The organism is Pseudomonas sp. MF06569 (genome assembly GCF_059862735.1).
Window position 1 is genome coordinate 1 of the sequence record NZ_JCBCUZ010000027.1, and the last position, 57,671, is coordinate 57,671.

Here is a 57,671-nt window from a genome sequence, read left to right on the forward strand (position 1 = left end):
GGTTTATGCTCCACGCTTCCTTCCCACACTTGGTCACCCTCATGCAGTTGCGCTTCGCTTCATTCGCTGTGGCCAGCTCAAGAGAGGACTTTCACCTCTAGGATGGCGCCCATGCTGGGCGCACAAGGGACTCGCCGTAAGGGCGAAACCATCACTTCAGTTAACCGCGAATGCCGGATATGTACCCCGTGTGCCAGTTGTTTTGCGATGCCCCACACCTATGCCGAGTACATATCCATTCGATGTGTCACGGCTCTCTACGGGTTCCGCCCTTACGGCGTGTCACTTTTTCCAAACGCCGAAAAAGTACCCACCAAAAAGGCTTGCCCTACCATACGGCCGCCTCGCCCAGGCTCGGTGGTTCCCTCACTCCGGCACTGTTATGGGGGCACGCCGCGACGGGCCATCCATGGCCCATCGCGGCTGGCGCGGCGTCCTGCCGCGCCACCCCCATAACAGCACCTGCGTTCGGCCTTCTGTGATGGGCATTCGCATCGTCTGGACATACGTGTGGCTCCAGCAAAAGCAAAAGCAAAAGCCATCGCAGACGCCACAGAACCTTGCGCAAAACGTTTAAGCGCCAACATACAAGCCGCTGACGAGTAGTGCGAGGCTGCGTTCGATCACGCAGCGGTCGCAAAACCGGAATACGCGGTTTACCTGATAAACCTGGAAGGCTGATTTTACGACGGCTACGCCGCCGATCGCAGCCTCGCACGGCTCGTCAGCGACTACAGATCGTGAATGCAACCCACCAACCAGGCCGGCCGGTCGGCCGCCTCGGCGGGCAGTGCTTTTGATCTGCCCGCCCCTTCGGGAGGCCGAGTGGAGGTTCTGCGCAGTGGGTCGATCGGCATGGATACCGGGAGAGCCGTGTTGGGCCAGGGATGGCCCGTCACGGCGGGCCCACGGAGCGAAACCATCATTTCAGTTAACCGCAAATGCCGGATATGTACCCCGTGTGCCAGTTGTTTTGCGATACACCCGCACCTATGCCGAGTCCATATCCATTCGATATGTCAGCTGACGAGTGAAACGAGGCTGCGCAGGACGCCTACAGCAACCCCGCCCGCAACTCATTCTTCGCCACTTTGTTCGACGCATTCACCGGCAGCGCCTCATAAAACCGCACCATCCTGGGAACCTTGTAGTTGGCCATATGCTCACGGGCCCACAGGATCAGCCCGGCTTCATCCAGCGCCTGACCATGACGCAACACCACGCAGGCACACCCCACCTCCCCCATGCGCTCGTCAGGTACTCCGATCACCGCCACCTGGGCAATCGCCGAATGCTCTATCAACCCGGCTTCGATTTCCGCCGGGTAGCAATTGAATCCGCCCACGATAAACATGTCTTTGAGCCGGTCGGTGATGCGCAAGTTGCCCGACGCGTCCTGCTCGCCAATGTCGCCTGTGTGCAACCAGCCTTCACTGTCGATGGTTTCAGCCGTGGCGTGCGGGTCTTCGAAATACCCCTTCATCACGTGAAAACCACGCAGGCAGATTTCCCCCGTACTGCCCGCCGGCAATGCCCGGTTTTGCGGGTCGCGAATGCTCACTTCGGTCCCCGGGATCGCCCGGCCACTGGTGCCGGCAATAACCGTCGCAGCGTCGCCCGGGTCACAGATGGTCGCCAGGCCGCCGCACTCAGTGAGGCCATAGGCGGTGGTGACGACCGAGAAGCCCAGTTCGCGACGCATGCGCTCGATCAGGATCGGTGGAATGGTCGCCGCGCCCGTGACGGCAATGCGCAGGCTCGACAGATCGGTTTCAGCCAGCTTGGGATGGGCCAGCATCGACAGGTACAAGGTCGGCGGCCCCGGCAGCACGCTGATGCGCTCAGCCGCAATACGCTGGAACACCGCTTCGGCATCGAACACCGGATGGGGCAGGATCGTCGCGCCCGCCAGCAGGCACGTCAGCCAGCCCGCCTTGTAGCCAAAGGCATGAAAAAACGGGTTGATCACCAGGTATCGGTCACCGGCCTGCAGACCGATCACTTTCACGTACTCGCTAAAGGCCCGGATATTCTGCCCGTGAGCGCTCATCACGCCCTTTGGCTTGCCGGTGGTGCCGGAAGTGAACAGCAAGTCGCTCAGATCATCAGCGCCCACCCCGGATGCCCGCAACAGCGCTGCCGATTCACTGATGGCCGTACCCAGGGCCAGAAAGCCGTTCCAGTTCAGGCCCTGGGAACTGCCAGCCGTGGTTTCGCCCAGCAGGACCAGACACTCAAGGCTCGCCGGACGACAGGGCGCCAGCATCGCCAGATAATCAGTCCCCAGAAACTGCGGCTGCACGAATAACACCCTTGCCCCGCTACGCTGCAGGATATCCGCAGCTTCACTGCCTTTCATGCGGGTGTTGATCGGCACCATCACCGCGCCCGCACAGTGGATGCCCAATGCAGCGATGATCCAGTCCCGCCCGTTAGGTGCCCAGATCGCCACCCGATCGCCCTTGCCGATGCCCTGGGCCATCAGGCTGCGGGTTACGGCCAGGGCCAGGCCCGGCAGTTCGCTGTAGTCGGTGCAGGTCCCATGCTCTTCAATGGCGGTACGCCCGGCATGGTGCTGCGCGGCACTGAGCAGTAATTGTGGAATCGAGCAGGGCAGGATCTGTTGCAGGCTGGAAGTCATCAGGCACTCGTCTGGCAGATTATTCGGGAAAGCACACACGCAGTTGTTCGCTGTTGGGCACTGATTGGCACGCCAGCACCCAGCCGTCGTTCAGTTCTTGTTGGTCAAGGGCATCGTTGCGCAGCATCTCTACACTGCCGCGCTCAACCGTACACATGCAGGTCGCGCAGGAACCCACCAGGCATGAACTGGGCGGTTTCAACCCCGCGCGCTGCATGGCGTTGAGCAGCGTTTCGCCTTCAGCACAGGGTACTTCGAACTCTTCACCGTCAAGGCGAACCGAAAGCTGGCTGCCAATCACATCGGTGTTGACCGGGCCCGGGGCCGCCACGCTGCCTTCTTCAGGCAACGACACAAACCGCTCGACGTGGATGCGCCCGTGGTCCATGCCGATGTCATGCAAGGCGCTGACAGCAGCGTCCATGAACGGGCCAGGCCCGCAGATATAGGCCTGGGCATGAACAAATGGCAGGGCCATCTGCGCAAGTTGCGCCACGCCAGGAATACCCTGTACCGAGTCCAGCCAGTGAATCACCTGCAAGCGCTGGGGGTAGGCACTGGCCAGGGCTTTGAGCTCAGCCGCAAAAATCACCGACGCTTCATCACGGTTGGCGTAAACCAGCAGAATCCGGCCTGTACCGGCAATCAAGGCCGAGCGCAGGATCGACAGCACCGGAGTCACCCCGCTGCCGCCACCAAACAGCACAAAGTCATCGTCAAAATGCCGAGGGACAAACACCCCGGCCGGGGCCAGCACCTCAAGTTGATCGCCTTCGCGCACGTGCTCGCACAACCAGTTGGAAGCACGCCCGTCCCGGACTTGCTTGATCGTTACGCGCAACGGTTCGTCTTGCAGCGGCGTGCTCGACAGCGAATAGCAACGCGGCAACCAGCCGCCTTCGAAGGGTACGCGCAAGGTCAAGAACTGCCCGGGCTTGTAGGCAAACTGTTCACGCAGGGCCAACGGAACGTCGAACACCAGGGATCTGGAGTCCGCCGTTTCAGTCACGACTTGCGCCACACGCAGGGAGAAATACGCAGGTTGGGTCATATCAGATACTCATCACAAACGGGCTACTTGCGCTCATGGGGTCACCTTGGTGGTTTCTGTGGGAGCGGGCTTGCTCGCGATGGCATCACTGCGCTCATCGATGGAAACCGCGCCGCCTGTATCGCGCACAAGCCCGCTCCCACACGAGGCAGCCAGCCCCGCACGGCGGCCCGAAAACACGCAGTCAGCCAGCGACAGTCCGCTGATGTAGAGGTGTGACGCCACGCCGATGGCTGTGCGCCCCGCACTGAACAGGCCCGCAATCGACTGGCCTTGTGCGTCCAGGACTGCGCCATTTGATTCATCCACCTTAAGGCCGCCCAACGTCAGCGCCCCCAAGGGGAATATCGGGTTGCCAACGCTGATATCGCAGGCATACAACGGCCCTTTGTCCAGCACCTGACGGCTGCCTTCAGACTTGCCAAAGGGATCCGGTGCGTCGCCTCGGGCACCGGCGTTGTAGGCGCGCAATGCACCACTCAACTCCCCGGCCTGCATGCCACAGGCCGTCGCCAACTGGTCAGGGTTGTCGCCCTTGCGGACCTTGAGCAGCATCAAGGCCAGCGCCGGCAAGGTCTGGAACCACCAATAGCCCCCAAACAGCGCCTGGCGGATCGCCTGTTTGCGCAAGCGCGCATCCATTACCAGCCAGGCCTGCCCCCCCTGCTCTTCGCATAAAGGCTGGCCTAGGGTGGCGCCGTAGACTTCTTCGTTGCAAAACCGTTGGCCGAGGGTGTTGACCACGATGCCCTTGGGCCAACAGTGCGGCGGGTTGATAAAGCGCCAGGCCGATACCCGGCTCAAACGCTCGCTTCTGGCACCCACCGACTGCCCCAGCAGCAGGCCGCTACCATCGCAACCGGTCGCGCCGACCTTGAAATTGCGGCGAAAGTTGGGCGCATAATCGCGGATCAGTCCGCGGTTGAAGATAAACCCCCCGGTACTGAGAATGACGGCGCGCCTGGCCCGGATCAGCACCGGCTGCCCATGATCGCGCTCCAGCTGGCTGACTTTTTGCCGCAGGCGATCGCAGTAGCCGGGGGCGAAATTTTGCAGGCGCTCGGCCCGTGCCGCCAGGCGTGCATGCAAGCGCGCTTCGCGACTGCCCTCGGGCAAGCTCCAGAACTCGGCGCCAACCACGCGCCCGCTGGCATCCACCACCAAACGCCGGGCAGCGGATTGCAGCAAGGGTTGCACTCCGTCACGCAGGCAGGCGGCTTTCAAGTGGGCGTACAACACCGCGCCGCACTGGCCCTTGCCTACGGTGCGATGACCCCGTGGCGCCGGGGGTTGATCACCGCCGTGGGAGGGCACCAGCTCATTGCCCGAGTAATACAGGAAGTAGCCATCGGACGGGTATGAGGTCTTGCCCCCCGGCGGCATGCTATGGCCGTAGCGGGCACCGTGACTCTCAAGCCAATCGAGGTTGCTGACGCTGTCGTCGCAAAATTTTTGCAGGGTGGCATCGCTGATCACACCCCGGGTTTCGTGCTTGAGGTAGTCGAACATCGCTTGCGTGCTGTCGTTGAACCCTGCGGCCTGCTGGTGCCGAGTCCCACCGCCTGCATACACCACGCCTCCACTCTTGGCACTGGCACCGCCACCGGTAAAGCGGTCGGCCACGATCACATGGGCGCCATTGCTTATGGCCTCCAGCGCGGCGCAGGCGCCTGCCGCGCCCCAGCCGATCACCAGCACGTCGCAGGTGTCTTGCCAGTCCCGCGCGGTCAGTCGTTCGGCCTGCAAGGGCGCGAGGATCTTGCTGTTGCTGGAGCTGCTCTGCGCCCGGCTCATGACAGTGCCCGTACCCGGGCGCTGGCGGTTGCCGACACGCTGCTGGCGATATGGTTGGCAGCGATGTAGCCGAAAGTCATTGCCGGGCCCAGGGTGCCACCGGCACCGGGGTAGCTGATGCCCATCACCGATGCCGAGCAGTTGCCGATGGCATACAGGCCAGGGATTGGCTGGCCGTCTTCTCGTACGACCTGAGCGTGCTGGTTGGTCAGCAATCCGCCCTTGGTGCCGATATCTCCGGCATCCAGGCGCATGGCGTAATACGGGCCTTTGCGTAACGGTGCCAGGCACGGGTTGGGCTTGATATTGCTATCGCCATAGTAGCGATCGAACACGTTGCCACCGCGATCGAAGTCAAGATCGACCCCGGTTTGGGCGTAGCTGTTGATTTTTTGCACGGTGCTGCTCAAGCCCTGGGCATCGACCCCGATTTGCATGGCCAGCGCGTCCAGGCTGTCGGCCTTCCAGTACACGGTATTGAGCCATTCCTTGCGCAGACGGCTGTCGGGGACCACCTGGGCCGGCATCAACGGGCCCATGGCGTAGTGAAAACGGAAGTGACCATCGAAGATCACCCACGACGGCACCGAGCGGCCGCCAGTCTTGCGGTTGTCTGTGTACATGGCGTCGACGAACTCCAGGTACGGCGCCGCTTCGTTGACAAAGCGATGCCCCAGGCTGTTGACCACAATGGCCCCCGGAAACGCCCGTTCGGCAAACACGCCACGGGGTTTTTCCTCGCCTGGCACGGCAATGGTGGGAGCCCACCAGGCCCAGTCCATCAGCGCCGTGGCCGCACCGATATTGAGTCCCGCCTCAAGTGCGGCCCCGGTGTTGTTGCCCGGTGGCGTAGCGCTCCAGCTGGCCCGGGTGGGTTGCGGCAGGTATTTCTCGCGCAGGGTTTGATTCTGCTCAAAGCCGCCGGAGCCAAAAATCACCCCACGGCGGGCCTTGAGTTCCAGGACTTTGCCACCCGTTGCAACCTTGATCCCGCTGACCCGATCACCGTCGAGCAACACGTCCTGAAAGTCAGTGTTGAGCCATAACGGCACGTTGCGATCCATCAGGGAACGGCGCAACGACGCCACCAGGGAGCTGCCCAGTGCGGCGCGGCGGTCGTATTTGCTTTTGCGGCGCCATTTGAAGTCGAGTTTGTAGCGGGCCATCAGCCTGAAAATCAGCCATTGCCAACCAAAACTGCGGGCCATGGCCTTGTGCGCGTCGCGGGCCGTCCAGGCAATGCGCCCCATCAGCAGGGTCGACGGCGAAGGCTTGCGCAGGTTGGGCAGCTCTTCAGCCAGCAGGCTGGTGTCGAATAGCTCCGGGTCCAGGGTGCGACCACCTGGCAAGGCGCCGGGCAGTTGCGGGTAGTAATCGGGGTATTTATCGGCCACGGCGTAACGCACGCGGCTGTTGTCGGTGAGCTTTTTGATCATCGGCGCGGCGTTGTCCAGATACGCCTGCAACCGCTGTGGATCACCGTGCTCGCCGGTGGCGGCCTTGAGGTATTGCAGGGACAGCTCAGGGCTGTCCTGCCCGCCAATGGCGGCAAAATAATGGTTGTTCGGGATCCAGATACCGCCGCCGGAAATCGCCGAGGTGCCGCCATATTTATCGCTTTTTTCGACAATCAGAACCGACAGGCCCTGATCAGCCGCAAACAGGGCCGAGGTCATGGCGCCGGCGCCGGAGCCGACAACAATTACGTCATAGCTGGACTGAGACTGATCGTGAGCCGTCATTATTGTTATGCCTTGCGCTGAGGTCAGAGGTTGATTACCGGGTCACAGAATTGACCCGATCAGACAAAAGGGTCCGCGTTGGGCATGCCCAGCTGTACAAGACCGTAACTGCGGCGGTAAGCCGCCTCGTTGTTGGCGATATGCCCGCGAGCCTGGTGCAGGTCACGGAAGTAACGCGCCACCGGATTGGTGTTGTACAAGCCCGAAGCGGCCATGCAGCGCAGCAGGTCACTGACCCGATCGGCGCAGACGTTGGTCACGTGGGAGGACTGATAGCGATACAACAGACGGGTCTCGACATCCGGGTATTCCCCGGCTGCGGCCAGTGCCAGCAGGTGCCCGTAGTTGCGCATCAGCACCAGCTTGAGCGAGTCGACGGTGATGATGGCTTCGGCCACGGCCGCCTGGGCCGCCGGGTCTTCGGCGGTTTTGGCGCCGTGCTTGCCAATGTGCTTTGCCGCGTTATCGCGAAACTCGTTGATGGCCCCTTGCAAGGCACCAAGGGCCGACGTCGATACGGCGCGGGCAAACACCTGGGCAAACGGGATCGAGTACATCGGGTTGGTATTGACCAGGCGCCCCGGCGTAGCTTCGATGCTGAAGTTATTGGTGCGCTGGACCCGGTGGGCCGGGACAAAAACGTCTTCGACAACGATGTCGTGGCTGCCGCTGCCACGCAGGCCCAGCACGTCCCAGTTCTGTTCGATGCGATAGTCGCTGGCCGGAATCAGGAAGGTGCCGTGTTCGGTAGGGCCCGTTTCGTCTTGCGGCACGATGCCCCCGAGCAGGCACCACTGTGCATGCTGGCTGCCACTGGAAAAACCCCAGCGTCCGCTGACCTGAAAACCACCCTTGACCGGCGTGACCTTGGCCACCGGCATGTAGGTGGAAGCCACCAGCACGGAGCTGTCCTCGCCCCAGACATCACGCTGGGCCTCCATCGGGTAACGCGCCAGTTGCCACGGATGCACACCCACCACGCCAAAGACCCAGGCCGTGGACATACAGCCTTCAGCCAAGGTCATCTGGATTTCAAAAAAGGTGCGCAGATCGACTTCATGACCGCCCCAGATCTTGGGCTGCAGGGCACGAAACAAACCGGCTTCTTGCATGTCACGAATGGTTTCGTCGGGCAGTTTGCAGTCTTTGTCCGCCTGGGCTGAACGGCTTTTGAGCGCAGGAATCAGATTGCGCGCACGTTGCAGCAGCTCAAGCTCAATCGGACTTTTCTCTCGTATCTGATCCATCCGTGTGTTCTCCGTCAGTCTCTCGCTGCGCGAATGCGCGGGCGGTGTATGATGAATAATCCGGCCTGTAACGCTGTGGTTCATCGTCAAAGCGGACTAGGCACACGGCATCACACTGAACTTGTGTGGGAGCGGGCTTGCATCGCGAGCAAGCCCGCTCCCACCGTTTCAGAGGATCGGCAGTGCCGCGAATGGCCGCGCCTGTTCAATCTGCGCACTCAGGCGCAGCAACACGTCTTCGCCGCCCAATGGCCCGGTGAACATCATGCCGATGGGCAGGCCCTTGTCGCTCATGCCCACCGGCAAGGAAATGGCCGGCTGGCCGCTGACGTTGGCCAATACGGTAAAGGACGCGCTGCCCATCGCGTTGTGGGCATAGCTCTCCCAGGGCTGATTGAGGCTCAAGAGCCCCAGGTCCGGCGTGACATTGGCCGTCACCGGCGACAGGATCACGTCAAACGTCTGGAACTGATCTTCCATGTAGCCGCCGATGGTTTCGAACGACTGGCGCGCACGGTACAGGCCTTCTCCAGTGACTTTTTGGGCATTGCCCAGCACCACCTGGGTGATGCGCTCGTAGTCATCGGCCGTTGCGCTTCGCCCCAGCACTTGCTCGCGATCGTGAACCATCGTCAGCAATGCATCGCCAATCACCGAACCATGGGCACCGAACAACTGCCTCGGATCGACATTCAGGCGCAGCTCTTCAACGTCATGCCCCTGGGCTGCGAGGCGTTTGGCGGTGTCGTCCAGCACCCTCGCCACCTCCGGGTCCAGCGGTGCGCCGGTCAGCGAGTCACGCACCACGCCGATGCGCAAGCGACCGGGGGCCGTGCGCAGTTCTTCGACATAAGGGCGTACCAGCGGCTTGGCCCAGTACGGGCTGCCGGCCTCGTGCCCCTGCCCGGCATCCATGAACAACGCCATATCGCGTACATTGCGCGACACCACGTTGCCTACGCTGGCCCCAAACCAGCCCTCATATTTTCCCGGGCCGCTGGGGGTTCGGTAACGCGTCGGCTTGAGCCCGACCAGGCCGCAGTAAGACGCCGGAATCCGGATCGAACCGCCGCCGTCCGTGGCGTGGGCCACGGGAACAATCCCCGCTGCAACGGCCGCAGCCGCCCCACCGGATGAGCCGCCCGCGCTTTTTGCCAGATTCCACGGGTTGCGGGTTTGCCCCCACAGCAGGGATTCGGTGGTGGTGGTCAATCCGAATTCCGGGCAGGTGGTCTTGCCAAACGGCACGGCACCGGCCGCCTGATAACGGGCAATCAGGGTGCTGGTATGGGGGGCCAGCGGCGCATCTTTGTAGAGGCGGCAACCATTGGTGGTGCGGGTGCCTTCCAGGTAGGTATTGAGGTCCTTGATCAGGATCGGCACCCCGGCCAGAGGGCCCGTGGTCGACGCACCGCTGGCAGCACGGGCCTTGAGCAGCGCATTGGCGTAGTCGTCATGGCGCATGTTGACCGCATTGACCCTGGGATTGATCGCATCACATCGGGCCATGGCCGCCGCGAGCAGGTTTTGCGGGCTGAGTTCGCCTTTGTGTATGGCACGGGCCATGTCAGTGGCGTCCATCGCCAGGTACTCGCCAGACGACAGCGCGCCCGTGCTGTCGGCATGGGCAAAACGTCCCAGCAGACCGGCACCCACGGCCAGGGCACCGGCCTTGAGTACGTGTCGACGCTGCCAGCCGGTGGATTCTTCAGGTGTTTGAGCAGGGTTGTGCAAGGTCAATCTCCAGAACATTTCGTGTTGTTTTAGGCGCCAGGGTCCTGTGGGAGCGGGCTTGCTCGCGATTGCATCAATGCGGCCCATGAAGGCGCCGGGTCGACAGCATCGCGAGCAACCCCGCTCCTGCACTGCGTGTTTCAGTCAGCCGTGACCATCGATTGCATGGTGGGCAAAAAGTGCTCGCCATACGGTGGCAGCAGGCCCCACTCACGCCGCGGGTCATGGGCCGGGGCCTTGTAAACGGTGCGCATATGGCTGAATTCCAGGAAGCCTTCACGGCCGTGATAATGCCCCATGCCCGAGGCGCCGATCCCGCCAAACGGTGCGTCGTGCAGAGCCGCATGCATCATCACATCATTGATGCTCACGCCACCGGAAATCGTGTGCTGCAGCACATGGCGCTGCTCTTCTTCACTCTGGCCAAAGTAATACAGCGCCAGCGGGCGCTCACGAGAATTGATGTCGCCCAGCGCCCGATCAATCTGTTCATAAGGCAGCAACACCAGCGCCGGGCCGAAGATTTCTTCATGCATGATCTGGCTGTCGCGAGGCGGGTTGATCACTACGTGCAGCGCACGCCGACGAGTTCGGGCGTCAGCCTCGGGTGCCTGCGGGAAGCTTTCGATCCGGGCGCCCCGCTCGCGGGCATCCTGCACGTAGCCGTCGATGCGTTGCACATGACGGGCATTGACCACTGCCACCACATCCGGATTGTCGTCCGTGGTGGGAAGCAATTCGCTGTAGGCAGCACCCAGCAGGCCGATAAAATCTTCCATCAGCTCGCGCGGCACATACACCACGTCCGGGTTGATGCAGATTTGCCCACCGTTATTGGCTTTGGCCACCGCAATGCTGAAGGCCGCCTTGGCCAGATCTGCGCTGCGGGAAATGATCACCGGGGACTTGCCTCCCAGTTCCAGGGTCAATGGCACCAGATTTTCAGCCGCATTGCGCATGACCGAACGCGCCACTGCGGTGCTGCCGGTAAACACCAGATGGTCGAAGGGTTGCGAGGTGAAGACCTGCGCCAGCCCGGCATCTCCGGTCACTACACCGACTTCAAGTGGATCAAACACGTCGGCAAAGGCCTGGGCCAGAACCCGGGCGGTGCGGGGCACTACTTCGGACGGTTTGAGAATGGCGCGGTTGCCCGCTGCCAGTACGCAGGCCAAAGGGCTGAGCAAGGTGAACAGCGGCGCATTCCAGGTGCCCAGAATGCCGATGGAGCCCTTGGGCTGGTGCATCACCCAGGCTTTGGCACCCAGTTGGTCATAGGGCGAAAACACCTGTCGCGGCTCGTCTTCGACCCAGTGGGCAAGGTGATCGCGAGCATATTTGAGTGATGCCAGCGAACCCAGAACGTCATTCATCAACGAAAAGCCCTGGGGCCGACCGCCAAAGTCTTCATCCATGGCCTCGATCAGTGGCTGCTGATAGCGCACTACGAGCTCTATCACGCGCTGAATGCGGGCCCGGCGAAGTTCTGCGCTGACGTGCCCGGCATCGACAAAGGCTTGTTTTTGCGCCGCCAACAGGCTGGACAGCTGTTCTGGAGCAGTGCTGCTGAACGTCATGGATGAGTCCTCTGATACATCGGTTCAATGAGCTGACCCTAGTGAATAGCACCCCGATTAGCCTCGTCCAATCGGACGATAATCGGCTGTATTCGTTAGTCCATTAAGACGATGTAGCGCACCGCTTCGGGGCGAATACTGCCAGCACGAAAATCCAATCCATGAGGTTCGTCATGGCAATGCAAAGCAGTTTCGACCCGCAGGCATTCCGTACCGCGCTGGGCACCTTTACCACCGGGGTGACGATCATCACCACCCAGGCTGAAGATGGCTCGCCCATCGGCATTACTGCCAATAGTTTCAACTCGGTGTCGCTTAACCCGCCGCTGGTGCTGTGGAGTCTGGCCAAGTCCGCTCGCAGCCTGCCGGTGTTCAGTTCCGGAAAGCACTGGAACGTGCATGTGCTGTCGACCGAACAGGAACCTCTGTCCGGACGTTTTGCGATGCAGGGCGAGAACAAGTTTGCCGAAATCGAACTCGACAACGGCATTAGCGAAGCACCGCTGTTACAGGACTGCACCGCCAGGTTTCAGTGCCGCACGGCCTTTCAATATGAAGGCGGCGACCATGTGATTTTTGTCGGTGAAGTGCTCGCCTTCGATCACAGCGACCGCGCACCGCTGGCCTTTCAAAGCGGCCAATATGCCCTGGCAACCCGTAAACCACGCAGCGAGCTGCGCCTGGCAACCACTCCGCCACCACCGGAGTGCAGCTACACCGAGGACTTGCTCGGGTACCTGCTGGGCCGCGCCCATTACCAGTTGCTCGACGCCCTGCACCGCCTGCTGAGCAATCAGCAGCTGGACGAGCATGCTTTCTTTATCCTTTCGGTCCTGTGTATTCGCGACAACCTGACCCTGGATGAAATCAATCACTTCGTCAGTTACACCGGGCATGTGGTGTCTGTGGCAAGCATGCGTTTTCTCGAAAAACAGAACCTGGTCGCCCTCGAAGGCAGCCAGCAGGCACCGCGCTATGTGCTGACCGCCACGGGCCGTGAGGCGTCGCTGCAACAGGTGGCACTGGCCAAGGCCGTGGAGGAAAACGTGTCGGCCAGGCTCGCTCCCGGCGATGCCCAGGCCCTTAAAGTGCTGCTCAAGCGCCTGATTACGGCCAGTGATCCCGGCTTGCCCGATCTGTGGGCGCCCCGCTAATCCCCTTGAAGGAACCGGACCCTTTATGAACATTATTCAGCGCTTCAACCTGACCGGCAGCGTGGCCGTCATCACCGGCGGCGGGCGCGGCATTGGCCGCGGTATCGCCCTGGCCTGCGCCGAGGCAGGCGCCGATGTGGTACTGGCAGCCCGTACCTTGAGCGACGTTGAAGCGGTGGCCGAAGAAGTTCGCCGCCTGGGACGCCGCGCCCTGGCCCTGAGCTGCGACGTGACTGACGCCGAGCAGCGCAGCGCGGTGGTCACCCAGGCCCGGGAGCACATGGGCCGTATCACCCATCTGGTGAACAACGCAGGCGGCGCAGGCCCCAACGATCCGCTGACCCTGAGTGTCGAGCGCTTCGAAGAAATCATGCGTTTCAACGTGTCCTCGGCCTATCACCTGAGCCAGCTGTGCGTGCCGCACATGCGCGACGCGGGCAGCGGCAACATCATCAATATCACCTCGGGCGCGGCGCGCTATGCCCAAACCCAATTCAGCGCCTATGGCACCGCCAAGGCTGCGCTCAGCCACATGACCCGTTTGCTGGCCCAGGATTTCGCCCCACTGGTGCGGGTCAACGGGATTGCCCCCGGCCCGGTACTGACCGACGCCTTGAACCGTGTCCTGCCGGTTGCCATGCGCGAAGGCATGATCAAAGCCACCCCGCTGCAAAGCCTGGGCGAGGTTGAAGACATCGCGGCAGCGGCGCTGTACCTGGCCTCCCCGGCTTCACGATGGGTCACCGGCAAGATCCTGGAAGTGGACGGCGGGGCCGAGTCGAGTGTCTGGCCGGGCTAGTTCACGGCACAACCAACGGTGGGAGCGTGCTCGCGATACAGGCGATGCGGTCTGTCTGGCAGCGCGCAGTGATTCCATCGCGAGCAAGCCCGCTCCCACAAGGGGTTTTTCAGTTTCAAGAGAGCGTATTTATGGACACACAGTTGATTGAAGCCCTGGGCGATGAGCTGTTTCATGCGTTGCGCGAGCGCCGCAGCCTGCAGCCACTGACCCAGCGTTACCCGGACTTGACGCTGGACATGGCGTACCGGATTTCCCTGCACTTTTTGCAACGCCGCCAGGCGTTGGGCGAGCTGGTGATTGGCAAGAAAATCGGCGTCACCAGCCGTGCCGTGCAGGAAATGCTGGATGTGCATCAGCCCGATTTCGGTTTCTTGACCGATTCCATGCAGGTCCCGGACAACAGCGATGTGAGCTTCGCCGCCCACCAGTTGGTGCAACCACGGGCCGAAGGCGAGATCGCTTTTATTCTCGGCGAAGACCTGCACGGCCCCGGCATTACCGCTGAAGACGTCATGGCTGCCAGCCTTTGGGTGGCGCCGTGTTTCGAGATTGTCGACTCGCGTATCGCCGACTGGAAAATCCGCATTCAGGACACGGTGGCCGACAACGCTTCGTGCGGCGTGTTCGCCTTGGGTGAGCAACGTATCAACCCCCGCGAACTGGACCTGGCCAAGGTCGAACTGCACATGCTGAAAAACGGACAGCCAGCCGGTAACGGTTTCGGCTCGGCAGTACAGGGCCACCCCTGCGCCGCCGTGGCCTGGCTGGCCAATACCCTGGGCAAGTTCGACATCCCGTTTCGCAAGGGTGAAATCATCCTTTCCGGAGCCTTGGCGCCGCTGGTGCCGGTGCAACCCGGCGATGAGGTCAGCCTGACCCTCAGCGGCCTGGACTCAGCCCGCCTGCGCTTCGTGCCCTAACCCCTGTTCGAGACCTTTCCCATGACCAAAAAGATCAAATGTGCCCTGATCGGGCCGGGCAATATCGGCACCGACCTGCTCTACAAGTTGCTGCGCAGTGACGTACTGGAACCGGTCTGGATGGTGGGCATCGACGCCACCTCCGAAGGCCTGAGCCGTGCCCGCGAGATGGGCCTCAAGACCACCAGTGACGGGGTCGACGGGCTGTTGCCCCATGTGCTGGCCGACAATATCCAGATTGCCTTCGATGCCACGTCGGCTTACGTTCACGCCGAAAACAGCCGCAAGCTCAATGAGCTGGGCGTACTGATGATTGACTTGACCCCCGCCGCCATCGGCCCGTACTGCGTGCCCCCGGTCAACCTCAAGGCCAACCTCAAGCGCGGCGCGATGAACGTCAATATGGTCACGTGCGGCGGCCAGGCCACCATTCCTCTGGTGGCGGCCGTCAGCAGCGTGCAACCGGTGGCGTATGCCGAGATCGTTGCCACGGCGGCGTCCAAATCGGTCGGCCCGGGCACGCGCAAGAATATCGACGAGTTCACCCGCACCACCGCCAGTGCCATCGAACAGGTGGGCGGCGCCAAAAAAGGCAAGGCGATCATTATCGTCAACCCGGCCGAGCCGCCGCTGATCATGCGCGACACCGTGCACTGCCTGACTGAAACCGAACCGGATCAAGCCGCGATCAGCCTGGCCATTGCCAACATGATCGAGCAGGTACAGCAGTACGTCCCGGGTTACAAGCTGGTCAACGGGCCGGTGTTTGATGGCAACCGCGTGTCGATTTTCATGGAGGTCGAAGGCCTGGGCGACTACCTGCCCAAGTACGCCGGCAACCTGGACATCATGACTGCCGCCGCTGCGCGCACCGCAGAGATGTTCGCCGAGGAAATCCTCAAGGGTGAACTGCACCTCAAGGCATCCGCCCCTCAACCTGCCCTCGCTTAAGGAGTCGACCATGGATCTTCGCGGCAAAAAAATTACCGTGCATGACATGTGCCTGCGCGACGGCATGCACCCCAAGCGTCACCAGATCAGCCTGCAACAGATGAAAGACATCGCCTGTGGCCTGGACGCCGCCGGTGTGCCCCTGATTGAAGTCACCCACGGCGACGGCCTGGGCGGCAGCTCGGTGAACTACGGGTTCCCGGCGCACACCGACGAGCAGTACCTGTCGGCCGTGATCCCGATGATGAAACAGGCCAAGGTTTCGGCTCTGCTGCTACCCGGTATCGGCACCGTGGACCATCTGCAAATGGCTTATGAGCTGGGGGTCAATACAATCCGCGTAGCGACCCATTGCACCGAGGCCGACGTGTCTGAGCAGCACATATCCTATGCACGCAAGCTGGGCATGGACACTGTGGGGTTCCTGATGATGGCCCATATGAACTCACCCGAAGGCCTGGTGAAGCAGGGCAAGCTGATGGAGAGCTTCGGCGCCAACTGCGTGTACCTCACCGACTCGGCCGGTTACATGCTGCCCCACGACATCAAGGCCCGGGTCGAGGCCCTGCGTGCGGCGCTGCACCCGGACACCGAGATCGGCTTTCACGGCCATCACAACCTGTCCATGGGCGTGTCCAACTCCATCGCTGCCATCGAAGCCGGTGCCACACGCATCGACGCCGCCGCAGCCGGGCTGGGCGCAGGTGCGGGTAATACGCCGATGGAAATCCTGGTGGCGGTGTGCGACCGCATGGGCATTGAGACCGGGGTCAGCGTGTTCGGTATTCAAGATGTGGCTGAGGATCTCGTCGTACCGATCATGGACTTCCCGATCCGCAGCGATCGTGATGCCCTGACCATGGGCTATGCTGGGGTGTATGGCTCGTTCCTGCTGTTCGCCAAGCGCGCCGAGAAAAAATACGGCGTACCGGCACGGGAAATTCTCGTCGAGATGGGACGTCGCGGCATGGTCGGCGGTCAGGAAGACATGATCGAAGACACTGCCATGACCCTGGCCCGCCTGCGGGCCTGAGGCTTTGTTCCTTGCCAGGGGCGCTGACCTGATCAGCGCCCTTGGCGTTTCCATCTGACAGGAATTCAACCATGCCCAATGCTCAGGTCGGCTGGCGCAGCCATGCTTTGCTGTTGTTGCTGGCGGCCATGTTTGCCGACAATTTTGTCGGCCGTCAGATTCTGGCGGTGATGATTGAACCGATCAAGGCAGAGTTCGGGGTCAGTGATACGGCGATGGGGCTGATTTCGGGCCTGGCATTTGCCGGGATCTACGCCCTCCTCGCCTTGCCTGCCGGGCGGCTGGCAGATCGCATGTCCCGTACCCGCCTGCTGGCAATTGCCTGCCTGTTATGGGCGGTGGCGACCATGATCTGTGGCCTGGCGGTCAGTTTCTGGATGCTGGCCGTGGCGCGCATGGCGGTTGCCGTGAGCGAGTCGCCGACCACCTCGGCGTCGATGTCGATCATTGCCGATTTGTACCCGCCACATCGCCGCTCGTTTGCCATCAGTTGCTTCACGGCCGCCCCGACCTTTTCCGCCGTCATCGGCCTGAGCCTGGGGGCATGGGTGGTCGAGCAGTATGGCTGGCGCACGGCATTCATCGTGATCGGCTTGCCCGCGCTGTTGTTCTCCACGCTGCTGGCCTTTATCGCAAAAGACCCGGCCCGGGGCCGTTGGGACCTGGCCAGCGCCCATGCTGCCCATCCCCTGCAAAGCATGGGCAGTGAGGCCCGCAAACTCTGGGCCCTGCCCGCCTACCGCTGCCTGGTCATGGCGGGCGGCCTGACCACGCTGGGCTCCTATGCGATCGGCATGTGGAACACCAGTTTTCTGGTGCGCTCCCACGGGTTGTCACTGCAACATGCAGGGCTGCTGGCAGGTTTCATCTGTGGTGGTTTTGCCGGGATCGGCGCGTTATTCAGCGGTTGGCTGAGCGACCACCTGACGCCACGCAACCCGCACTGGCAAGTGGGTATTCCGGTGATCGGCAATGTGGCCGCGCTGGCTGCGCTGTTCGCCTATCTGCTGTGGCCAGACACGGTGTGGACGCAACTGGGCAGCGTGCCCGTCCCCAGCTCGATGCTGTGGTGCGCGCTGTACAGTTTTTTTGTGGTGTGGTGGGTGGCGCCGTCATACAACCTGGTCACCCAACTGGTCCCGGCCAACCGCCGGGGCACGGCCATGGCCTTGCAGACCATCATCTCCACATTGTTGGGGGTTGGGGTGGGTCCTTTGCTGGCCGGCTTGTTCAGTGATGCCTTGCAACCGGCCTTCGGCGTTGAATCCCTGCGCTACGCGTTATTGCTGGTGAGTCTGCCGGTAGCCGGTGCGGTCGTGTTGCTGATCCGCACCTCCACCCATGCTGCACACACCCATTATTTAGCGGCGGAGCGGGCGGCATAGTCATCGACAAATGTGCGGGTCAGCTCATAGGACGACAGCTCGGCCGTGCGTCCGGGGCTCAAGGGGAAGCCCTGGCCCGCCCACAGGTTGATGAAGTCTGCGCAGCCAGGGTCGGATTTGGCCTTGAGCGGTAATAACACACCGCCCGCCAGCGGGAAGGCAGGTGCCTGCGTATTGATCGGGCCCAGTTCGCGCATCACCCGATTGACGATGCCGCGGGCCGGTCTGCCGGTGAACAGGTTGGTGAGCGCGGTGTCACTGGCGTCGGCTTCGCGCAAGGCACGGTGATGGGGTGTGGCCAGTTTTGCCTGCGGGCAAAACAGGTAGGCAGTGCCGATTTGCACGGCGCTGGCCCCCAGCGCAAACGCCGCCGCAATACCCCGTGCATCGGCGATGCCGCCTGCGGCAATGACCGGTATGTCCACGGCATCGACGATTTGCGGGACCAAGGCAAAGGTACCGATTTGGGTGGTCAGCTCACGACTCAAGAACATTGCCCGATGCCCGCCAGCTTCGTAGCCCATGGCGATGATCCCGTCACAGCCGTGGCGTTCCAGCCATCGGGCCTCTTCGACCGTGGTGGCTGAACTGAGGATTTTTGCTCCGCAGGCCTTGACCCTGGCCACCAGCTCCGGGGCAGGCAGACCGAAGTGAAAACTCACCACTTCGGGGCGCAACGCTTCGACCAGGGTGCAGGTGGCTTCGTCAAAGGGTGCGCGGCTCGACACGGGCGTGGGCGCGTCATAGTCGGCCCCAAGCTCGGTGTAGTAGGACTTGAACAACGACTTCCAGTGCTCGATCGCGGCTTCATCGTAAGCAGGGGCTTGATGGCAGAAAAAATTCAGGTTCAGGGGCTGCTCGCTCTCGGCCCGAAAGGCCGCCACTTCGGCGCGAATCGACTCAAGGTTCAACGTGGCACAGGCCAGAGAGCCCAGGCCACCGGCCTTGGCGACACCGATCATCATATCGGCGCCAGCGCCCAGCATGGGGGCCTGGATGATGGGATGGGTGATGCCGAGCAAGTCGATAAGGCGAGAATCGGGCCAGCAGCTCATGAGGGCACTCACGGGTAATGATCGGGATGCCAATACTAGCGGCTGGCTTGCGAAGGCGCAGCCTTGTTCGAGATGGTGCGCCACTGCGACGAAGCGGTCACGCGGTATACCTGATTAACCGAGGAAGCCGATTTTACGACTGCTGCGCAGCCGGACGCAGCCTCGCACGGCTCGTCAGCTGCTACGAATTTCGCCACCCACCCCGCTCCGTAGCAGTTGACGAGTAGAACGAGGCTACGTTCGAGCGAGCAGTGCCGCACCAAACCGGACGCTATTTCTTGCCAGCCAACGCCGCAATCAAAGCCGGGTCATGGTTGTAGATGTCCGGCGCATAGGTCACTTTTCCATCCTTGTTCGCCTGGGCCGTCCAGTAGGTCATCAAGATCGGCATCGGCCGGGATAATCTGAATTCATGGGTCAACCCCGTACTCAACAGCTCTTCGGTACGGGCCTTCTCGGCCGGGGTCACCAGCAAGTCACGCAGCTGGAAGACCGACTCAACCCGCACACAGCCCGAACTGAAAGCCCGCGGTCCCTTGCTGAACAACGCCTGGCTAGGGGTGTCGTGCAAGTACACCGAGAACGGGTTGGGAAACCGGATGGCAATTCGGCCCAGGGGGTTTCTCGGCCCCGCGCCCTGACGCAGAAGGATATTGCCCGGGCGGTCCCAGTCGATGTCCTGGGCCGCCAGCGGCTGGCCATTGCTGTCCACTATCTGCAGGTCCTGGCGACTGAGGAAAGACGGATCGCGGCGGATCTGCGGCAGTTTGTCTTCGCGGAAAATAGTCGGCGGGATGGTCCAGGTCGGATTCAGGGTCAAGCGATTCACCCTGGATTTGAGCAACGGCGTCTGACGCTCGGCACGGCCAACCTGGGTGCGGGTCTGCCACACGGGCACGCCATTCTGGTACACGGTCAATTGTGCAGCAGGCACATTGACCAGCAGGCTGTCAGGCTCAAAGTCCTGGGCTATCCAGCGAAAACGCTCAAGGTTGATGCGCAGCTGTTCGAGCCGATCCCGGGGGCTGATATTCAGCTCTTTCAAGGTCCCGGCCCCGATCACACCGTCGGCCTGCAACGAGTGATCAAGCTGAAAGCTCTTCACGGCTGCCGCCAGCTCATTGGTGTAGGTGTGATCGACAGAAGCCGGCAGGTGGTTCAAGTAGCCTTCGTTGAGCAGCCGTCGGGCCAGTTCGGGCACCCGGGCATCCTGCATGCCGGGCCGCAACAAGGGGCCGCTGGCCAGGGGCTGCCATTGTGGCAGTGGTTGCAGACGCTGGCGGGCATAGACCCGGCGCAAGTTCTGATACAACTCGCCTTGGGGACGCGCCTGGGCAAAGGCCCGGGGAATATCGTTCAGTCCCGGCCCTGCCAGGGCCAGAATCCGCGCCTGACGGTCTTGAGGCACCTCGCTGGCATGCCATACCGGCTCGAACTGCGACTGGGGCAGACGCCCATAGTGCAGATCCTGCAATGCCTGAAGGTACTGCTGGCTGATCTCGATATCGGCGCACACGTCCCGAGTGGCTGGCAGCTTGTAGTTGTCAGGGTTCAGACCGTCATCCGCCAACTGCCCCAGTGCCGACTGCAAGGCGCTCAGGCGTTGGTTGTCGGTCCAGACCAACTGATCGTTTTGCCCCAGATAAAAACCCTGCAGCAGTTGCTTGGCAGCCCCATTGACTCGCGCCGCCAGGCCCGGGCAGTCCTGGGGCAGTTGACTGAGTGCCTGCTGAACCGGACTCAGGGAACCCGCAGGTAGGGGATCGGCTACAGCGACCAATGGCGCAGTCAGCAGGACAATGCTCAAGTAAAATGCGCGTTTTTTGAACAACTGCTTAACTCCAATTAAGGGCCGTCACCAAGTACAACAACTGAATCTGCAGTTACGGTAAACCCACAGGCTAGCATCTAACGCAGGATCGCCAAGTTATCGGCGCAGGATTGCCGGCCTGACATCATCGAGAACACGCTATTTATGCTTATCTTTTTACGTCGCTTTTGTTTCGCAGCCCTCGCACTGGCTGCAACCTGCAGCACTGCATACGCTGCCAATCCTCAACTGCTCAGCAAGCTCAGCCATGCCGCCCCCGAACTCAACCCGCAGGCCCTGAAAAGCGCCCTGAGTGCCATGCAATGCGCGGTCAACAATGGTGCCAAGCAGGCCCAGCACCTGGCCGTGATCGACTTCTCCCAGCCTTCAACGGCACGACGTCTCTGGATCTTTGACCTGAACCGCAAGACGTTGGTTCTACGAGATCTGGTGGCCCACGGAAAAGAATCCGGCGAGAACTTCGCCACCAGTTTCTCCAACACCGAAGGCAGCAACCAGTCCAGCCTTGGGCTGTTCAGTACGCAGGAAAGCTATGTCGGCAGCCACGGCTATTCGTTGCGCATGGACGGCCTGGAGCCGGGCATCAATGATCAGGCCCGCGAACGGGCGATCGTGATCCACCCCGCCGATTACGTTAATCCGCTGTGGAGCAAGACCCAGGGCCGTATCGGCCGCAGCCTTGGCTGCCCGGCAGTACGCCCGCAAGTGGCGCGCAAGGTGGTCGACAAGCTCAAGAATGGCCAGTTCATGTTCGCCTGGTACCCCGACAAGCGCTGGCTGCAATCCTCGGCCTACCTCAACTGCCAGCCACGGCAGGTGGCAAGCATTGTGTCAGCCAGGCATGAGGTCATGCCCGGGGGTTGAAAGCGAAGGCGCAATGCCGGTACATAGTGCGTACATGTCCAAGGAGATTAACCATGTCCGCGCTGCACACGAGTGCCTGTATTTATCGTCCCATGACCCAGGCCGATTTACCCGCAGCCCACGGGCTGTCCTCGCAACTGGACTGGCCCCACCGACTGGAAGACTGGGGCCTGTTGCAGCGGGTCTTCAAAGGATTTGTAGCGACGGTCGATGAGCGTTTGATCGGTACGGCATTTGCCTGCCCCCAGGGCGACTTTGCAACCATTGGCCTGGTGGTGGTCAGCCCCGATTTTCAGGGCCAGGGCATTGGCCGCCTGCTGATGGAACAGGCACTCGACGCTTGCCAGCCAGGCACTCCGATCCTCAATGCCTCCGTTGCTGGCGCCCCGCTGTACCTGAGCCAGGGCTTTGTCGAGTTCGGCACCATTGAACAGCGCCAGGGCCTGGCCCACGCCGTGACACTTGAACCCCTTGCAGAAGATGAGCAGCTGCGTGACCTCTGCGAACAGGATCAGGCCCGGCAACTGTTGCTGGCCAACGCAGGCAGCGGGCTGGACCGAAGCGCCCTCTTCGAGCAGTTGCATGACACGATCGTGCACTCGGCGGGGATCGTGCGCGAGGGTCAGCTACAGGCGTTTGCCCTGTTGCGCCGGGCCGGACGCGGTCACTGCATTGGCCCTGTCATTGCACAAAACACCCGCCAGGCCAGGCACCTGATCGCCACCCTGCTCGCCCGGATCCCCAACCAATTTGTGCGCATCGACGTCCCGATGGACAGCGGCCTGTGTGAATGGCTGACCCTGGCGGGCCTTGAACCGGTGGACCGCGTAACCCAGATGGCTCTAGGTACGCCCCCGCAGCCTGGCGACTTCGTACACCAGTTCGCACTGGTTTCCCAGGCCATTGGCTGAGCTGTCGAACGAGTAACCTGCCTCGCGAGCAAGCCCGCTCCCACAGGGGATGTGGGAGCGGGCTCGCTCGCGATAGCATCACTGCAGTACCCCGCCCTGCCGTTTCTTATCCGTTACCGACCCTTTTCCATTGAAAACGACACCTCCCCGGGCCTGTTGTTGACTCATCGGGCTCGGCGCTATTTATTACTATTAATCCGCATTAATACGATAAATAGAAAATATGCTCAGTCGCCCCCTGCACCGTAAACGCCAGAAGCTCTCCGATGTGATTGTCGAGTCGGTCAAGCGCTCGATCGTCACCGACGCACTCAAGCCCGGTGACCGGTTGCCCACGGAGCGGGAGCTGATGGAGAGCTTTCAGTGCTCCAAGGGCTCTGCCCGCGAAGCACTCAAGGCGCTGGAAGTCGAAGGCCTGGTCAACACCCGCACCGGCCCCAGCGGCGGCGCCTACCTGAATCAGGCCGGGACCGAGCCCGCCAGTCGAGCCCTGCGCAACTACCTGCACTTTCAGCACCTGGATGGCGAACAGGTTTACCAGTTGCGCAAGGTGATCGAAGTCGAACTCGCGGTGTCGGTGATTGGCCGACTGAGTGCCGAGGACTATCTGGCCCTGCAAGCCAACGTGGATTTTTGCAGCGCCCCCGAAGACAGTGAAGCCGGACAACGGGAACAGCGGCTGGCAGAGCTGGAATTTCATAACCTGCTGGCACGGGCATGCCCCAATCCACTGCTGAGTTTCATGGCGCAATTTCTCAACGATCTGCTGCGCGACCTGGTGGTGCTGAAGAAAGCCTACAAACCCAAGCGCAAGCAGTTCGACGCCGCCAACCTCGACTATCACAAGCAACTGCTGATTGCCTTGCAAGCAGAGGACGAAGCCTCTGTGCGCAGCCTGATGCACGAACACATGTGCGACGCCGAACATCATATGACCGCCCTCGAGGGACAGGTCAGCCCGCATTTCCTGCTGGAATTCGATCACAACCACTAATCGCTGTGCCAATAAAAGGCCTGCCCACAGGCCATGATCCGCCGTTTGCCATTGCTACTCCTGCCAATAACTAATCAAACCAGGGAGTTTCCCCATGCAACGTCGCACTTTGTTGAAAGCAAGCCTGGCCGCTGCCAGTGCCCTGAGCCTTCCGCTGGGCATGCGCCATGCCTTCGCCTCCGAACCCTTTACCTTCTATGGCCTCAAGTCCATGTCCGGTGCCTTTGCCAGTTATGGCAAGTTCGCCGACATGGGCTCGCGCCTGGCGGTAGAGCAGTATCCGCAGTTGCTGGGCAGACCCCTGAACTACAAGGTGATCGACACCGAGGGCAACGCCGGCAAGGCGGTGCGCAAGGTACAGGAGGCGATTGCCCAGGACGGCGCGCGCTTCTTTCAGGGCTGTACCTTGTCGTCTTCAGCACTGGCCGTCGCAAAGGAAGTGGATAAGGCAGGCGGTGTCTTCATGACCCCCGTGGGTGCCGACGAAGTAACCGGCAAGGACTGCAACAAGGCGACGTTTCGCTGGTCGGTGCCCACCTACGGCGCCGTGCGCGAAACCCTGGTGCCGCTGATTAAGCGATTGCCCGAGGCCAAGCGCTGGTACACCATCACCCCGCAATATGTATTCGGCGAAGCACTGCTTGAGGGCACCAAAGAGGTGCTGAAGGAGCATGGCCTGGAACATGTCGGCAACAGCTATCACTCCCTGCAGGAACAGGAGTTCTCCGGCTACCTGACCAATGCCATTGCTGCCAGGCCCGATGTGCTGGTGCTGCTCAACTTTGGCAGCCAGTCGTCCAACACCCTTCGCCAGGCGGTGAATTTCGGGATCAAGGAGCGAATGAACGTTCTGCTGGTGTGGTCGGCTGGCCTGGATCAATTCCAGGAACTGGGCAGCGACATTCTGGAAGGCGTTTACCTCGGCGCCCAGTACTGGCATCAGGTGGATACTCCGCTCAACCGCGAACTGGTCAAGATCACCAAGGCCAAATACGGGATCAATCCCACCTACCCCCTGGCCGCTGACTACATCAGTACCAAGGTCATGCTCGACACCATCGCTGCCACCGGCAGTTTCGATGGCCCCACGGTGTCCAAAGCCATGCAGGGCTTGAGCTACGAAGGCCCGACCGGCCCCGAATCGATTCGCGCCGGTGACCATCAGGTGATCAAGGATTACTACCTGCTGGTCGGCAAACCGGCTGACCAAATGAGTGACAAGGACGATCTCGCCCAAGTGGTCAGCTCCGGTCAGTCGTTTGCCCCGGTACAAGACACCGGCTGCGTTCTGGGCTGAGCCCCGGCACTTCTTCAGCTTTTGCTACTGGCAGCCGATCACCCGTGATCGCCTGCAGAGGGTATCTGCATGCTCGAACTCTACCTGTTTCAGATTCTCAACGGCCTTGGCCTGGGGATGATCTACTTTCTGATTGCTGTCGGACTGACGATCATTTTCGGCCTGCTGAACTTCGTCAACTTCGCCCACGGCGCGTTTTTCCTGCTGGGCGCTTACATCTGCTACACCGCGGTCAGCCTGACCGGCAATTTTTGGCTGTCGCTGCTGCTTGCGCCCTTGCTCGTCGCCGCACTGGCCTGGGTGATTGAGCGATTGCTGATCCAGCGGATTTATCACTTGCCCCACATGTTCCAGATTCTGGTGACCCTGGGGATCGCGCTGATCATCCAGGAAGCCAGCGTGATGATCTGGGGCCCGGTGGGCAAAAGCGTCGCCGTACCGCAGTTGCTGCGCGGCGTGCTGGTGATCGGCGACTTTGTCTACCCCTACTATCGCCTGTTCCTGATTGTGTTTTCAGCCCTGGTGGGATTCGGTCTGTGGCTGCTGCTGGAGCGCACGCGCTTTGGCGCCCTGGTGCGCGCCGGCAGTGAAAGCACGGAAACCGTATCGCTATTGGGCACCAACATTTTCCGCCTGTTTTCCATGACGTTCGCCCTGGGCGCTGGACTCGCCGGTGTGGCCGGCGTGCTGTTTGCGCCATTGCGCGGCGCCCAGCCCTTTGTCGGCCCGGAAATTCTCGGGGTGGCTTTTGTGGTGGTGGTGATCGGCGGCATGGGTTCATTCAGCGGTGCGCTGGTGGGCGGCCTGTTGGTGGGCGTGGTGCAAAGCCTGATGACAACTATCTGGCCCCAAGGGGCGAGCCTGATGATTTACGGCGCAATGGCCGTGGTCATTCTGCTGCGGCCTTACGGCCTGTTCGGGAGAGCCTGACATGAGCGAGAAAAACCCCCTGCCCTTCGCCAAAACCCAGTCGCGCTCCATGCTGTTGTTGGTGGTGGCGGTACTGGTCGGTTTGCCACTGGTGTTGCCTTCCGCGACCCTGGCCACTGAAATCCTGATTTTCGCCATGGCAGCTCTGGCCTGCAACCTGCTGCTGGGCTACACCGGGCTGTTGTCGTTCGGCCAAGGGATCTTCTTTGGCGCCGGGGCCTACTGCGCCGCCTTGCTGATGATCCATCTGCACCTGGGGCTGTTCAGTGCCTTGCTGGGCGCTGCACTGGCCGGCGGTTTCCTGGCGTTTCTGGTGGGCGCCTTGGCCATTCGCCGCACCGGCATCTACTTCGTCATGCTGACCCTGGCCTTCAGCCAGATGGCGTACTTCCTGACCTACACCCTGAGTGACTGGACCGGCGGCGACAACGGCCTGCTCAACGTGCCACGGCCTGAAATCCGTATCGGTGACACCGTGCTGATGTCCTTGAGCGACGCACGTTACTTCTACGGTTTTGTCGCGGTGTTGTTCCTGTTGATTTTCATCGGCGCCCGCCGCGTTATCAGCTCGCCTTTTGGCAGCACGCTGATGGCGATCCGCGAAAACGAAACCCGCGCAGCTGCCATTGGCTACGACACCCGGCATTTCAAAATCCTGGTGTTTATGCTCTCGGGCGCCGTCACCGGTATTGCCGGAGCGCTCTACGCCATGCTGCTGCACTTTGTACCGCTGTCCAATATCGACCTGGCGATGTCGGAAAACATTCTGATCATGACCATCGTCGGCGGTACCGGGTCCTTGTTCGGTTCCTTGCTGGGCGCAGGTTCCATCGTGTTGCTGGGCGAATTCCTGTCTGATCTGTGGCCACGCTGGCTGATGCTGCTGGGGGTCATTTTGATTCTGGTGGTGGTGTTTATGCGCGGCGGCTTGTGGGGCGGATTCTCGAGCCTGTTCGAACGAATCAAAGGGCAACGTAAAACCAGCCTGCCCGTGCAGGAGGAGCAGCCATGAGCGCGCCTGAATATCTGCTGCAAACCGACAATCTGGAGCTGGCCTATGGCGCCTTTCGTGCGGTCAACGGCGTCAGCCTCAACGTCGAACAAGGCACCATCCATACCGTGATCGGCCCCAACGGCGCGGGCAAGACCAGCCTGTTCCACTGCCTGACCGGCGAGCGTCAGGCCACCGGCGGGGCAATCCTGTTTGATGGCAAGAACATCATCAAGAAGCCGTCCCACGGCCGCGTTGGCCTGGGTATGGCCCGTTCGTTCCAGCTCACCAGCCTGTTTCAAAACCTCAGTGTTCGGGAAAACCTGCGCCTGGCGGCCCAAGGCCGGGATGGTCTGGCGGCCCTGAATTTCTGGCGCCGTGTGGACAGTCGCCGCGAACACCTGGAGATGGCCGATCAGGTGCTGGAGCGCCTGCAACTGACCCAGCGTGCCGACACCCTGGCCGGTGAGTTGTCCCACGGCCAGCAACGGGTGCTGGAGGTGGGCATGTCGATCTGCTCCAAACCCAAGCTGCTGATGCTCGACGAACCGACGTCCGGCATGGGCATTGACGATATTCCGATCATGACCCAGTTGATCAGTGACCTGGGGCGCGATCACACGGTGCTGCTGATCGAGCACAACATGAGCATCGTCATGTCCATCAGCCAGCGCATCACCGTGATGAGCCACGGCCAGATCCTGGTCGAAGGCACACCCGAATTCGTTCGCGCCGATGAGCGCGTACGTGTCGCCTATCTGGGAGAAGCCGCCTGATGCTGACCGTCGAGAACATCCACTCCTATTACGACAAAAGCCACGTCCTTGAAGGCGTCTCACTGCAGGTCAACCCAGGGGAACTGGTGACGCTGCTGGGCCGCAACGGCGCGGGTAAAACCACCACCTTGCGCAGCATTCTGGGAATCATTTGCCCGCGTAAAGGCCAGATCCGCTTCAACGGTCAGGACATGGTCGGGCGCAAGATTTTCGAGATCGCCCGCGAAGGACTGGCCCTGGTGCCCGAGCATCGCGGCATCTTCCGCCTGCTCAGCGTCGAGGAAAACCTGCGCATTGCTCAACGCAAAACCAGCCGCTGGCAACTGGAGGATGTGTACACCATGTTCCCGCGCCTCAAGGAGCGGCGCAAAAATGCCGGCCACGCGTTGTCCGGCGGCGAGCAGCAAATGCTCGCCATCGCACGGGCACTGCTCAATGACCCCAAGCTGCTGATCCTGGATGAACCCACAGAGGGCCTGGCCCCGGTGATCGTCGACGAGCTGGTGAAAATCCTGCGCAAGATCAAGGACGATGGTCTGCCTGTGTTGTTGGTGGAGCAGAACCTGATGGTCTGCGACAAGCTGGCCGACCGTCATTACGTACTGGAACAAGGCCGCGTGGTGTACGAAGGCAGTGCCGCCGATTTCCGCGCTAACCCGACCATCAAGAACCGTTACCTGGCCCTGAGCGCCTGAAGGGAGATTCGTGTCCATGAACAGTCCAATCCTGTTATCCGACCTTTTCAACAGCAACGCGCCATTGATCAATCGCGATCGCTTGTGGCAATCGCTGATGGACCTGGCGCAACTCGGTGCCACGGCCAAGGGAGGTGTCTGCCGCCTGGCCCTGACCGACCTCGACCGCCAGGCCCGTGACCTGTTTGTACGCTGGTGCGAAGAAGCCGGCTGCACTGTCACAGTCGATGGGATCGGCAATATTTTTGCCCGTCGCGCCGGTCGCCAGCCGCACCTGCCGCCGGTGATGACCGGCAGCCATATCGACACCCAGCCCACGGGCGGCAAGTTCGACGGATGTTACGGCGTCATGGCCGGGCTTGAGGTGATTCGCACCCTCAATGACCTGAAGTTCAGCACCGAGGCCCCCATCGAGGTAGTGGTGTGGACCAACGAAGAAGGCTCGCGCTTCCCGCCGTGCATGATGGGTTCCGGCGTGTTCGCCGGTAAGTTCGACCTCGACGAGACCCTGAGCAAAGAGGACGAGCAAGGCCTGTCGGTAGGTGCAGAGTTGCAGCGCATTGGTTACGCCGGCAGCCGAGCCGTGCTCGGGCATCCGGTGGGGGCCTATTTCGAGGCGCATATCGAGCAAGGTCCGGTACTGGAAGACCGCAACATCACCTTGGGTGTGGTGATGGGATGCCTGGGGCAAAAGTGGTTTGACCTGACCCTGACCGGCGTCGAAGCCCATGCGGGCCCAACGCCGATGCATTTGCGCAAGGATGCGCTGGTGGGCGCCGCCCATGTGGTCAGCGCCGTCAACCGTATCGCCCATGAGCATCAGCCCCACGCCTGCGGCACTGTCGGCTGCCTGACCCTGCACCCGGGCTCGCGCAATGTGATTCCTGGCCAGGTGCACATGACCATCGACCTGCGGCATTTGCATAGCGATCGGCTGCAAGCGATGGTCGATGAGGTGCGCGAGGCCATTGAAGTTGCGTGCAGCGAGCATGGGTTGAGTTTCGAGCTGACGCCCACTGCCGATTTCCCGCCGCTGGACTTCAACCCGGCGTGCATCGAAGCCGTGCGCCAGGGTGCGCAACAGCTGGGCCTGAGCCATATGGACATTGTCAGCGGTGCAGGCCACGACGCGATTTTCATCGCTGAACTGGGCCCCGCCGGGATGATCTTCGTACCCTGCGAAGGTGGCATCAGCCATAACGAAATCGAAAATGCCGCGCCTCAAGATCTGGCTGACGGTTGCGCCGTGTTGCTGCGGGCAATGGTCAATGCGGCGCAGGCAGGAGTTACACCATGAGCACCCCTGATATCGGGCAAATGAACGCGGTTGAACTGCTGAGCCGCTTTCGCGACAAGAGCCTGTCGCCGGTAGACGTCACCGAAGATGCCTTGCTGCGTATCGAGCGCTACAACCCGGCGGTCAACGCTTACTGCCACGTGGACCACGAAGGTGCGATGCAGGCTGCCAGGGAATCCGAGCAGCGTTGGTTGAAAGGCCAGCCCTGCGGCGCGCTGGATGGTGTGCCGGCATCGATCAAGGACCTGACCCTGACCCGCGGCATGCCCACGCGCAAGGGTTCGCGCACCACATCGCCCCAGGGACCATGGGAGGTGGATGCACCGTTCACGGCCTTCATGCGCCAGGCTGGCGCCGTGCTGTTGGGCAAAACCACCACACCGGAATTCGGCTGGAAAGGTGTCACCGACAATCCGCTATACGGCATCACCCGCAACCCGTGGGATACCCGCCTGACGGCGGGCGGTTCTTCGGGCGGTGCAGCCGCAGCCGCGTCACTCAACCTGGGGGTGTTGCACCAGGGCAGCGACGCGGGCGGTTCGATCCGCATCCCCTGCGCCTTTACCGGCACCTTTGGCATCAAGCCCACTTTTGGTTATGTGCCCCAGTGGCCAGCCAGCTCGATGACGATCCTCTCCCACCTGGGACCGATGACCCGCACGGTGGAAGATGCCGTGCTGATGTTGCAAACCGTGGCCCGGCCGGATGTTCGCGATGGCCTGATCGGCGCACCGCGCAGCCTGCCGTGGCTGCCTGAAGGTGACAGCCTCAAGGGGCTGCGCATCGCCTACAGCCCGGACTTCGGCCATGTGAAGGTCGATCCGCAGGTCGCCAGGGTTGTGGCTCGGGCCGTCGAACGACTGGTGGAACTGGGAGCCCATGTCGAGCAGGTTGATCCGGGGTTCAGCGATCCGCTGGATACGTTCAACACCCTGTGGTTTGCGGGGGCTGCACGTCTGGCCGGACAACTCGACAGCGCCCGGCGCGACCTGCTTGACCCGGGTCTGCAACGCATTGCGGCACTGGGTGAACGCATCACCTTGAGCGAGTACAGCGCAGCCCTTGAAGCACGAGCGGCGCTGGTGGCACAGATGGCGGCGTTCCATGAGCGCTACGATGTGCTGGTCTCGCCGATGCTGCCCATCACGGCGTTTGCCGCCGGGCATAACGTACCACCGGATTCGGCATATACCGAGTGGATGCACTGGACGCCCTTCAGCTACCCCTTCAACCTGACTCAGCAACCGGCGGCTTCAATCCCTTGCGGGCTTACTGAAAACGGCTTGCCGGTGGGGTTGCAAGTGGTGGCTGCGCGGTTTGCGGATGACCAGGTGCTGCGGGTCTGCCGGGCGTATGAACAACACTTCCCGGCCACACACCCTCTGGTGCCGAAAAACGGCCAGGACTGATCCGGGAAAAACGTTGCCATGCTGCATGAGCCGGCATGGCACGCAGAAGACCTTGAAGCAGAGGGATTGTTTGCTGATAAGTGCGCGTCAGGCCCGATGGCGTTGACGCTGAACTTGAAGATATCCATCACGTGACGGATGGACTCTGGAAAATGGCAGGGGCGGCTGGATTTGAACCAACGCATGGCAGGATCAAAACCTGCTGCCTTACCGCTTGGCGACGCCCCTGTATCTGTAGCGATGAGTGCCTGGCACTCTTTTACTGATGCTTGCAGCCTGCAAATGTCTCCATTCGCTGCGAGCCTGTAAGGGTTCGCTGCAAGAACGGGCGCAAATATACCAACACTCTTTGGATTGGGGAAGCACTTTTTAAATAAATTTATTCAAAAACAGCTACTTAGTGAAAATCGGGGCCAAATGAGCGTTTTGGCCGTCGTGCTGTCCGCCCTTTCCCGGTGTCTGCCCTCTCGAAAAATAGTGCCTGAGCAATAGACGGTTATAGTTGTCGGGACCGGGTTCAGACAGACGCAGGCAACGCAGGCAACGCAGGCATGCCTGACAGCTTAAAAAGACCAAAGGGAAAACAACATGAACATGACTGTCCGCAATGAACGGGCCGAAGACATCGAGGCCATCGCACAGTTAACAGCGGCTGCTTTTTTAAACGAAAAACACTCAAGCCATACAGAACACCACATTGTGAATGCGTTGCGACGCGCAGGTCAGCTGAGCATTTCTCTGGTGGCAGAAGAGCACGGCTCAGTCATCGGGCATGTTGCTGTTTCTCCAGTGACGATCTCTTCGGGAGCCACCGGATGGTACGGCCTAGGGCCGATCTGTGTTTCGCCTGACCGGCAAGGGAAAGGTATTGGTTCAGCGCTGATGAACTCGGCACTGACTGAGTTGCGACGCATGGGCAGTGCAGGCTGCGTGGTATTGGGGGATCCTGCCTATTACAGTCGTTTCGGGTTCAAGACATGCCACGGCCTTGAGCTTCCCGGGGTTGATCCAGAGTACTTTCAGGCAATCCTCCTGAAAGGTGAGCTACCTTCGGGGGTTGTGAAATACGACGATGCATTTGATGCCACCGAGTAATAGCGATAAGCGCCACCCTTGCACCCTCCGTAGAGGCGCATTCAATCGAAACTCGCCAATAAGATAAGTGTCAGAAGATCTGATGACTGGTTAACCACCACACTGATCCGCCACAAAGGCTTCCGGTATGCCCGCCCCCTCTGCTCGTCCAGACCTTGTTTATGAATATCCAGCGCACCTGCGCGCTCAGGTCGAAGCGGCCCCCCGGGCACCAGGGGTGTATTTCTTTTACGCTGAAGACGACTCGATACCGCTCTATATCGGCAAAAGCATCGATATTCGCAGTCGACTGCTTGCGCACCTGCGCGCCCCCGAAGAAGCCAGAATGCTGCGCCAGGCGCAACGAATCGAGTACCGGCAAACTGCCGGGGAAATAGGCGCCCTGCTGCTTGAGTCCCGACTGATCAAAGAACTGCAACCCTTGAAGAACAAGCGGCTTCGTCGCCAGCAACGCCTGTGCTCACTGCGCATTCGCGACGGGGTACTGGAGATGATCGACACCACCACGATTTGCGACGGACCTCAGTTGTACGGACTTTTCCGTAACCGGCGCATGGCCACCGAAGCGCTGATGCTGATTGCAGATGAACAGCGCCTTTGCCATACATTGCTGGGCATTGATAAACCGACAGGACGTCCCTGCTTCAGGGCTCAAATAGGCAAGTGCGCCGGAGCCTGCAAAGGCGCAGAAAGCCATGAGGCGCATACCGAACGGTTGCTGGGTGCTCTAGAACGCTGGGCAGTGCATCACTGGCCGTTCCCCGGCGCTATCGCATTGCACGAGCGACATGGGCAGACCGAGGAATACCACGTCGTGGACAGTTGGCGTTACATCGGGACTTACGCCTGCGAGGCTGATGCCAGACGGGCCCCCAAACTCACGGGGCAAGCATTCGATGCCGACTGCTACAAGATCCTGGTGCGACCGGTGCTGCTCGAAAGCACGGCCATTATCTTGCTTTCTTAGCGCAGGATCGTCGTCACCCCAAACCCGGCGAGCCGGGTTCCAGGACCTTCAGCCAAGGCCAGCGCTCCTGGTAACTTCTGGCCTTGTACGCGAATAAATCCGGCTGGAGATTTTGGGGGTTGGGACGCAGCAGCCCTTGTCCGACATCATCCAGACCATAAGGCGCATACACCTCGCCGGTTTCAGGGTCAAAACCAATACAGGTTCCTGCAACAAGATAACGATCGACACCATCCCTTGCAGACCCAAGCCGAGGGCAAGCCCTGCCAAACCGCTCGCCGTACCATAGATGGACCCGGGCCTGATTCTTGATATCGATCTTGACGCCCAGGTCATTGAACAGTTGCCGGGTTTCAAGGATGACTTCGTTCTCTGCTTCCCAGGACAGGTCCGCGTCAAAGTAAAAAATGTCGTAATCCTTCACTCCCGATGCGGCAGGCAGACCCGCCTGATGACTCCATACAGCCTGGAACAAACAGCCCGCTGTCAGCATGCATTGACTCAGCCCCAGTGAAGGCAAGCGTGAGGCAATGTGTTTATTAATCGGGTTACTCATCGCTATTGTGACCAGGCATTCAGGTGTCAACTTCACTTTTAGTCCTCGGGATTCAATTCGACACACACTTTATTATGGCAACCAGCATAAAGTACGCCCTTAACGCCCAATTCACTTGCGCCGTTTAAAAACATGTTACAACTGATCAGATGCACGCCGGTTAAAATACGATTAGGTTCACCAGAAGCAAACCATTAGCCTACGCGTAACACTAGAAAATATCCTCCCACACATATTTAAGGATTTGATGTGACACGACTATTTTATAGCCTCACCTTGAGTTTTTGTCTTTTTCTTAGCGGCTGCGTTTCCTATTCCCTACATCAGTTGCCCCCCGTTAAAACTTGGCCGCCAGCGGCCAGTAACAACAAGACCAAGCCTGTGGCGAATATATCTTATATGCCGACCAGCGCCTTCATTACGCAGCAGAATGCTCGGCGTGGCGGAACAGGCCAGATTAAAGGAATCATAGTCGATACATTTGCAAAATCCGGGCGCTTCAAGCAAGTCACCACACAACCGCAAGGAGCTGATCTGTTCGTGAATGCGATATTGAGATCACATGAATCCGGTAGCCAACTCAGCGCGATTATTAGCGGAGCCACATTGCTTGTTGTACCCATGACATTTGGTACGAGCTACACCCTTGAACTGGTCTATAGAAACGCAAATGGCAAAGTGATTGGCCGCACTGAAAAAACCGAATACATAAGAACCTGGGTGCAACTGTTGTTAGTGGTCGCAATCCCCTTCAATAACCTGCCAGACAAGATTATTCAGCAACTGGCGCAAAGCTCAATTGAAGAAGCGATCAGCCTTAATTTAATTTAACTCAATTCATGAAAGCTTTAACGAGGTAGTTGCCACTTCAGTGATTGCTCGTTTGGGCCGGATAACACGTGAGACCTCGTCAAGTACATGAACTGCTTAGCGACGAGTTAGACCTACCAATTGACGGCTCGGTACCACATCTCAGAAAGATGCACTCGGGGTCCATCTCAGCGATCTGGCTGATTATATCGACAGGTAGCGCAATGCAGCCGCTGTTGAACGAAAGCTGTTGATGGGCCGATATAAACGGGCACGTTAAGCCAGGACGCAGTGCCTCCAGGGTCCGACGGTTGTCGTAAAGTTCGCTGGAGCATGGAGGGACGCGGCAAAAGCGGTGCCGTCCGCGTCATCTACACCGTTCAGTTGAAAAGCGGTGCGTTGGTCGCCCTGTTGATTTACGGCAAGGGTGCCATTGAAAATATTCCAGCGCATATCCTGCGCAAGATTGCCAGGAGATGAACCATGCCCCTGAGTGAAAAAGAACTAATGGAGCACGACGCCAAACGTAATATTGGCGAAGAACTGCTGGCGTCGATCATCGACGTAAAAGCAGGGCGCCATGGCCAAGTGCATCATGTGGAAGTCACAGAAGCCGCCGAAGCGCGCAGCAAAACCGGGCTCTCCCAACCACGATTCGCAGAATTGCTGGGAGTGTCCGTACGCACGCTACAGGAGTAGGAGCAAGGTCGACGCACGCCATCAGGCGCCGCCCGTTCTCTGCTGCACATTGCAGCGTTACGACCAGACGTTTTCCGCGACGTTCTATCACGCTAACCCTGGGTACTTGCCTGCGATGACTGTGCTAATCAGTGGCCTTTTTTGGGTACCGCTGTATCAGGGATCTGAGCGCCTCACCCTCCTGAAAAAAACGCTTTTGACCTCGGCATCGGCCAGCCCGGTCTCACGTCGGCTGAGCCAAGCTTTGGCTAGTTGTCTGCGTTCGAAGGTTTGGAATTCCTGATAAACTATTACTCCGTTACGCCGCAACCTAATCTGCGCCGTATACCTCTTTTCTCCATTTTTAGCCTTTCTTACTGTAATCGTTCCCATGACAAATCCTCGATAGTACAAGGATTTTGATGTTGCATTTTCGTAGCACTACAGTGCTACAAATGGCAAGAAACGGCTAAAAAGCGCTACAAATGAAACAAATGTGAACGAAAAAATATGAGCGAAAACACCGCTACAAACCCCGTCCTAGAGCGCTTAGAACCATCCAGGAAATTTAGCGTTGCCCCTATGATGGATTGGACCGATCGCCACTGTCGATTTTTCCTGCGCCTGCTGTCCAAAAACGCGTTGCTGTACACCGAGATGGTCACCACGGGTGCGCTGCTCAATGGTGATGCCGAGCGCTTTTTGCGTCATGACGAAACCGAGCATCCGCTGGCCTTGCAGTTGGGCGGCAGTGTTCCGGCTGACTTGGCCGCCTGCGCACGCATGGCTCAGGACGCAGGTTATGACGAGGTGAATCTCAATGTTGGCTGCCCGAGCGATCGGGTTCAGAACAATATGATTGGCGCCTGCCTGATGGCGCACCCTGCACTGGTGGCAGACTGCGTAAAGGCTATGCGTGATGCAGTGTCCATCCCCGTTACGGTCAAGCACAGGATTGGCATCAACGGGCGCGATAGCTACGAGCAACTGTGCGATTTTGTCGGCACTGTTCGTGATGCCGGCTGCACAAGCTTCACCGTGCACGCGCGCATTGCCATTCTCGAAGGACTTTCGCCGAAAGAGAACCGCGACATCCCTCCCCTGCGTTATGACGTTGCCGCACAGTTGAAAACAGATTTCCCGGAGCTGGAGATCATTCTCAATGGCGGGATCAAGACGCTCGAGCAATGCCAGGAGCATTTGCAGGTGTTTGATGGCGTGATGCTCGGCCGTGAGGCGTATCACAATCCGTATATTCTGGCGGCTGTCGATCAACAGCTGTTCGACAGCACTGCCCCAGTTATTTCACGGGCGCAAGCCCAGGCGCTGCTACGGCCCTATATCGCTGCACATATCGCCGCTGGCGGGTCGATGCATCACATCACGCGCCATATTTTGGGGCTGGGCCAGGGGTTCCCGGGCGCTCGTCGCTTCCGCCAGTTGCTGTCCGTGGACATCCACAAGGCCAAGGACCCTCTGGCGTTGCTGGATCAGGCCGGGGAGCTGCTGGAAGGCCGCTGAATCGCGGGTAATTAAAAAGGTGCCGCTCCTGCACAGGACGGCCCCTTCTTTATGTGCGCAACTTGCGATCAGTGTCGCTCGAGTGCATTCACCAGATCATGAAACGCTTCACGGTTGGAGTCGTTGAGGCCCATTAGAATTTTGTGTGCCTCAAGCACTTTCACGCGGACCACTTCTTCGGACTGATCCTGTGAAGGCAAGTCTGTCAGGCACCCCGGGCACGGAATCGGCTGGCCAATGATGTTGAACACCTGATCGAAGCCCATCGACTCCAGGAGTCGGGTGATGTCTTCGTGGGTGGTCACGACCGTCGGCAGCAAGCCTATTTTTTGGCGCGACAAGATCGACAGCTTCGCCAGCAAACCCAGTGTGGTGCTGTCGATACTGCGGGTCTCGGTGAGGTCAATCACGATGGCGTTGAAGTTCAGCGCCGTGAAAATCCTCTCGATTGTTGCATCCAGGGCCGAACACAACGTCAGACGCACTTCACCCACAAACTTCAGGACGAAGGTGCCATCCTGTTCGGCGAACTGAATTCTACCGGTACTCATTTAAGATTCCTGCTCAACACCAACAAGGCGATATCATCCGGCATCTCCCCTAGCGTAGCTAATCCAAACACCTGGCGCAGACCATCCAGGCTGCCGCCTGCTGCTTTCACCAATTGAGGTAACGCAGCTTCTTTCTCTTTGAGCGTCGGCTCAGTCAAAAGATCCAAAATTCCGTCAGACATCAGCGTCAGGCTGAAGGATTCAGGCAATTTCAGAACCTGGTCTTCATACGTGGCTTCGTTGAACAGGCCAACGGGCAACCCGCGTCCTTCAAGATAACTCACACTGTCTGGAGTGTAGAGCACCGGTAGTGGCAAGTGCCCACCAATGCTGTAGGTCAGCAAACCGGTTTCTTCGTCAATCACGCCACCCACCATGGTCACATGCTTGCCCAGCTTGCAGTTGATCAGGCCACGGTTGATGTGCCCAAGCACCTCGGAAGGCTTGAACTCCGGCAAGGTGCCATTGCGCTTGGACTCAAACAGCAAGCGCGTGGTCATGAACTTGAGCAGCACCGTCACGAACGCTGACGACGCACCGTGACCGGAAACGTCAGCCAGGTAGAACGCGACCCGGCGCTCGTCGACCCGGAAATAGTCAACAAAATCGCCAGACAGGTACAGGGACGGAATGATCTGGTGAGCGAAGTTGAAATCGTCAATGGACCAGGGGCTGACCGGCAGCATGTTCATCTGCACCTGACGGCCGGCGTTCTGGTCTTCCTGCAGCAAGTGCAGACTGGCCTCAAGCTCCCGGTTGGCAGACTCAAGCTTGTCCCGATAGCGCTTGTTTTCGAGCTGTAGCCGTGCACGATCGAGCGCACGGTGGACCGAGTGCTCCAGAACGGCAAGGTCTTCGAGCGGCTTGATCAGGTAGTCGGCAGCGCCAAGACGCAACGCCTCGACCACATCGCTCATTACGCCCGCACCGGAGATAACGATCACTGGCGTCTGCACAGACCGCAGGCTGACCTGGCGAATCAGCTCCAGACCACTCATTTGCGGCATGCGCAGGTCACAGATGACTAAATCCGGCTGCTCTTGCTCGAACACCTGTAGCCCTTGCAAGCCATTACTGGCCTGAAGGACGCTGAAGCCGCTGTCTTCCAAGTAGGCCGCGAGACTGGCGCGTACTACTTCGTCGTCATCAATGATCAGCAGCGTGGCACTGGTTTTTTGCATGTGGGCAAACGGCGCCAGAATTAGGTTGCCGCGAGAGCTCGAATACGTCGGACTCACGACTGAATTGGCTTGTGAACATCCCTGATTCAAATCGACTGTGTTGCTCGATCCTACAAAGGTGCCCGTGTAAGGCGCAGACGGTACTCCCATCCGCGGGGGGTTTCAAGCTCAGGCCGATGGTGGTTTGAGGTGTTCGTCACGTTAAATTCCCACGGGTTATAAGAACCACGTTAACGGCAACTAAAACCATGGTCCGAAAGGCTCCAAAGAGGATTCTTTCTCATCTGCCACGATAAAAAAAACGGCCACTCGGGCCGTTTTTTTCACTGTGTTCTCACGAATTAAAAGTCGTCGACTACCTGTCCGTCCTTGACTTTGAATTCACGATTTTGCAGGTACGCATTGCGGATAAAGATGTACTTGTCGCCCGTGATCAGTTTTTCGGCTGACAACAAGCTGGCGCGGGTATCAATCAAGTCCATGCCGATGGTCATGTTACGGGCCGGCACATCACTGATGTAGCGGTACGGTTCGGTGAAGGAGTCCGGGTAAATACCCACCGCATCACGCACGGTGCTAGGGCCCAGAAGCGGCAGCACCAGGTAAGGGCCGCTTTCAACGCCCCAACGCCCGAGGGTCTGGCCAAAGTCTTCGCTGTTGCGATGCAGGCCCATCTTGGTGCCCAGATCAAAGAAGCCGGCCACACCCAGCGTGGTGTTGAGCAACAGACGGGCAGTGTCTACACCGGCAGCATGGGGCTTGGCCTGCAGGACATCGTTGGCCAGGTTGCGAATGTCACCGATGTTGCGGTACATGTTGTGAATGCCATCCTCCAGGAACTGCGGAGTGATGTATTGATAGCCCTGGGCAAGTGGCTTCAAGGCATAGGTATCAATCGTGTCGTTGAATTTGAACACGACACGGTTAAACCCTTCCCACGGGTCATCTTCAGTGGCGGCATTGGCAGCCAATGGCAACATGGCCACACCGGCACAAACAAATAGCTGAGCAAGACGATCAGTCCAGCGCATAGCAAAAACTCCCTGAAGTTACTTGATACTTGGGCGCTATGCCCTGAGTCAGATCATCAGTATAACGGCAAATGTCTTTTAGGCAGCCCCCAAGCAATACCCTAAACAGACTTGAGTAGAAGATAGACGTTCCACAGCCCCGGGATTCTTTTGAAACCACCGGCTGGCCACCCCGAAAAAACACGCACAAGGGATTGTGATTGAGATCATGCACTCCAGGCGCGAGTGGATTAATCTAGGGTCCTTACAGACCTTTTGTTCACTGCGAAGGTCTACACCAGAGCCTATCAATAAAGGATGAATGCTATGCCTGCCCGCGACCTGCAAGAACAACTCAATACCTTGCGCGAGCAACTGGAACAGAATCCGCCGCTCACTCAAGAAGAGCGTGAGCACTTGGTCCAGCTCTCAACACAAATCCAGGCTCAGATCGACATCGAGAAAGCGACCAACGACACCAGCCTGGCCGACAGCGTCAACCTCGCCGTAGAACGCTTCGAGGTCGAACACCCTACCCTGGCCGTCACGCTGCGCAACATCGTACAAACCCTGGGCAACATCGGGATCTGATCACCCGGCGCCCCACAAACAACAAAGCCCCGACTCACTAAACATGAGTCGGGGCTTTTTTTTGCTACTCAGCCAGTCAGACCACTGATTGACCGCTCAGTGCCAGGTCAAGCAGCTCGCGGTTGGCAACCGCGTACATCGCGTAGTCGTTGCCAGTGGCGGCACGCAGATCGACCAGCATCGAGCGCCAGCGCTCAACCATCGAGTTGTTCTGCTCAAGCCACAATGCAAGACGTGCTTCGATACTTTCACCGGCATCGGTCATCTGCAACACCGACACGGTAATTGCACGCTGCTGCCAGTCGATATCGTCGCGGAACGCTTCGCGAGCCAGCGCCTGCCAGTTGTTTTCTACCGGCAAGTTGCTGATCTGCTGCAAGTACCAGGTCAGGTCCAGTGCGCTGCCCACGGCGAAATACGCCTTGGCTACATCCGCAGCGTTCTGGCCGGTCACATCCGAGGCTTCGATAATCGGCAGCAAGGTGTACAGGTGCGTAGTACCCGCCACCATACGCGCCAGCAATTCCGGCACGCCCGCCGCTACGTAAGCCTGATAGCGGGTCTGCCAGCCTTCGCGGGTAGGACCTTCCAGCAGTTCGTCGAGCTTGAGCCCCAACGCTGCCAGATGCGGCCCGAAGTGCGCCACATCGCGCGCCGCGTCCAGCTCGTTACGACGGCTGCGCAGGAACCAGCGCGTAGCACGGCGGCCCAGTCGCATCAGCTCATCCATCAGCGCCAGCTGGATTTCAGCCGGTACCTGATAGTCCAGCGCTTCGATCTGACGGAACCAGTGCGGGAGGTGGAAAATATCCCGCACGATCACGTAAGCACCGGCCACGTTGGCCGCACTCATGCCGGTCGACTCTTTCAAGCGCTCCACAAAGGTGATGCCCATGTGGTTGACCAGATCGTTGGCGATCTGGGTGCTGACGATTTCACGCTTGAGACGGTGACGACGCATGGCTTCGGCAAACTTGCTGACCAGCATCGGCGGGAACGCGGTTTCCATGTCCCGGGTCAGATAGTCATCATCGGGCACCAGAGAGTTGAGCAAGGCTTCCTTGAGGTCGATCTTGCTGTAGGAGATCAGCACCGACAGCTCGGCACGGGTCAGGCCATGACCTGCCGCAACGCGCTCGTTGAGCTGCTCTTCTGACGGCAGGAACTCAATGGCGCGATCCAGCTTGCCACGGGCTTCCAGATCGTTCATCAGGCGCTTGTATTCAGCAATTCGCTCATAAGCACGACGGGCCGCCAACGAAATGGCCTGGGTCTGCTTATAGTTGTTGCCCAGCACCAGACCGCCCACTTCGTCAGTCATGCTGCCCAGCAACTGATTGCGCTGCTTCTCGGTCATATCACCCGCCTGCACAACTTCGTTGAGCAGGATCTTGATATTCACTTCGTGGTCAGAGCAGTCAACGCCACCGGCGTTGTCGATAAAGTCGGTGTTGGAACCACCGCCATTGAGGTTGAACTCGACACGACCCAGTTGAGTCATGCCCAGGTTGCCGCCCTCACCCACCACCTTGCAGCGCAATTCGTTGCCATTGACGCGCAACGCATCGTTGGCCTTGTCGCCGACATCGGCGTGGCTTTCGCTGCTGGCTTTGACGTAAGTACCGATACCGCCGTTCCACAGCAGATCCACAGGCGCCTTGAGCAAGGCGTTCAGCAGTTCGGTCGGGGTCAGCTTGTCGGCAGTGATTGCGAAACGCTCTTTCATCTCTGGGGAGATGGCGATGCTTTTTGCGCTACGGGAGAAAATACCGCCGCCCGCCGACATGATGCTGGTGTCGTAATCCGACCAGGCCGAACGCGGCAGATCGAACAGGCGCTGACGCTCAACGAAGCTATTGGCAGGCTCCGGGTTTGGATCGATGAAGATATGCAGGTGGTTAAAGGCCGCAACCAGCTGCAGTTTGTCGGACATCAACAAGCCGTTGCCGAACACGTCACCGGCCATGTCGCCGACACCGACCACACTGATGCTGTCTTTCTGGACGTTGATCCCGCGCTCTTTAAAGTGACGCTGCACGCCAACCCAGGCGCCCTTGGCGGTGATGCCCATCTTTTTATGGTCATAACCGGCCGAACCGCCCGACGCAAACGCATCACCCAGCCAGAAGCCGTAATCGATGGCAATGCCGTTGGCGATGTCGGAGAAGGTCGCCGTGCCCTTGTCGGCAGCGACCACCAGGTACGGGTCATCGTCGTCGTGGCGAACCACGTTCAAAGGCGGCACCAGCGCGCCGTCCTTCAAGTTGTCAGTGATATCCAGCAGGCCGGAAATAAAGATCCGGTAGCAGGCAATCGCCTCGGCCTGGATCTCGTCACGACCGCCGCCCAATGGCAAGCGACGCGGAACGAAACCACCCTTGGCACCCACCGGCACGATGACCGAGTTCTTCACTTGCTGGGCTTTAACCAGGCCCAGCACTTCGGTACGGAAATCTTCTTCGCGGTCCGACCAGCGCAAACCGCCGCGAGCCACGTTACCGAAGCGCAGGTGCACGCCTTCAACCCGTGGCGAGTAAACGAAGATTTCAAACTTCGGCACCGGCTTTGGCAGCTCGGGGATCAGGTGCGGGTTGAACTTGAAGCTGAAGTACGAACGGTTGTGACCGTTGGCATCCGGCTGGTAGAAGTTGGTACGCAGCGTGGCTTTGATCAGATCCAGATAACGACGCAGGATACGGTCTTCGTTAAGCACCTGAACGTCGTCCAGGGCCGTCAGAATGGCCTGTTCCAGACGCAGTTGCTTGTCTTCCAGGTCTTCGGCCGTGAGCTTGCGCGCCAGATAGAAGCGGGTCTTGAACAACCGGGTCAATTCGCGAGCGATGTCGGTGTGGTTGTTCAGGGTGCTGGCGATGTAACCCAGGTCAAAGCCCAGGCGGATCTGCTTCAGATAACGGGCGTAAGCACGCAGCAGCGCCACATCACGCCACGGCAAGCCGGCAGTCAGTACCAGACGGTTGAACGCATCGTTCTCGGCATCGCCGCGCACGATATGCACGAACGCATCCTGCAGCGTGTCATTGAGCTGCTGGATATCCAGGTTCAAGCCTTCACCCGCGGTAAAGGCGAAGTCATGGATCCAGAACTCACGACCATTGGCGTGACGCAGGCGATACGGGAATTCACCCAGGACGCGCAGGCCAAGGTTTTCCAGAATCGGCAGCACATCGGACAGCGCCAGCGGCGTGTCGGCGTGGTACAGCTTGCAATGCAGTTCCTGACCGGCGCTCTGACCCAGCGGCTGATAGAAACTCATCACCAGCGGGTTTTTTTCGCTCAGGCTCATGAGGTGCTGCATGTCGACCACGGCCGAGTGCGCGGCAAAGCGCTCGCGGTAACCTGCCGGGAAGCCTTTAGGGAAGTCAGACAGCACTTTAGTGCCGTTGGCCTCGCCAAAGCTTTCAACCACCAGGCTTGCATAGTCGTCCTGCCAGCTGCGGCAGGCCTGGATCACTTCTTTTTCCAGCAGCAGCGGGTCGATATCGATCCGGTTCTTTGGATCAACTCGCAAAATCAGCTGCACACGGGCCAGTACCGACTCAGAGAAGAAGGTCCAGAACTCGCAATCAGAGGCCTGCAGACGCTCCATCAGCACCTGCTGGATCTTCTGCCGCACTTCGGTGGAATACACATCACGCGGCACGTAGGCCAGGCAATAGCAGAAACGGCCATACGGGTCTTTGCGCAGGAACACGCGAATCTTGTTGCGCTCCTGGATTTGCACAATCGACATCACAGTGGTGAACAACTCATCCACCGGCGTCTGGAACAAGTCATCACGGGGCAGCACTTCAACGACCTGAGCCAGTTCCTTGCCCAGGTGAGCCTTGGGCTGGAAGCCCGAGCGACGTTCGATTTCTGCAACCTTGCGACGGATATAAGGGATCACCCGCACGCTTTCGCCGTACACCGAGGAGGTGTACAAGCCCATGAAGCGGCATTCCTTGATGACCTTGCCGTCGGCATCGATCTGGCGGATCGACACATAGTCCGGGTAAGCCGGGCGATGAACGCGGCTAGGATGTGCCGCCTTGGCAAACGACAGCAGGGTCGGCATGCGCAGGTAGCTGACGGCGTAATCTTCGATACGCAGGTCTTCGGCAGTCAGGCCCGCGCGCAGCAGCTTGGTCAGACCGAGGAAGGAGTCGGCGTCATATTCAATATGCCCGCCATCCGCCTCGTCACGTACCACAAATTCTTCGTAGCCCAGGAAGGTGAAGTGGTTACCCACCAGCCATTCCAGGAAGCTTTTGACTTCGGCTTTCTCATCGGCATTGACGGCGTACTGGCAGTGATCGACACTGGCCAGCAACTCCTGAACCTTGGCCTTCATCGGCTCAAAGTCAGCTACCGCCACGCGCACTTCACCCAGAACCTGCTCCAGTTCCTTGCTCAGTACATTCAATTCGGCTACGTGGGCGCAGCGGTCGATTTCCAGGTACATCAGCGACTCTTGCGAGACGCCTTCCCCTGAAGTGCCCTTGGGCAGGATTTCCAGCAACTCGCCCTTGCTGCCGCGGCGAACGCTCAACACCGTGGTTTGCAGGGTATGGATGCTGTAACCGCGACGGTTCAGCTCGGTACGCACCGAGTCCACCAGGAACGGCAAGTCGTGATGCAGCACCTCGACGGCAGTGTGCGTCGACTGCCAGCCGTGGCGTTCGTAATCGGGGTTGAAGACGCGCACTTGCGGCTGCGCAGGGTCGAAGCGCTCCAGCAGACGCCAGGCCGACAGTGTGCAGCCGGCCAGGTCGGACATCCGACGTTGGGTGAGTTCATCCAGAGAAATGATGCCGAAGAATTGCTCAGCGAACAGCGCCACTTGTGGCAGTGCCTGTTCACTGATGTGCTGCGCCAGTGCTGCTTGCAGTTGATGCTGGAAGTCGGCTTTGCTGGCTGCGGTGAAGAACGCCATCTGTGGTACTCCGCTTGGGCTTGTTATTGAGAGAAGCGTCGCATGCTGTTCCCGCGTGGGGAGCTGTCAATACTGTGCAAGGTCTATCTTGGCAGTTACCTTCAACGCACAGCATGACAGGGAGGTGAAGCTGGCCGTGACCCACGGGTCACATTCACGTTCCAGGATGGGTATCTACAAAAACGACTGCCGGATAAACAGGCTGTGCCTTTAGAGATAACTATCACCGCGCAGCTTAACGATTGAGCCGCACAACCTGCTTACGGTGCGGCGACATATTCGGTCATCGGGACGCAACCTCACGTGCTGTCAGGGAATAACCCTAGCATTCACAAGCGAAAAACCTTCATAGAAGCACCGTACTTTCTCTAGTCAGTCTCAGAAATAACTGACCATTTGCCCTGTTGCGCCATTCCCGCATGCACAAATCGGTTGAGACTGGCAAAATCCGCCCCTGTTCGACTTGCCCGCGCCCAGAGCGCCAGGAACCCCCCATGCAAATGACCACCGACCACCTGCTTGCCAACCCGTGCGACGACGAAGAAGACAACATGGCCATGCTGTGTTGCCACACTGACAGCGGCGAAATGTTCCTGATGACCCGCTACCCCGACGAAGACGAGCTGGAAATCACCCTTGAGGACGAGCCTTCGACACTGGACGGCATCAAGGTCACCTTGAGCCCTACCCGCCTGCTGATCGAAATCGGCGCGGGCGATACAGACGTGCTCAAGGGCGACGACCACCTGGAAATCCGCCACAACACGGCAGCCGCAGACCTGGCAGAAGTCGAAGAAACCTTGCAGAACATCCTCAAGGGCACCGGCACCTACGTCAGCGAGCTGGGCTAACCCCTGTAGGAGCGGGCTTGCTCGCGATGCAGGCGCCACGGTTCTTCTGCTGAACCACAGTGATGCAATCGCGGGCAAGCCCGGCTCCCACGGCTTCCCCTCCACTTCAGACGCAAAGGTATCAACCGGATGCCCCCGATCTTCGACGCCCACTGCCACATCATCGACGGCGCTTACCCGCTAGTGCCCAACAACGGCTACCTGCCTGATTTCTTCAGTGTCCATGACTACCTGTCACGGGCAGAACCGCTGGGCATCGTCGGCGGGGCAGTGGTTTCGGGGTCCTTTCAGGGGTTTGATCAGACTTACCTGATCGCTGCGCTAAAGCGTTTAGGCCCAGGCTTTGTGGGCGTCACCCAGCTTGCAGCCAGCGTTACTGACGAGCAGCTGCACACCTTGCACCAGCACGGCGTGCGCGCCCTGCGCTTCAACCTCAAGCGCGGCGGATCAGAACAGCTCGACCAGCTCGAATTCCTGGCCAGGCGGGTACATGAGCAAGTCGGCTGGCACTCGGAGCTGTATATCGATTCTCGCGAGTTGTCCGGCATTGAAGCCCGGCTGCGCCGATTGCCAGCACTGAGCATCGATCATCTGGGATTGAGCCGCGAAGGGCTGCCCTGCCTGCTTCGCCTTGCCGAGCTGGGTGTACGCATCAAGGCCTGCGGATTTGGCCGGGTTGATTTTGATGTCCCACCCGTGTTGCAACAGATACACAGTGCCAACCCCAACGCCCTGATGTTTGGCACCGACCTGCCCTCAACCCGGGCACCTCGGGCGTTTGCAGACAGCGACATTGCCTTGCTGATCGACGCACTGGGCGAAGACGGCGCCCGGCGAGCCCTGTGGCACAACGCCCGGGCATTTTATGGGTTGTAGCCGTTGCGACCGCTTCGCGATCGATCGCAGCCTCGCGGAGCTCGTCAGCGACTACAGTTTCGTCGCCTACCCCGCACCGTAGTCGCTGACGAGTAGAACGAGGCTGCGTCAGGTTTGGTGCGCCACTGCGACGAAGCAGTCGTAAACCGGCCACCATGGTTCATCAGGCAAACCGCGCGCACCCCGTTTTATCTTCCATCCACCCACCCAGATGCGCACCATTCTCAACAACATCGTACTTTTCCGAATTTTCCTACAAAAAGCCCCACCGCCATTAGTCCGCAGCGCCCTCAATGGATTAAAGTAACGCCCCCAGCCCCGGTGTAATTCTTGCGCCGCCGGTGTCCTTTTCAGGAACAGTCATCGATGGAACATCGTGAAGCGCTGCTTGCGCTGCGAACCTTTCTCTCAACGCAGATCCTCGGTCAGGAAAAGTTGATCGATCGCCTGCTGATCGCGTTGCTCGCAGACGGCCACATGCTCGTCGAAGGCGCACCGGGTCTGGCCAAGACCAAGGCCATCAAAGAACTGGCCGAGGGCATTGAAGCGCAGTTCCATCGTATCCAGTTCACCCCCGACCTGCTGCCAGCCGATATCACCGGCACCGAAATCTATCGCCCCGAAACCGGCAGCTTCGTGTTTCAACAAGGGCCGATTTTTCACAACCTGGTGCTGGCGGATGAAATCAACCGGGCGCCGGCCAAGGTGCAGTCGGCCTTGCTTGAAGCCATGGCCGAGCGCCAGGTCAGCGTCGGGCGCAGCACCTACGAGTTGTCGCCGCTGTTTCTGGTCATGGCCACGCAAAACCCCATCGAGCAGGAAGGCACTTACCCGCTGCCCGAAGCCCAGCTCGACCGTTTTCTGATGCACGTCAAAATCGGCTTTCCGGACGCTGCCGTCGAACGCCGCATCCTGCAACAGGCCCGTGGCGAAGCCCTCAACGGCGAAACCAAGCCCGAGCGCCGGGTCAGCCAGCAGGCCATTTTTGCTGCGCGCAAGGAAATCCTCGGCCTGTACATGGCCGATGCGGTGGAGGAATACCTCGTACAACTGGTGATGGCGACCCGTACCCCCGGCAAGTTCGACCCCGAAATGGCGGAATGGATTGCCTACGGCGCCAGCCCCCGTGGCTCGATCGCGCTGGATCGCTGTGCTCGGGCCCACGCTTGGCTGGCCGGACGCGACTTCGTCAGCCCCGAAGACATTCAGGCCGTGCTGTTTGACGTGCTGCGCCATCGCATCATCCTGTCATTCGAAGCCGAGGCCGCCGGTATCGACCAGGACCGCGTGGTACAGCGCATCCTCGACGTCGTTGCCGTTGCCTGACCGATGAACAACCCCCTGCCCGCCGAACCCGGTATCCGCGTCACGCTCGCCGAACTGATCGAGATGCGCCATCGGGTACGCGAAGTGCAATTGTTCTCCTCCCCCAGCCAGCGCAGCCCGCTGGTGGGGTTGCATCACTCAAAATTGCGCGGACGCGGGGTCGACTTCGATCAGGTGCGGGTCTACCAGGCCGGGGACGACGTGCGCACCATCGACTGGCGCGTGACAGCACGCACCCAGGAACCGCACACCAAAATGTTCCATGAGGAACGCGAGCGGCCGATCTTTATCCTGGCCGAACAAAGCCGACGGCTGTTTTTCGGCTCGGGGCTGATGTTCAAGTCGGTGCTCGCCGCCCAGGCTGCCAGCCTGATCGGCTGGGCCGCACTGGGTCACAACGACCGCGTCGGCGGGCTGGTGTTTGGCGATCACGAACATTACGAAATCAAACCCCGGCGCAGCAAGCAAAGCCTGCTGCAATTGCTCAACCGGCTGGTGCGGGTCAATCAGTCACTGCACACCGACGTGCAATCGGACCGCGATGCCCTGGGCATGGCGCTGATCCGCGCCCGTGAAGTGCTGCGCCCCGGCAGCCTGGTGATCGTGATCTGTGATGAGCGGGGCCTCACCGACGCTGCCGAGCAGCAATTGAGCCTGCTATCACGCCATTGCGACCTGATCCTGCTGCCGCTGTCCGACCCGCTGGATCACGCCCTTCCCGCTGCCGGGCTGTTGCGTTTTGCCGAGCGTGGCGCCCAGCTGGAACTCGACACCCTCAATTATGATTTGCGCCAGGCCTACCGTGCCCAGGCCGAGGCCCGGATTGCCCGCTGGGAACTGCTGGCGCAAAAGCTGCGGGTTTTGCTCATGCCCCTGAGCACCCAAAGTGAAATGGTCGAACAACTGCGCGAATACCTGAACGCCAAGCGTCCCGGCAAAACCTCATGAAAGAACTCGAACAGCTGCAACCCCTGATCACGCCCCCGGCGATTGGCTTCTGGCCGCCAGCGCCGGGCTGGTGGTTGCTGCTCATCATACTGCCCGCGCTGGGCTGGGGACTGTGGTGGTTGCGCCGCTACCTGCCCGCCAAACGCCAGCCGGGCCGTACCGAGCAACCCCTGGACCCGGTGCGCCTGGCCGCCCTTGAAGAACTGGCGCGTTTTCCAAAACCTTACGACGGCGCGCCCGCCGGTGCCTGGCTGCAACAGCTCAACGGCCTGCTCAAGCGCCTGTGCCGCAACCACTACCCCTACAGCCAAAGTCACACACTCAATGGTCGCAAGTGGCTGGCGTTCCTCGACAACCGTTGCCCGGCTGCCGGGTTGACGCGCTGGATGGTACTGGTCGAAGGCGCCTACAAGCCCGAGTGCAAGCTCGACGACAAAGCAATCGCCGGACTCAATCAAGCGGTTGAAACCTGGATTCGCAAACATGTTTGAGTTTGCCTGGCCGTGGCTCTTCGCCCTGCTGCCCCTGCCCTGGCTGATGCGCCTGGTACTGCCGGCCGCCGACAGCGGTGAGGCTGCGCTACAGATCAGCTTTCTGGGCGATCTCGAAGAACTGGCCCGGCGCAAGGCGCGAGCCACCCTGCCTTCGTGGCGCCAGCAAACCCCCTATGTGCTGCTCTGGCTGTTGCTGTTGACCGCCGCCGCCCGCCCGCAATGGCTGGGTGAGCCGCTGCCCATTGCCGCCAGTGGCCGCGACCTGCTGGTTGCGGTGGATGTCTCGGGCTCGATGGACTACCCGGATATGCAATGGCAAGGCGAAGACGTCAGCCGTCTGGATCTGGTTAAAAGCCTGCTCGGCGACTTTCTGGAAAAACGTGAGGGTGATCGCGTGGGGCTGATCCTGTTCGGCAGCCAGGCCTACCTGCAAGCGCCCCTGACTTTCGACCGGCGCACTGTGCGCACCTGGCTCGACGAAGCGCGCATCGGCATCGCGGGCAAGAACACCGCCATCGGTGACGCGATTGGCCTGGCCCTCAAACGCTTGCGCCAGCGTCCTGCACAAAGCCGGGTGCTGATCCTGATCACCGACGGGGCCAACAATGGCGGCCAGATCGACCCGCTCACCGCCGCCCGCCTTGCCGCCGAGGAAGGCGTTAAAATCTACCCCATCGGGATTGGCGCCGACCCGGAAGAAAGCAGCAGCAAAGGCATGTTCACCATCAACCCCGGAGTGGACCTTGATGAACCGGCGCTTGAAGAGATCGCCAAAGTCACTGGCGGCCAGTACTTCCGTGCCCGAGACGGCGGTGAACTGTCAGCCATCAAGGACACCCTCGACCAACTTGAACCCGTGGCCCAGCAACCCACCCAGGCACGCCCGGCACAGGCACTCTACAGCTGGCCATTGGCGGCAGCCCTGCTGCTGAGCGTGCTGCTGGTGATCCGCGAGCTGTGGCCCAACAACCCTGTACAACGCTGGCTGAGCAAGGAGCATTTTTTGCAGCAACATCCTGACTGGCGCGCACGGCTCAAACGCCTGCGTCTGCGCAGGCGCCGATGAGCGCGCTCTGGCCCCACTGGTTTCGCCCCGAATGGCTGCTTGTCCTGCCGCTGCTCGGCTGGCTGCTATGGAAACGCTGGCACCGTGAAAAACGCGCAGGCCGCTGGCAGATGATCCTGCCGGTGGCGTTTCATCGCGTATTGCTCAGTGGCGGTAATGGCCGTAACAGCAAGCTGCCCTGGATTGCCCTGGGCCTAGGCTGGCTGCTGGCTGTACTGGCGTTGCTGGGGTCCAGTTGGCAAAGGGTTGAGCAGTCCACGCAAAAGCCCGCCGACCCGCTGGTCGTCATGCTGGAACTGACCCCCAGCATGCTCGCCACCGACAGTTCGCCCAACCGGCTGGAGCAGGCGCGACGCAAGATCTATGACCTGCTGCAAAACCGTACCGATGCGCAAACTGCCGTGATCGTCTACGCCGGCAGTGCCCACACGCTGGTGCCGCTGTCCGATGACCTGGCCACCAGCCGCAACCTGCTTGAAGCCCTCAAGCCGTCGATCATGCCGCAACCGGGCCATCGTGCCGATCTTGCGGTCACCAAGGCCCTTGAGCTGCTCGATCAGGGCTCGCTGGGTGAGGGTCGCCTGCTGTTGATCACCTCATCGCTTAGCGACCAGGAACGCAGCGGCATCCGCCAGGCCCTGAATGGTCATGCCCCGCAACTGCTGATACTCGGCGTAGGCAGTCGCGAAGGCGCCCCCGTGGTCGACGAAAGCGGGCAGTTTCTCAAGGACGATCAGGGCGCCATTCTCCTGCCGCGCCTGGACAGCCCAAGCCTGCGGGCATTTGCCCTGGATGTGGACGGACGCTATCGCCAGGCACGCCTGGATGACAACGACTTGCGCGGCCTGGGCCTGCTCGACGGCCCAGCGCATCTGCGCGATGACGGCCAGACCCTGCATCTGGACGCCTGGTCTGACCAGGGTTACTGGCTGCTGCTCCCGCTTCTGTTGCTGGTGGCCTGTGCCGGACGGCGTGGCTGGCTGTTCTGCCTGCCCTTGCTGTTCATGCTGGCACCCCAGCCCGGCTACGCCATGAGCTTTACCGACCTCTGGTTGCGCCCCGACCAACAAGGCATACGCCTGCTGCAGCAAAAAAAACCATTGCAGGCACTCGAGCACTTCAGCGATCCGCTCTGGCAAGGCGTGGCGCTGTACCAGGCGGGCGACTACGCCGGTGCAGCCCTGCGTTTTGCCGAGGTCAACAGCGCCAGCGCGCACTATAATCGCGGCAATGCACTGGCCATGAATGACGAGCTGGAAGCCGCCATCGATGCCTATGAACAGGCACTCGAGCTGCAACCCGAGCTTCAGGTCGCCGCGCAAAACAAAGCCCTCGTCGAGCAAATACTGGAACAACAGCGCGCTGAGGCCCAGGCAAAGGCCGAACAGACACCCGAGCCGCCACCTGCGCCAGCCGAATCGCAAAACCCGCTGAGCACCAGTGCCCAGGGCGCGTCCAGCACCACGGGGCAAAATGAGGACAACAACTCGGCCGCCACCCCCACCACCGAAGCGCCCCCGGACGAGCCGCTCAACCCCGGCGCCGAAGCCGACGGTCAGCCCGGTGACGAGCAGACCACGCGCCCGCCCGTACCGGCTGCCAACCAGACCGGCGAAGAGCAGCGCCAGGCACTGGAACAATGGCTCAGACAGATTCCCGACAACCCCAGCGAATTGTTGCGACGCAAATTCTGGTACGAACAGCAGCAACATCAGGACACGCCTAAATGAACCGCCTCTGCGTTTTGCTTCTTTTGCTGTGTTGCTGGACCCTGCCGGCCCATGCCGGTGGCCTAGTTGCCAGCGTTGACCGGGACCAGCTCAGCTCCGGTGAAACCGTCGAGCTGACACTGGAGTCCACCGACGTCACCCAGTTTGGCAAGCCCGACCTGACACCACTGGACAACGGGTTTGAAGTGCGCGGCACGCGCCAGGTCAACCAACTGACCAGTCTCAGTGATGACAACAAAGCCACTACCCGCTGGATCATCACCCTGCAACCCAAACAAACCGGCACCGTGACGATCCCGGCACTGCAAGTCGGTGAATACCACAGCCAGCCGATCAACCTGACCGTGACCCAGAGCGTGGCCAGCGACAACGAACTGGCCCCGGTCTTTATCGAAGTCAGTCTGGACCAGCCCAGCGTCTACGTTCAGGCCCAGGCCCTGCTGACCCTGCGCGTCTACCACTCCGTTGCGCTCTACGACGACAGCAGCCTGACCCCGTTGCACATTGACGACGCCATCGTCGAGCAACTGGGCGAGTCGCGCACCTATGAAAAGTTGATCAATGGCGTGCGCCACGGCGTGATCGAGCGCCGCTACGGAATCTACCCCCAGCGCAGCGGCGAACTGCTGATTCCGGCACAAACTTTCAGTGCCACCCAGGTCGACAGCCAGCAATCCACGGCCCCCGCTCCCCTTGGGCCCAAGCCTGGAAAGCTGCTGCACGTGACCTCCACCGAGATCCCGCTGACCGTCCTGCCCAAGCCCGAGACCTATCCACCCAATGCCCCGTGGTTGCCGGCCCGAAGCCTGAGCATGAGCGAAACCTGGAACCCCGAGCCTGACCATACGCTGGTGGGTGACTCCCTGACCCGAACCCTCACCCTCAAGGCTGAAGGCCTGTCCAGCGCCCAGTTGCCGCCCCTGCCCGCCACTGACGTCAACGGCTTGCGGCGCTACCCGGACTTGCCGCAGTTGAGCAATCAAGTCACCGAGAACGGCCTGATCGGCAGCCGTGAAGAGCGCGAGGCGCTGGTGCCGACACGGGTTGGCCAGATCGAATTGCCCGCCGTCGAAGTGGTCTGGTGGAACACCCACGAAGACCATCTGGAGCGGACCTACCTGCCCGCCCGCACCCTGCTGGCAGCAGCCAACCCCAACCTTGCCGTGGACACGCCTGTCAGCGGTGCCGTGGCAGCCATGAGCGAAGAATCGTCGCTGTGGATCTGGCAGCTCAGCACCCTGTTTCTGGCCTGCACCACCCTGGCGAGCCTGGGCTTGTGGTGGCGTGCCCGCTGGCAGCCTGCAATCTTGCGTGCAGCGCAAACCGGGCCCAGCCCGCGCACCCTGCTCGACGACCTTAAACGCGCTTGCCTGGCCAACGACCCCCACGCCACACGCCAGGCACTCGATGCCTGGGCGCGGCAACAACCCGAAACCCTGGCCGACATGGCCGCGCGTTTCGTGTTGCTGTCCGATGCCCTCGATGGCCTCAACGGCGCGCTGTACAGCGAAACCGGCCAGTACTGGCAAGGCGAAGAGCTGTGGAAGGCCATTCGCAGCATTCCGGCTACCGAGCGCGAGCAAGACGCCGCCAGCGAGCCAAGCAGCCTGCCGCCGCTCTACCCCAAATAAATTTCCAGGCAACCCGAGGACCGCCCGAGCGAGCGGGTTGCCAACCCCTTTAAAACGGATTCTGTTATGCGCCTGTTTCACACCTCCGACTGGCACCTGGGGCAAAACCTCCACGGCCAGGACCGCGACTTCGAACACGCCTGTTTTCTTGCCTGGCTACTGACACAGCTCAGTGAACAGCAGCCGGACGTGCTGCTGATTGCCGGTGATATCTTTGACACCGTCAACCCGCCGGTAAAAGCCCAGGAACGGCTCTACGACTTTATCGTCAGCGCCCATGAGCAACAGCCGAAACTGACCATCGTGATGATTGCCGGCAACCACGACTCCGGCTCGCGCATCGAACTGCCCGCGCCCTTGATGCGTCGTTTACGCACCCATGCACTGGGGCGCGTGCTGTGGCTCGACGATGGCCAGCTCGACGCCGAACGCCTGCTGATCCCCTTGCCCGATGCCAGCGGTGAAACCGCTGCCTGGTGCCTGGCGCTGCCCTTTCTGCGCCCTGCAGAAGTCACCGGAGCGCACCTGGGTGATGACTACCTGCGCGGCATCGGCCAGGTCCACGAGTGGCTGATTGAAGCCGCCAACGCCAAGCGCACGCCAGGTCAGGCCCTGATTGCCATCAGCCACGCCCACATGGCGGGCGGTTCGGTGTCCGAAGACTCCGAGCGCAGCCTGATTATCGGCAACGCCGAAGCCCTGCCCGCCAGCCTGTTCGGGCCGAGCATCAGCTACGTTGCCCTGGGCCATTTGCACAAGCCACAACGGGTCAACGGCGAGGAGCGGATCCGCTACTGCGGCTCACCGATTCCGTTGTCATTCTCTGAAATCGGCTATCAACACCAGATTCTCGACGTGACACTGGAGGGCGAAACACTGGTCAGCGTCGAGCCGCGACTGATCCCGCGCGCGGTCAATCTGCAACGCATTGGCCCACTGCCCCTGGCTGACATCCTCACCCAACTGGCCGACCTGCCGGACACCGACCTGCTGGCCGATACCCAGCGCCAGCCGTGGCTCGAAGTGCGGGTCAAGCTCGACGAACCGCAGCCCGATTTGCGCCAGCAAATAGAAACCGCACTGCAGGGTAAATCCGTGCGTCTGGTGCGCATCTCGGCCGACTATGCCGGCAGCGGCAGCCGTGCCTCGGACGACGACGCGCGCCTGATCGAACTGGACCAACTGACACCCCAGGAACTGTTCAGCCGAGCCTGGCAAGACAACTACGGCAGTGAAGCCGACGAACAAACCCTCAAGGACTTTGCCGTGCTGCTGCAAGAAGTTCAGCTGGAAGGTGAACAGCCATGAAAATCCTCGCCATTCGCCTGAAAAACCTCGCCTCACTGGCCGGGCCCTTTGAGCTGGATTTCACCGCCGAGCCCCTGGCCAGTGCCGGGTTGTTTGCGATCACCGGCCCCACCGGCGCCGGCAAAAGCACCCTGCTCGACGCCCTGTGCCTGGCCCTGTTTGGGGCTGTGCCGCGACTCAACAACACGGGGCGCGATGCAAAAGTGCCGGATGCCGATGGCGAAATTGCCACCGGCGACCCGCGCACATTGCTGCGCCGTGGCACCGGTGAAGGCTATGCCGAAGTCGATTTTGTCGGCATCGACGGCCGCCGCTACCGCGCCCGCTGGGAAGCCAACCGTGCTCGCGAAAAAGCCACCGGCAAGTTGCAAGCCAGTCGCCAAAGCCTGCGCGACCTGGACAACGATCAACTGCTGGCGAGCCAGAAAGGCGATTACAAAGTCCAGCTGGAAGCGCGACTGGGGCTCAATTTCGAGCAATTCACCCGTGCCGTGATGCTGGCCCAAAGTGAGTTCAGCGCCTTTCTCAAGGCCGATGACAACGAGCGCAGCGAACTGCTGGAAAAGCTCACCAACACCGCGCTCTACACCCGCCTGGGCAAGCGCGCATTCGACAAGGCCAAAGAGGCTAGGGACGCGCACAAGCAACTGCAGGACCAGGCTGTTGGTGTGACGCCCCTTGAGCCCCAGGCCCGTGCCGAACTGGATCAACAGTTCAACGACGCGCAGCAGCAGCTAAAGAACCAGCAAGGCCAGCTCAAGCAACTGGAGCTGCAACACACCTGGCTCAAAACCCTGGGCGAACTGCAAGAACAGCAACTCAGTGCTGCGGAGCAATTACAGCAAGCGCAAACCCTGTGGGACAGCCAGGCCACCCAGCGCCAGACCCTGCACCTGCTCGAACAACTGGCGCCACAACGTCATCAGTTTGCCCGCTTGGCCGAGCTGGAGGGGCAACTGAGCCCATTGGCCGGGCACATCAACGCCCATCTTGCTCAACAGGCCGAACTGGGCCAGCGCCAGACCCGCCTTGAAGCAGAGCTGCAAACCGCCCGCCTGGCTGCAACCCAGGCCCAGGCCCTTCAGCGCGAATGCGCGCCCCAGGTGCAGCAGGCCCTTCTGGAGCAGGCCAACCTTAACCGCCTGACCCAGGCCCTCAACACCCAACAAACCCTCCAGCAGCAGGCCGAACAGGCATGCGTCGAAGGGCAACTGGCGCTCAACACGCTGCTTGAGCGCCAGCAACAAGGCGCTGAGCGTCTTGTACTCATCGCCACCCAGCTCGAACACAGCAATGCCCTCGCACCACTGGCCAGCGCCTGGGACGCCTATCGCCCAAGGCTTCAGCAACTGGTGCGGTTGAGCAATAACCTGAGCACCGGCCGCAAGGAACTGCCGGGGCTTGAACAGCGGGCCCTGCAGGCCACGCAGGAACTGACCGGGTTGCGCGACAGCCTGGAAATTTTGTTCCAGGAAGCCGGCGCAGAACCCCACGCGGTCAACGAGCAAATCCAGACCCTGGGCAGCCTGCTGCAAGACAACCGTCAGCAACAGCGGGCCTTTGAAGACCTGCAGCGCCTGTGCAGCAGTCAGCAGACGCTCGATAGCCGCCTGCACGAACTGCAACTCAAACAACAGGAGGTGCAGCAGGAGCGCGAGCGCCTGAGCCAGCAAGGCATCAAGGCCAAAGCCGACCTTGAAGTGGCTGAGCAAACCTTGCAGGTCACCCGCCAACTGCTGGAGCGTCAGCGCGTGGCCCGTAGCGCCAGCGTCGAGGAACTGCGCGGGCAGTTGCAGGATGACCAGCCCTGCCCGGTGTGCGGCAGCGCCGAGCATCCGTATCATCAGCCTGAAACCTTGCTGCACAGCCTGTCCCGCCATGATGAGCAGGAAGAAGCCAGTGCCCGCGCCGTAGTCGACGGGCTCAAGGAAACCCTCGCCCAGCTGCGGGAAAAAGTCGGTGGCCTGATCGCCCAGCAAAAAGAATTTTTGCTCCAGCAAGAGCGCATCCACCAAGAACAGCAAGCCCTCGCCCCGAGCCTTGAAGCGCATCCGCTCCACGAGCAATGGCTGGCACAGGACCCGGCCAAGCGTGAGCAATGGCTGACCCTGCGCCTGAATCAGTTGCAGCACAGCATCACCCAGGACGAACAGCGCCAGAACGCCCTGCTCGCCTTGCAAAAAGAAGCGGCCCACTTGCAGCAGCAAGTCCAGCGCTGCACCGAAGCCAGCCAGCTCGCCACCCAGCAACTGGCTGAGCAGCAATTGCACCTCAATGCCGACACTCAGCGCCTTGAGGATGAACTCGGCGAGTTTGCCAGCGTGCTGGCCCCGGCCACCCTCGACGCCCTGCGCGAAAACCCGTCCGCCTGCTTCATGGCCCTCGACCAGCAAGTGGCTGATCGTGTGGCCCAACTCGATCAGCAACGGGACGAACAGGCGGAGCAGGCTGAAAGAGCGAGCAGCAT

General features: G+C 60.4%; 46 protein-coding genes, 1 tRNA gene and 1 pseudogene (1 of these 48 running past the window's edge). 33 read left to right on the forward strand and 15 right to left on the reverse strand.

Translation table 11 applies throughout. From position 1 onward, the window contains the following. Window positions 1-1,054: 1,054 nt before the first annotated feature. The 7 genes from AC19YQ_RS20200 to AC19YQ_RS20230 form a co-directional block, all read right to left on the reverse strand. The gene (locus AC19YQ_RS20200; RefSeq protein WP_338647091.1) at window positions 1,055-2,641 is read right to left on the reverse strand and encodes a FadD3 family acyl-CoA ligase; all 1,587 of its coding nucleotides are present in this window, start codon (window positions 2,639-2,641) and stop codon (window positions 1,055-1,057) included. A gap of 19 nt (window positions 2,642-2,660) precedes the next feature. Further along, entirely contained in the window at window positions 2,661-3,692 is a 1,032-nt protein-coding gene (locus tag AC19YQ_RS20205) for a 2Fe-2S iron-sulfur cluster-binding protein (RefSeq protein ID WP_338647088.1), read from the reverse strand. Between the two features lie 33 nt (window positions 3,693-3,725). Further along, window positions 3,726-5,486, reverse strand: coding sequence for an FAD-binding protein (locus tag AC19YQ_RS20210; protein ID WP_500595789.1), 1,761 nt, complete (start codon window positions 5,484-5,486; stop codon window positions 3,726-3,728). Then, window positions 5,483-7,228 carry an FAD-binding protein gene (locus AC19YQ_RS20215; protein WP_338647082.1) on the reverse strand — a complete coding sequence of 582 codons (1,746 nt, stop codon included), beginning with the start codon at window positions 7,226-7,228 and terminating at the stop codon, window positions 5,483-5,485. The genes AC19YQ_RS20210 and AC19YQ_RS20215 overlap by 4 nt, the downstream gene beginning before the upstream one ends. A gap of 59 nt (window positions 7,229-7,287) precedes the next feature. Further along, complete coding sequence (locus AC19YQ_RS20220; RefSeq protein ID WP_338647080.1) at window positions 7,288-8,475, reverse strand: acyl-CoA dehydrogenase family protein; 1,188 nt, start codon at window positions 8,473-8,475, stop codon at window positions 7,288-7,290. A 168-nt stretch (window positions 8,476-8,643) separates the two neighbouring features. Next, the gene (locus tag AC19YQ_RS20225) at window positions 8,644-10,209 is read right to left on the reverse strand and encodes an amidase (RefSeq protein WP_500595790.1); all 1,566 of its coding nucleotides are present in this window, start codon (window positions 10,207-10,209) and stop codon (window positions 8,644-8,646) included. A 140-nt stretch (window positions 10,210-10,349) separates the two neighbouring features. Continuing rightward, window positions 10,350-11,786 carry a coniferyl aldehyde dehydrogenase gene (locus AC19YQ_RS20230; RefSeq protein WP_338647074.1) on the reverse strand — a complete coding sequence of 479 codons (1,437 nt, stop codon included), beginning with the start codon at window positions 11,784-11,786 and terminating at the stop codon, window positions 10,350-10,352. 173 nt (window positions 11,787-11,959) lie between these two features. Between AC19YQ_RS20230 and AC19YQ_RS20235 the strand changes: the two genes are divergently transcribed. The 6 genes from AC19YQ_RS20235 to AC19YQ_RS20260 all read left to right on the forward strand — a co-directional run bounded on the left by AC19YQ_RS20235 (window position 11,960) and on the right by AC19YQ_RS20260 (window position 18,031). After that, the gene (locus AC19YQ_RS20235; RefSeq protein ID WP_338647071.1) at window positions 11,960-12,940 is read left to right on the forward strand and encodes a flavin reductase; all 981 of its coding nucleotides are present in this window, start codon (window positions 11,960-11,962) and stop codon (window positions 12,938-12,940) included. A gap of 25 nt (window positions 12,941-12,965) precedes the next feature. Continuing rightward, window positions 12,966-13,739: a glucose 1-dehydrogenase gene (locus AC19YQ_RS20240; RefSeq protein WP_133077424.1), complete on the forward strand. Its 774-nt coding sequence runs from the start codon at window positions 12,966-12,968 to the stop codon at window positions 13,737-13,739. Window positions 13,740-13,870: 131 nt separating this feature from the next. After that, window positions 13,871-14,662 (forward strand): fumarylacetoacetate hydrolase family protein, encoded by a 792-nt coding sequence (locus AC19YQ_RS20245; RefSeq protein WP_500595791.1) that lies wholly within the window; start codon window positions 13,871-13,873, stop codon window positions 14,660-14,662. A gap of 21 nt (window positions 14,663-14,683) precedes the next feature. Further along, window positions 14,684-15,613: an acetaldehyde dehydrogenase (acetylating) gene (locus tag AC19YQ_RS20250; RefSeq protein WP_133077422.1), complete on the forward strand. Its 930-nt coding sequence runs from the start codon at window positions 14,684-14,686 to the stop codon at window positions 15,611-15,613. 10 nt (window positions 15,614-15,623) lie between these two features. Further along, on the forward strand, window positions 15,624-16,646 hold the full coding sequence (gene dmpG, locus AC19YQ_RS20255) for a 4-hydroxy-2-oxovalerate aldolase (protein WP_338647068.1): 1,023 nt from the start codon (window positions 15,624-15,626) through the stop codon (window positions 16,644-16,646). A gap of 71 nt (window positions 16,647-16,717) precedes the next feature. After that, entirely contained in the window at window positions 16,718-18,031 is a 1,314-nt protein-coding gene (locus tag AC19YQ_RS20260; RefSeq protein WP_338647066.1) for a spinster family MFS transporter, read from the forward strand. Here the strand turns inward: AC19YQ_RS20260 and AC19YQ_RS20265 are convergent. Both AC19YQ_RS20265 and AC19YQ_RS20270 read right to left on the reverse strand, forming a co-directional pair. Further along, window positions 18,004-19,086, reverse strand: a complete 1,083-nt coding sequence (locus tag AC19YQ_RS20265; RefSeq protein WP_500595792.1) for an NAD(P)H-dependent flavin oxidoreductase — start codon at window positions 19,084-19,086, stop codon at window positions 18,004-18,006. The two genes, AC19YQ_RS20260 and AC19YQ_RS20265, sit on opposite strands and share 28 nt — an antisense overlap. A gap of 271 nt (window positions 19,087-19,357) precedes the next feature. Next, window positions 19,358-20,917, reverse strand: coding sequence for a L,D-transpeptidase family protein (locus AC19YQ_RS20270; protein WP_133077418.1), 1,560 nt, complete (start codon window positions 20,915-20,917; stop codon window positions 19,358-19,360). A 144-nt stretch (window positions 20,918-21,061) separates the two neighbouring features. On the opposite strand from AC19YQ_RS20270, the gene AC19YQ_RS20275 reads away from it, so the two are divergent. The 10 genes from AC19YQ_RS20275 (at window position 21,062) to AC19YQ_RS20320 (ending at window position 31,081) form a co-directional block, all read left to right on the forward strand. Then, complete coding sequence (locus tag AC19YQ_RS20275) at window positions 21,062-21,781, forward strand: murein L,D-transpeptidase catalytic domain family protein (RefSeq protein ID WP_133077417.1); 720 nt, start codon at window positions 21,062-21,064, stop codon at window positions 21,779-21,781. A gap of 53 nt (window positions 21,782-21,834) precedes the next feature. Next, window positions 21,835-22,692 carry a GNAT family N-acetyltransferase gene (locus AC19YQ_RS20280; protein ID WP_500595795.1) on the forward strand — a complete coding sequence of 286 codons (858 nt, stop codon included), beginning with the start codon at window positions 21,835-21,837 and terminating at the stop codon, window positions 22,690-22,692. Window positions 22,693-22,915: 223 nt separating this feature from the next. Next, window positions 22,916-23,686: a FadR/GntR family transcriptional regulator gene (locus tag AC19YQ_RS20285; protein WP_219261433.1), complete on the forward strand. Its 771-nt coding sequence runs from the start codon at window positions 22,916-22,918 to the stop codon at window positions 23,684-23,686. 94 nt (window positions 23,687-23,780) lie between these two features. Beyond that, entirely contained in the window at window positions 23,781-24,983 is a 1,203-nt protein-coding gene (locus AC19YQ_RS20290) for an ABC transporter substrate-binding protein (protein ID WP_500595796.1), read from the forward strand. Between the two features lie 69 nt (window positions 24,984-25,052). Next, a complete protein-coding gene (locus AC19YQ_RS20295; protein WP_019821837.1) occupies window positions 25,053-25,913 on the forward strand; it encodes a branched-chain amino acid ABC transporter permease in 861 nt (286 codons plus the stop codon). Between the two features lies 1 nt (window position 25,914). Next, entirely contained in the window at window positions 25,915-26,925 is a 1,011-nt protein-coding gene (locus AC19YQ_RS20300) for a branched-chain amino acid ABC transporter permease (protein WP_133077413.1), read from the forward strand. Next, a complete protein-coding gene (locus AC19YQ_RS20305) occupies window positions 26,922-27,680 on the forward strand; it encodes an ABC transporter ATP-binding protein (RefSeq protein WP_133077412.1) in 759 nt (252 codons plus the stop codon). Before AC19YQ_RS20300 ends, AC19YQ_RS20305 begins: the two co-directional genes overlap by 4 nt. Next, complete coding sequence (locus AC19YQ_RS20310; protein WP_133077411.1) at window positions 27,680-28,375, forward strand: ABC transporter ATP-binding protein; 696 nt, start codon at window positions 27,680-27,682, stop codon at window positions 28,373-28,375. The genes AC19YQ_RS20305 and AC19YQ_RS20310 overlap by 1 nt, the downstream gene beginning before the upstream one ends. Window positions 28,376-28,391: 16 nt before the next feature. Beyond that, a complete protein-coding gene (locus tag AC19YQ_RS20315; RefSeq protein WP_500595797.1) occupies window positions 28,392-29,672 on the forward strand; it encodes a Zn-dependent hydrolase in 1,281 nt (426 codons plus the stop codon). Next, window positions 29,669-31,081, forward strand: a complete 1,413-nt coding sequence (locus tag AC19YQ_RS20320; RefSeq protein WP_219261431.1) for an amidase — start codon at window positions 29,669-29,671, stop codon at window positions 31,079-31,081. The genes AC19YQ_RS20315 and AC19YQ_RS20320 overlap by 4 nt, the downstream gene beginning before the upstream one ends. Window positions 31,082-31,234: 153 nt before the next feature. Here AC19YQ_RS20320 and AC19YQ_RS20325 read toward each other — a convergent pair. Continuing rightward, window positions 31,235-31,309: transfer RNA gene (locus tag AC19YQ_RS20325), tRNA-Gln, on the reverse strand. A 360-nt stretch (window positions 31,310-31,669) separates the two neighbouring features. Between AC19YQ_RS20325 and AC19YQ_RS20330 the strand changes: the two genes are divergently transcribed. Then, window positions 31,670-32,176: a GNAT family N-acetyltransferase gene (locus AC19YQ_RS20330; RefSeq protein WP_133077408.1), complete on the forward strand. Its 507-nt coding sequence runs from the start codon at window positions 31,670-31,672 to the stop codon at window positions 32,174-32,176. Window positions 32,177-32,303: 127 nt separating this feature from the next. Continuing rightward, the gene (locus tag AC19YQ_RS20335) at window positions 32,304-33,143 is read left to right on the forward strand and encodes an endonuclease (protein WP_500595798.1); all 840 of its coding nucleotides are present in this window, start codon (window positions 32,304-32,306) and stop codon (window positions 33,141-33,143) included. A 13-nt stretch (window positions 33,144-33,156) separates the two neighbouring features. On the opposite strand, the gene AC19YQ_RS20340 is transcribed toward AC19YQ_RS20335, so the two are convergent. Next, entirely contained in the window at window positions 33,157-33,735 is a 579-nt protein-coding gene (locus AC19YQ_RS20340; RefSeq protein WP_500595799.1) for a nucleotidyltransferase family protein, read from the reverse strand. Between the two features lie 213 nt (window positions 33,736-33,948). Between AC19YQ_RS20340 and AC19YQ_RS20345 the strand changes: the two genes are divergently transcribed. The 4 genes and pseudogenes from AC19YQ_RS20345 (at window position 33,949) to dusA (ending at window position 36,708) form a co-directional block, all read left to right on the forward strand. Continuing rightward, on the forward strand, window positions 33,949-34,530 hold the full coding sequence (locus AC19YQ_RS20345; RefSeq protein ID WP_500595800.1) for a hypothetical protein: 582 nt from the start codon (window positions 33,949-33,951) through the stop codon (window positions 34,528-34,530). Window positions 34,531-34,842: 312 nt separating this feature from the next. After that, a complete protein-coding gene (locus tag AC19YQ_RS20350) occupies window positions 34,843-34,989 on the forward strand; it encodes a hypothetical protein (protein WP_257622818.1) in 147 nt (48 codons plus the stop codon). A gap of 3 nt (window positions 34,990-34,992) precedes the next feature. Beyond that, window positions 34,993-35,304: pseudogene (locus tag AC19YQ_RS20355) on the forward strand (helix-turn-helix domain-containing protein). 393 nt (window positions 35,305-35,697) lie between these two features. Then, window positions 35,698-36,708 carry a tRNA dihydrouridine(20/20a) synthase DusA gene (dusA, locus tag AC19YQ_RS20360; protein WP_500595801.1) on the forward strand — a complete coding sequence of 337 codons (1,011 nt, stop codon included), beginning with the start codon at window positions 35,698-35,700 and terminating at the stop codon, window positions 36,706-36,708. Window positions 36,709-36,776: 68 nt separating this feature from the next. On the opposite strand, the gene rssC is transcribed toward dusA, so the two are convergent. From rssC to AC19YQ_RS20375, 3 genes are all read right to left on the reverse strand, one after another. After that, window positions 36,777-37,259: an anti-sigma factor antagonist RssC gene (gene rssC / locus AC19YQ_RS20365; RefSeq protein WP_133078382.1), complete on the reverse strand. Its 483-nt coding sequence runs from the start codon at window positions 37,257-37,259 to the stop codon at window positions 36,777-36,779. Beyond that, window positions 37,256-38,440 carry a two-component system response regulator RssB gene (gene rssB / locus AC19YQ_RS20370; protein ID WP_019821883.1) on the reverse strand — a complete coding sequence of 395 codons (1,185 nt, stop codon included), beginning with the start codon at window positions 38,438-38,440 and terminating at the stop codon, window positions 37,256-37,258. Before rssB ends, rssC begins: the two co-directional genes overlap by 4 nt. A gap of 341 nt (window positions 38,441-38,781) precedes the next feature. Continuing rightward, complete coding sequence (locus tag AC19YQ_RS20375; protein ID WP_219261427.1) at window positions 38,782-39,471, reverse strand: MlaA family lipoprotein; 690 nt, start codon at window positions 39,469-39,471, stop codon at window positions 38,782-38,784. A 306-nt stretch (window positions 39,472-39,777) separates the two neighbouring features. Between AC19YQ_RS20375 and AC19YQ_RS20380 the strand changes: the two genes are divergently transcribed. Further along, on the forward strand, window positions 39,778-40,041 hold the full coding sequence (locus AC19YQ_RS20380) for a DUF4404 family protein (protein WP_133078380.1): 264 nt from the start codon (window positions 39,778-39,780) through the stop codon (window positions 40,039-40,041). Between the two features lie 76 nt (window positions 40,042-40,117). Here AC19YQ_RS20380 and AC19YQ_RS20385 read toward each other — a convergent pair whose 3' ends face one another. Next, window positions 40,118-44,974 (reverse strand): NAD-glutamate dehydrogenase, encoded by a 4,857-nt coding sequence (locus tag AC19YQ_RS20385; RefSeq protein WP_500595802.1) that lies wholly within the window; start codon window positions 44,972-44,974, stop codon window positions 40,118-40,120. A 494-nt stretch (window positions 44,975-45,468) separates the two neighbouring features. Here AC19YQ_RS20385 and AC19YQ_RS20390 point away from each other — a divergent pair, with 494 nt between their 5' ends. The 10 genes from AC19YQ_RS20390 to AC19YQ_RS20435 form a co-directional block, all read left to right on the forward strand. Next, the gene (locus AC19YQ_RS20390; RefSeq protein ID WP_133078378.1) at window positions 45,469-45,825 is read left to right on the forward strand and encodes a hypothetical protein; all 357 of its coding nucleotides are present in this window, start codon (window positions 45,469-45,471) and stop codon (window positions 45,823-45,825) included. Window positions 45,826-45,954: 129 nt separating this feature from the next. Beyond that, the gene (locus tag AC19YQ_RS20395) at window positions 45,955-46,701 is read left to right on the forward strand and encodes an amidohydrolase family protein (protein ID WP_500595803.1); all 747 of its coding nucleotides are present in this window, start codon (window positions 45,955-45,957) and stop codon (window positions 46,699-46,701) included. A gap of 366 nt (window positions 46,702-47,067) precedes the next feature. Beyond that, window positions 47,068-48,027, forward strand: a complete 960-nt coding sequence (locus AC19YQ_RS20400; protein WP_016780594.1) for an AAA family ATPase — start codon at window positions 47,068-47,070, stop codon at window positions 48,025-48,027. Between the two features lie 3 nt (window positions 48,028-48,030). Then, complete coding sequence (locus AC19YQ_RS20405; RefSeq protein ID WP_095023509.1) at window positions 48,031-48,975, forward strand: DUF58 domain-containing protein; 945 nt, start codon at window positions 48,031-48,033, stop codon at window positions 48,973-48,975. After that, window positions 48,972-49,466, forward strand: a complete 495-nt coding sequence (locus AC19YQ_RS20410; RefSeq protein WP_095023508.1) for a DUF4381 domain-containing protein — start codon at window positions 48,972-48,974, stop codon at window positions 49,464-49,466. The genes AC19YQ_RS20405 and AC19YQ_RS20410 overlap by 4 nt, the downstream gene beginning before the upstream one ends. Continuing rightward, window positions 49,459-50,535 (forward strand): vWA domain-containing protein, encoded by a 1,077-nt coding sequence (locus tag AC19YQ_RS20415; protein WP_133078376.1) that lies wholly within the window; start codon window positions 49,459-49,461, stop codon window positions 50,533-50,535. The genes AC19YQ_RS20410 and AC19YQ_RS20415 overlap by 8 nt, the downstream gene beginning before the upstream one ends. Then, on the forward strand, window positions 50,532-52,265 hold the full coding sequence (locus tag AC19YQ_RS20420) for a VWA domain-containing protein (protein WP_500595804.1): 1,734 nt from the start codon (window positions 50,532-50,534) through the stop codon (window positions 52,263-52,265). Before AC19YQ_RS20415 ends, AC19YQ_RS20420 begins: the two co-directional genes overlap by 4 nt. Beyond that, window positions 52,262-53,896, forward strand: a complete 1,635-nt coding sequence (locus AC19YQ_RS20425; protein WP_095023505.1) for a BatD family protein — start codon at window positions 52,262-52,264, stop codon at window positions 53,894-53,896. Before AC19YQ_RS20420 ends, AC19YQ_RS20425 begins: the two co-directional genes overlap by 4 nt. A gap of 66 nt (window positions 53,897-53,962) precedes the next feature. Next, window positions 53,963-55,204 (forward strand): exonuclease SbcCD subunit D C-terminal domain-containing protein, encoded by a 1,242-nt coding sequence (locus AC19YQ_RS20430; RefSeq protein WP_500595805.1) that lies wholly within the window; start codon window positions 53,963-53,965, stop codon window positions 55,202-55,204. Then, window positions 55,201-57,671, forward strand: the 5' portion of a protein-coding gene (locus AC19YQ_RS20435) for an AAA family ATPase (RefSeq protein ID WP_500595806.1). Its footprint extends 1,171 nt past the window's final position; only the first 2,471 of its 3,642 coding nucleotides appear in the window; its start codon is at window positions 55,201-55,203; its stop codon lies off the right edge, out of view. The genes AC19YQ_RS20430 and AC19YQ_RS20435 overlap by 4 nt, the downstream gene beginning before the upstream one ends.

Coding starts and splice junctions, on each gene's coding strand:
- AC19YQ_RS20280 (WP_500595795.1), top strand. CDS start 21,835: ATGTCCGCGCTGCACACGAGTGCCTGTATTTATCGTCCCATGACCCAG.
- AC19YQ_RS20265 (WP_500595792.1), bottom strand. CDS start 19,086: ATGAGCTGCTGGCCCGATTCTCGCCTTATCGACTTGCTCGGCATCACC.
- rssC (WP_133078382.1), bottom strand. CDS start 37,259: ATGAGTACCGGTAGAATTCAGTTCGCCGAACAGGATGGCACCTTCGTC.
- AC19YQ_RS20420 (WP_500595804.1), top strand. CDS start 50,532: ATGAGCGCGCTCTGGCCCCACTGGTTTCGCCCCGAATGGCTGCTTGTC.
- AC19YQ_RS20410 (WP_095023508.1), top strand. CDS start 48,972: ATGAAAGAACTCGAACAGCTGCAACCCCTGATCACGCCCCCGGCGATT.
- AC19YQ_RS20320 (WP_219261431.1), top strand. CDS start 29,669: ATGAGCACCCCTGATATCGGGCAAATGAACGCGGTTGAACTGCTGAGC.
- AC19YQ_RS20290 (WP_500595796.1), top strand. CDS start 23,781: ATGCAACGTCGCACTTTGTTGAAAGCAAGCCTGGCCGCTGCCAGTGCC.
- AC19YQ_RS20430 (WP_500595805.1), top strand. CDS start 53,963: ATGCGCCTGTTTCACACCTCCGACTGGCACCTGGGGCAAAACCTCCAC.
- AC19YQ_RS20390 (WP_133078378.1), top strand. CDS start 45,469: ATGCAAATGACCACCGACCACCTGCTTGCCAACCCGTGCGACGACGAA.
- AC19YQ_RS20230 (WP_338647074.1), bottom strand. CDS start 11,786: ATGACGTTCAGCAGCACTGCTCCAGAACAGCTGTCCAGCCTGTTGGCG.
- AC19YQ_RS20205 (WP_338647088.1), bottom strand. CDS start 3,692: ATGACCCAACCTGCGTATTTCTCCCTGCGTGTGGCGCAAGTCGTGACT.
- AC19YQ_RS20215 (WP_338647082.1), bottom strand. CDS start 7,228: ATGACGGCTCACGATCAGTCTCAGTCCAGCTATGACGTAATTGTTGTC.
- AC19YQ_RS20400 (WP_016780594.1), top strand. CDS start 47,068: ATGGAACATCGTGAAGCGCTGCTTGCGCTGCGAACCTTTCTCTCAACG.
- AC19YQ_RS20405 (WP_095023509.1), top strand. CDS start 48,031: ATGAACAACCCCCTGCCCGCCGAACCCGGTATCCGCGTCACGCTCGCC.
- AC19YQ_RS20335 (WP_500595798.1), top strand. CDS start 32,304: ATGCCCGCCCCCTCTGCTCGTCCAGACCTTGTTTATGAATATCCAGCG.
- AC19YQ_RS20415 (WP_133078376.1), top strand. CDS start 49,459: ATGTTTGAGTTTGCCTGGCCGTGGCTCTTCGCCCTGCTGCCCCTGCCC.
- AC19YQ_RS20210 (WP_500595789.1), bottom strand. CDS start 5,486: ATGAGCCGGGCGCAGAGCAGCTCCAGCAACAGCAAGATCCTCGCGCCC.
- AC19YQ_RS20425 (WP_095023505.1), top strand. CDS start 52,262: ATGAACCGCCTCTGCGTTTTGCTTCTTTTGCTGTGTTGCTGGACCCTG.
- AC19YQ_RS20350 (WP_257622818.1), top strand. CDS start 34,843: ATGGAGGGACGCGGCAAAAGCGGTGCCGTCCGCGTCATCTACACCGTT.
- AC19YQ_RS20375 (WP_219261427.1), bottom strand. CDS start 39,471: ATGCGCTGGACTGATCGTCTTGCTCAGCTATTTGTTTGTGCCGGTGTG.
- AC19YQ_RS20380 (WP_133078380.1), top strand. CDS start 39,778: ATGCCTGCCCGCGACCTGCAAGAACAACTCAATACCTTGCGCGAGCAA.
- AC19YQ_RS20310 (WP_133077411.1), top strand. CDS start 27,680: ATGCTGACCGTCGAGAACATCCACTCCTATTACGACAAAAGCCACGTC.
- dusA (WP_500595801.1), top strand. CDS start 35,698: ATGAGCGAAAACACCGCTACAAACCCCGTCCTAGAGCGCTTAGAACCA.
- AC19YQ_RS20275 (WP_133077417.1), top strand. CDS start 21,062: ATGCTTATCTTTTTACGTCGCTTTTGTTTCGCAGCCCTCGCACTGGCT.
- dmpG (WP_338647068.1), top strand. CDS start 15,624: ATGGATCTTCGCGGCAAAAAAATTACCGTGCATGACATGTGCCTGCGC.
- AC19YQ_RS20385 (WP_500595802.1), bottom strand. CDS start 44,974: ATGGCGTTCTTCACCGCAGCCAGCAAAGCCGACTTCCAGCATCAACTG.
- AC19YQ_RS20240 (WP_133077424.1), top strand. CDS start 12,966: ATGAACATTATTCAGCGCTTCAACCTGACCGGCAGCGTGGCCGTCATC.
- AC19YQ_RS20245 (WP_500595791.1), top strand. CDS start 13,871: ATGGACACACAGTTGATTGAAGCCCTGGGCGATGAGCTGTTTCATGCG.
- AC19YQ_RS20285 (WP_219261433.1), top strand. CDS start 22,916: ATGCTCAGTCGCCCCCTGCACCGTAAACGCCAGAAGCTCTCCGATGTG.
- AC19YQ_RS20395 (WP_500595803.1), top strand. CDS start 45,955: ATGCCCCCGATCTTCGACGCCCACTGCCACATCATCGACGGCGCTTAC.
- AC19YQ_RS20330 (WP_133077408.1), top strand. CDS start 31,670: ATGAACATGACTGTCCGCAATGAACGGGCCGAAGACATCGAGGCCATC.
- AC19YQ_RS20200 (WP_338647091.1), bottom strand. CDS start 2,641: ATGACTTCCAGCCTGCAACAGATCCTGCCCTGCTCGATTCCACAATTA.
- AC19YQ_RS20300 (WP_133077413.1), top strand. CDS start 25,915: ATGAGCGAGAAAAACCCCCTGCCCTTCGCCAAAACCCAGTCGCGCTCC.
- AC19YQ_RS20220 (WP_338647080.1), bottom strand. CDS start 8,475: ATGGATCAGATACGAGAGAAAAGTCCGATTGAGCTTGAGCTGCTGCAA.
- AC19YQ_RS20315 (WP_500595797.1), top strand. CDS start 28,392: ATGAACAGTCCAATCCTGTTATCCGACCTTTTCAACAGCAACGCGCCA.
- AC19YQ_RS20250 (WP_133077422.1), top strand. CDS start 14,684: ATGACCAAAAAGATCAAATGTGCCCTGATCGGGCCGGGCAATATCGGC.
- AC19YQ_RS20295 (WP_019821837.1), top strand. CDS start 25,053: ATGCTCGAACTCTACCTGTTTCAGATTCTCAACGGCCTTGGCCTGGGG.
- AC19YQ_RS20260 (WP_338647066.1), top strand. CDS start 16,718: ATGCCCAATGCTCAGGTCGGCTGGCGCAGCCATGCTTTGCTGTTGTTG.
- rssB (WP_019821883.1), bottom strand. CDS start 38,440: ATGCAAAAAACCAGTGCCACGCTGCTGATCATTGATGACGACGAAGTA.
- AC19YQ_RS20235 (WP_338647071.1), top strand. CDS start 11,960: ATGGCAATGCAAAGCAGTTTCGACCCGCAGGCATTCCGTACCGCGCTG.
- AC19YQ_RS20305 (WP_133077412.1), top strand. CDS start 26,922: ATGAGCGCGCCTGAATATCTGCTGCAAACCGACAATCTGGAGCTGGCC.